Consider the following 57671-nt stretch of genomic DNA (forward strand, 5'->3'; position numbering starts at 1 on the left):
CAACTGGATCGAGAATCAGATCCGGCCGATTGCGCTCGGGCGCAAGAACTGGCTGTTCGCGGGGAGCCTGCGGGCGGGCCAGCGTGCCGCTGCAATCATGAGCCTGATCCAGTCCGCACGGCTCAACGGACACGAGCCCTTTCGCGTACCTGAAGGATGTGCTCGAACGGCTGCCGACGCAGCCCTACAGCAAGATCGGGGAGTTGCTGCCGCATCGCTGGCAGCCGGCCGTCTGCACCTGAGCGAAACGGCAAGACGGGTTCGCCGGGGGCTTACCGAGGTCGCACCGAAGAGGGTTTCGAGGTCCGCGACCGCTATCGGGAAGCCGAACACGTGCCGGCCATCGGGTGTTCGCAGCGCGGCGTCGAGCGCCCAGCCGCACGCATTCAGCGCTACCGCAGTTGCGCGCCCGTTCGCATCCAGGTCGAAGCGCAGGGCGAGGTGACGTCCGGCGAGGGCGCCGGCGCTGAACGGCGGGTGCCAAAAGGCGTAATCGCGCCCGCCGATCACGGTGAGCTCGAATCCATGGCGCGCCAGCGTTGCGGCGGTCATCTTCTGCGGCGCGACCCACTCCCCGTCGGGCAGCCGGATCTCGAACGGGGATGCGACGCGCACGTCGATCCACAGATCGTCGATCGGGTTTTCCGGATCGCCGGCGTATCGCGACGCGTGGATCGCGGAAACGCCGTCCCGCTCGAACACCCGCTGTTCGAAAGTCTGCGGCAGCGCGCAGCCTCCCGTGAGGATCGCGACGGATAGCAGAAACAGCCCGGCGTACCGTTTCATTCGTGCGTCCTCGAACGGGGGCGTGGCGAAGGAACAGAATCGGGTTCTCAGCTTACCTTTTCGTACTCAGGTGCTACACGGCCGAGGTCGGGAGTCGGCTGCGACTGCGGCCGAAAAAGCGCTAAATGCCGCGCCGCGCGCGAGGCAGGCGTCGTTGAAGTCGTAGTGCGGGTTCGAGTCCTGTGGCAGGCTGCCGCCGACCGCGTGAGGATGCCGGTGAACTACAACGAACGCGTCGAGCAGGTGACGCCGCTCGACAAGGGCTTCGTCGTGCGCACCAACCGCGCCGAATACCGCAGCGCCAATGTGCTCCTCGCGCTCGGCCGCGGCGGCACGCCGCGCGAGCTGGGCGTGCCGGGGGAAGATCTGCCCAAGGTCGTGTACCGCCTGACCGATGCCGAGCAGTACCGCGGCCAGGCGGTGCTGGTCGTCGGCGGCGGCGACAGCGCGATCGAAGCGGCCGTGTCGCTCGCCGCCGAGCCCGATACGCGGGTCACGCTGTCTTACCGCGGCGACGCCTTCGGGCGCGTCAAGCCGAAGAACCGCGACCGCCTCGCCGAGGCCGAGCGCGACGGGCGCCTGACCGTGGTGCTGAACTCGACCATCGCGCTCGTCGAGGAGCGTCGGGTCGCTCTCGACCACAAGGGCGAGCGGCTTGCGCTCGACAACGACACGGTCATCGTCTGCGCGGGCGGCATCCTGCCCACCGCGATGCTCAAGGCGATGGGGGTCGAAGTCGAGACCAAGTATGGAAGCGCCTGAACGGCCTTCGGTTGCTTGTCGCCCGCATCGGGAATGCGAGCGGGCGAAGACGCGGGCGATTCAGTCCGCAATCTCCGGTTCGACCAGCCGCGCCAGATGCTCCAGCGACTCCTGCCAGCCGAGGTAGCAGAGCTCGGTCGGAATCGCCTCGGGAATGCCTTCCTGAACGACGGTCAATTCGGCACCGCACACGACTTCCCGTAGATCGACCGTCGTCATCATTTCGCCGGAGAGCTTCGTGTCGTCGAACTTGTCCGTGTAGCGGATGCGCTGGTTCGGCACGAGTTCGAGATAGGTGCCGCCGAAGGAATGGCCGTTTCCGGTGCCGAAATTCCTGAAGGCCATCCTGAAGCTGCCTCCCTCCTTCGCATCGAGCCGCTCGACCTTGCAGGTGAAGCCGTTGGGAGGCAGCCATCGCGCGAGCGCTTCGGCGTCCAGAAAGGCACGGTAGATCTTTTCGGGTTTCGCGCGCAGCACGCGATGCAGGCGGACAGTACCGGTAGGCATGTTCTCTCCTTTCGTCGGGTTGAATCGGGGCTGTTCCCGCCCCTGTTCACACCTTAGGCCGTATTGACGGAAAGCACGGGCGATCGAGGGAATCCGCGCGTGGATCGGACTGAGCGAAGCGATGCCCCGACCGCCACGGCCACCTCTCTGCGCTCGGGCTCACGCCGCGGCGCAGACCGCAGTCCAGAAGTCCTCGCCGGCCTTGCCCAACGGCGCGCGGTCGCGGTGGAGCCGCACTTCCATCGGGATGCACCACTCGCGCGGCCCGGCCTCGACGAGGCGGCCCGCGGCGACGTCTTCCGCGATGAGGCTCTGCGGCAGCCATGCGATGCCGCGCCCGTCGAGCGCCATCGTGCGCAGCACCGACGACAGTTGCGTCGCGAACACGCTTTGCGTTGGCAGTCGTGCCAGCGCCGGGCCGAGCACTTCGTGCAGCAGCCGGTCCATGCCGGCTTCCGGGCTGTAGCTCAGCAGCGTCACCGGCCGTCCCACGGCGTCGGCGACGAGCGAATGACGCGCGTGCCCGCTCGCATCGGGCGCCGACACCGGCACCAGGCGGTCGTCGCCGACCCGCAGCGACGGATAGCCTTGCGCCTGCAGCGCGCCCGGCGCCTGCGGGTGCGCGTGGCTCAGCACGAACTGCACTTCGCCGTGCAGCAGCATCGCCTCGCAGCGCTGCAGCACGTCGGAGACGAGGCGCACCGACCCCATTGCGTGCCGCGATTCGAGCGTCCGCAACCAGCCCGGCAGAAAGGTGAACGACAGCGCATGTGTCGCCGCGAAGCGCAGTGTGGCGGCACTGCTTTCGGCCACCGCGCGCGCTTCCGCCGGCACACGGGCGACGCGCGCGAGCAGATCCTCCGCGGTGCCGCGGAACCATTCGCCCGCCTCGGTGAGCTGCGTCGGCTGGCGCGAGCGGTCGAAGAGCTCGGTGCCGACCCATTCCTCGAGCGCGCGGATGCGCCGGCTGAACGCGGGCTGAGTCATGTGCCGCTCGTCGGCGGCGCGCGAGAAATTGCCGCTCGCGGCGAGCGCGAGGAAGTCGTCGAGCCAGGACAGGTTCATCGGGGTCATCGGGCGATGCCTACAGCGCATGAAAAGCGAAAAAAACGGCATTGGCGCGGGGAAGCGGACGCACGGATGATCCGCGTCGAACCTCTCGCAGCCTCTCAGGAGCCCCCATGAAGATCGTCGAAATCCGCGAAAAGACCGTCCCGATCAGCTCTCCGATCCGCAACGCCTACATCGACTTCAGCAAGATGACACTGAGCCTCGTCGCCGTCATCACCGACGTCATCCGCGACGGCAAGCCGGTCGTCGGCTACGGCTTCAACTCGAACGGCCGCTACGGCCAGGGCACGCTGATGCGCGAGCGCTTCATCCCGCGCGTGCTGGAGGCTAAACCGGAATCGCTGCTCGACGCCAGCGGCCAAAACCTCGATCCGCACAGGATCTGGGCGACGATGTTCACGAACGAGAAGCCCGGCGGCCACGGCGAACGCTCGGTCGCGATCGGCACGATCGACATGGCGGTGTGGGACGCGGTCGCGAAGATCGAAGGCAAGCCGCTGTTCCAGCTCCTCGCGGACCGCTACGGCGACGGCCAGCCCAACCGGAAGATCTTCGTCTATGCCGCGGGCGGCTATTACTACCCGGGTCAGGACCACGAGAAGCTCAAGGACGAGATGCGCAGCTATATCGACCGCGGCTATACGGTCGTGAAGAAGAAGATCGGCGGTGCGTCGCTCGACGAGGACCTGCGGCGCATCGACTCGATCCTCGGCGTGCTGCAGAACGGCCAGAAGCTCGCCGTCGACGCCAACGGCCGCTTCGACCTCGACACCGCGATCCGGTACGCGAAGGCGCTGTCGCAGTACGACCTCTTCTGGTACGAGGAAGCTGGCGACCCGCTCGACTTCGAGCTGCAGGCGACGCTGCGCAACTACTACCGGAACCCGATGGCGACCGGAGAGAACCTGTTTTCGATGCAGGACGCGCGCAACCTGATCCGCCACGGCGGCATGCGCCCGGACCGCGACTGGCTGCAGTTCGACTGCGCGCTGAGCTACGGCCTGGTCGAATACCTGCGCACGCTCGACATGCTGAAGGAGCACGGCTGGTCCGCGAGCCGCTGCATCCCGCACGGCGGCCACCAGATGTCGCTGAACGTCGCCGCCGGCCTCGGCCTCGGCGGCAACGAGAGCTACCCGGATCTCTTCCAGCCTTACGGAGGCTTCCCCGACGGCGTGAAGGTCGACAACGGCTACGTCACGCTGCCCGACCTGCCCGGCATCGGCTTCGAAGGCAAGGCCGATCTGTACCGCGAGATGCAGGCGCTGTCCGCCTGAGCGGGGTGCGACCGGGCCGCCGGCGACCCCACCGCTCTCGCTGGTTGCAGCCGACCGAAGCCGGCCGCGGCTGAACGGGCCGACGGCGGCCCGCGGTCTTCCCGGCGAGACCGGCGCAGCGTTGATCGCATCGAAAAAACAGGGCGGGAGCGCAGATAGAATCGCGGGTTTCTCCCCTCCCCGTCAGGTCCCGTCATGCGGCTCTGGTCGTTGCATCCGAAGTATCTCGACCCGCAAGGTCTGGTCGCGCTGTGGCGGGAAGCGTTGCTCGCCCGCGCGGTGCTGCGCGGCGAGACGAAGGGCTACCGCAATCATCCGCAGCTGGACCGCTTCCGCAGCGACGCGGACCCGGTCTGCGCGATGGACGCGTATCTCGCGTCCGTGCATGCCGAGGCCGTCGTCCGTGGCTACTCGTTCGACCGCAGCAAGATCGGCGCCGTCGAAATGGCCGTGAAACTGCCGGTCACGGACGGGCAGATCGCGTACGAGTGGCGACATCTGCTGCAGAAGCTCGCCCCACGCAATCCGCCGCTCCACGAACGGTGGCGGAATTGCGATGGGCCGGAATGTCATCCGCTGTTCGTCGTCCGTCCGGGGCAGATCGAGCCTTGGGAGCGACCGCTCGACGGCCCGGGGGCACGCCGGGCGAAATGAGGCCGGCCAGCCGATGTGGCGCGTGGCAATGGCGCATCGTCCGCGATGCGCGCGTTGCCGGCGACGATCGCCGGGAGAGCGGGCCGGCAGCGGCCGAATTGAAAACCGGATTCCGCTTGCCCTTCACCCCCCGTCCGCGGCGAGGCGGCGCGAGGTGGCCGGGTCGCGGAATATCAGCGGCGCCGTTCTCCCCGTCGGCGCGTCCCCCTTCGACTCGGCCCGCGCGAGCGCTTCGAGCACGACCGCGTGCGCGGGCGACTTCTCGCACACCGGGTCCGCCGCGGCCGGGTCGCCCGCGAGCAGGTAGGCCTGGCAGCGGCAGCCGCCGAGGTCCTTTTCCTTGTCGGGACAGCTGCGGCACGACTCCTTCATCCAGGCGTCGCCGCGGTAGCGGTTGAAGCCTTCCGATGTGTACCAGATCTCGCGCACGCCCATCTCGCGCACGTTCGGGAACGCGAGCCCGGGGAGCATCTTCGCGGTGTGGCACGGCAGCGCGGTGCCGTCGGGCGTGACCGTCAGGAAGACGTTGCCCCAGCCGTTCATGCATTTCTTCGGCCGCTTCTCGTGGTAGTCGGGCACGACGAAGAAGATGCGGATCTTGTCGCCGTATTTCTCGCGGTACTCGTTCGTCACGCGCTCGGCGCGTTCGAGCTGCGCGCGCATCGGCAGCAGCTGGTCGCGGTTCAGCAGCGCCCACGAGTAGTACTGGCTGTTTGCGAGCTCGAGGTATTCGGCGCCGAGCTCGATCGCCATCTCGATGATGCGATCGACGTAGTCGATGTTCAGCCGGTGGATCACGCAGTTCATCACCATCGGCCAGCCGTTGTCCTTGATCAGCGCGGCGACGCGCTGCTTCAGGTCGAAGGTGCGCGTGTGCGACAGGAAGTCGTTCGACTCGCGCGTCGAGTCCTGGAACGACAGCTGGATGTGGTCGAGATTCGCGGCCTTCAGCGCCGCCGCGCGCTTGGTAGTGAGGCCGACGCCCGAGGTCAGCAGGTTCGTGTAGAAGCCGAGCCGATGCGCTTCGGCGACGAGGACTTCGAGGTCGTCGCGCAGCAGCGGCTCGCCGCCGGAGAAGCCACATTGCACGCTACCGGCTGCGCGCGCTTCGCGCAGCACACGCAACCAGTCGTCGGTCGGGAGCTCCGGTCCGCTCGCCGCGAACTCGACCGGGTTGTAGCAGAACGCGCAGTGCAGCGGGCAGCGGTAGGTGAGTTCGGCCAGCAGCCACAGCGGCGGGCCGGGCGGCGCAGCAGGACTTGGCGCGGTCACGTCGATCCCCCTAGCGTTCGATCCACTGCTGACGGCGCGCGAGTTCGAGGAACTGCGTGACGTCGTCGGCGAGTCCGCTCGCATCGAACGCCTGCTCCAGCTCGGCGACGATCTCGGGCACGCTGCGGCTGCCGTCGCAGCGGCGCAGGATCTCGCCCGCGCTCTGGTTGAGCTTCACCATCCCCTCGGGGTAGAGCAGCACCCACGCCTGCTGCGCGTCTTCCCACTGCAGACGGAAGCGGCGCGACACGCGCGGCGCGGGGTCGGTCGCGAGCGGGGTGCTCATGAGCGCGCTCCTGCCGGCTGCGGCCGCTTCTCGCCGCGGATCTCGATCTCGCACTGGCTCAACATGATCGCGTCGGCAAGCGCCCACAGCACGTCGAGTTTGAACTGCAGGATCTCCAATGCGCGTTCCTGCAATGCGCGGCTGCGGCTGAAGTAGTCGAGCGTGAAGCGCAGCCCGTGCGCGACGTCGCGCCGCGCCTGCGTCAGGCGGTTGCGGAAATACTGCAGGCCGGCCGGATCGACCCACGGATACTGGTCGGGCCAGGTGTCGATGCGTTGCTGGTGGATGTGCGGCGCGAAGAGCTCGGTCAGGCTCGACGCGATCGCTTCCTGCCACGGCCGCTGGCGCGCGAAATTGGCGTAGGCATCGACCGCGAAACGCGCCGCCGGGACCACGAAACGCAGCGACGTGACATCGTCGCGCGTGAGCCCGACCGCCTCGCCGAGCCGGATCCACGCCTCGATGCCGCCCGGATCCTCGATGCCGCCGGCGTCACCCAACCGAGCGTAGCCGTCGTGGTCGAGGATGCGCTGGATCCACTCGCGGCGGATCTCGCGGTCCGGGCAATTCGACATGATCGCCGCGTCCTTCACCGGGATCGCGATCTGGTAGTAGAAGCGGTTCGCGACCCAGCCCTGCAGCTGCGCGCGCGTGAGTTTGCCCTCGGCCATCATCACGTGGAACGGGTGATGGATGTGGTAGCTCGCGCTCTTGCCGCGCAGGCGGACCTCGAATTCCTCGCGGCTCAACGGTGGCGCATCGGCGGTGAAAGCTCGTGCGGCCGCGTCCTCGATTGCGACGTCGAAATCCATCGTGTTCTCTCCTTCCAGCAGCCCGGCCCTGACGGGGCGCGCGCTCAGAACGACAGCTCCATGCCGTCGTGCGCGACCTCGATGCCGTGCGCGGCGAGCTCCGCCCGCTCGCGGCTTTCCTCGTCGAGGATCGGGTTCGTGTTGTTAATGTGGATCAGCACCTTGCGCGTCGTTGCGGGCAGACGGTCGAGCCACTCGATCATCCCGCCCGGCCCCGACTGCGGCAGGTGACCCATCGCGCGCGAGGTCTTCCGGGACGCGCCGAGCCGGATCATCTCGTCGTCGGTCCACAAGGTGCCGTCGACGAGCACGCAGTCGGCCGCCTGCATCGCCGTCCAGACGTGTTCCTCCATCTCGCCGAGCCCCGGCGCGTAAAACACCCGCCGGCCGCTCTTCGCATCGACGAGGGTCATGCCGATGTTGTCGCCGGGACGAGGCTGGTCGCGGTGCGGCGAGTACGGCGGCGCGTTGCTCGTCAGCGGCAGCGGCTCGAACGCGATGCCCGGGGCGCCGTCGATGGCGAATCGTCCGTCGAACGGCACAGCGTGCCAGTCGATGCCGCAGTAATGGCCGAGCACGCCGAAGAGCGGATTGCCTGCCGACAGGTCCTCACGCACCTCGGCGGTGCACCACAGTTGATGCGGCGAGCGATGCTCGCGCAGCATCAGCAGGCCCGTCGTGTGATCGATCTGTGCGTCGATCAGCACGATCGCGCGGATCGCCGTGTCGCGCAGCGCGCGCGCCGGCTGCAACGCGGGAAAGCTGCGGATCTGCTGCAGCACGTCGGGCGACGCGTTGAACAGCACCCAGTTCTCGTCGTCGCCACTCACCGCGATCGACGACTGCGTCCGCGCCTGCGCGCGCACCGTCCCGCGCCGCAGCCCGTCGCAGTTGCGGCAGTTGCAGTTCCACTGCGGGAATCCGCCTCCCGCCGCCGAGCCGAGCACCCTGATCTTCACGTCCGCCTCCTCACGTCGGCACGGACCCGCGACCGCGGACCGTGCCGCGAACGCTCAGCGCGTCGCGATGTACATCGTGATTTCGAAGCCGAAGCGGAAATCGCAGGCCGAAGGGGTTTCCCATTTCATGAGCCGTCTCCTTATGTCGTCTGTGGGGTTTTGCAAGCGGCTTCGGCGCGTTGCCGGGCCGCAACACAGCATGCGCTGCGCGCGCCCCGACGCAGATCGCAAAAGCGGTGAATTTCGCCTCGCGATTTTCATGAGATACGGGCTGGCGTATCTGCGCTCCGGCGCTGACGTCTGCCGGTCCGGCGATTGCGCTAGGATCCGCGCATGCCCGCCATTTCTCAGTCCGCTCGCACGCCGTCGCCGCCCTTTCCGCCGATCGAACCGTGGCGACGCGAGTGGCTGCCTGTCGGCGACGGCCACGCGATCTACTTCGAGCAGTGCGGCGACCCGCATGGCCTGCCGCTGGTCGTGCTGCACGGCGGCCCCGGCAGCGGGTGTTCGCCGCGCATGCGGCAGCTGTTCGACCCTGAGCGCTTTTGCATCGTCTTCTTCGACCAGCGCGGCTGCGGGCGCAGCACGCCGCGCGGGGAACGCGCGCACAACACGACCGCCGATCTCGTCGCCGACATCGAGCGGCTGCGACGCCATCTCGGTGTCGCGCGCTGGCTCGTCACCGGGGGCTCCTGGGGTGCCGCACTCGCGGTCGCGTACGCCGCCGCACATCGCGAAGCCTGCATCGGCGCAGTCCTGCGCGGCGTCTTCCTGACCGGTCCCGCGGACCTCGACTGGTTCTTCGGCGGCGCCGCGGCCCTGTTCCCGCAAGCGTGGCAGGCGTTCGAGCGCTCGATCCCGGGCGATCGCGATCGCGTCCTCGCGGATCGCCTGTTCGACGTCGTGCTCGGAGACGACGACAGGGGCGCGGCCGAAGCGGTGCGCCGCTGGATGCAGTGGGAGGCGACGCTCGACGGCGGCTCCGCGGTCACGTTGCCGCAGTTTCCGGACGCGGACGCGCAGGCGGCGCTACTCGCGAAATACCGGGTGCAGGCGCATTACCTGCGCCGGCAGTGTTTTCTCGGCGAGCCGCGCGTCCTCGAACTCGCCGCGACGCTCGACACTCTGCCGGTGGTCATCCTTCACGGCGCCGACGACCTCGTCTGCCGCGTCGACAATGCCCGGCGCCTGCACCGCGCGGTGCCGCACGCCGGGCTGCAGATCGTCGCGAACGCGGGGCACAGCCCGTTCGCGGCCTCGATGCAGCAGGTGTTCGTCGACGCGCTGGGTGAGCTGGCGTCCGAGCGACGGGGTAACCGGATCTGAACCGGATCGAAAACGGGCCCGAATTTATGCGTGCGAGCCCGATTTCCGTTCAAGCGTCGTCGGCGAAAGCGGCGCGTGACTGCGGGTGCTCAAAATCCGGACATCGAGCCGCGGGTGGCAAACGGGGAGCAGGTCCGGATTCGCTCCGACGTGATGTCGTCGCCGGAGAGAAACCGCTCTGGCCCGATGTCCGCTGATTCCAGCTACGCGGGCTGGTTTTCCATTTCCACGTCCGCGAGGAAATCCTCCGCCCTCAGCTGCCCGGCCTGTTCGAGCCACACCGGGTAGTGCGTGCGGAAATCCGCGGCGATCTGCGACAACGGCACGTCGGGGAAGGGGCCGCGCTGGTGCACATATTCCATGTGCTTGTTCCCGCTGCGGTCAAAGGTGTGATAGATCGAGTCGCTGCGGCCGTCGAATTCCAGCGGCAGCAGGCCGAAGCGCTCGCACAGCGCGAGGTTGAAGGCCGGCGTCGCCTTGTGCCAGACATCGTCGATCAGGATTTCGGTGTACCCATGCCAGCGGTACAGATCAGTTCCGAACGTCTGACGCATGCGCTCGGTGCTGAGGTGGTTGCGCACGTCTGCGTAACCCGGCCGCGCCGGAATTCCCGCTGCGCGGCACACCGCGGCCAGCAAGGTCGCTTTCGGCACGCACCAGCCGGCCCCGGAGGCGATGACGCTGCTCGCCTTCATCCCGGTTTCCGACAAGTCGATGCGATAGGGGTCGTAGCGAAAGCCGTCGCGCACGGCGTAGTACAGCGACACCGCGCGTTCGCGGACGTCGTTGCCGCGGCAGTGCGTTCGCGCGAAGGCAAGGACTTCGGGGTGGTCGCTGTCGATCAGCGCAGTCGGCGACAGGTTCACATCGTTCATCGTTAAGCTCCGTGAGGCCTGGAATCTGGGGGAATATTCGCGAGGCAACATAGCACGGAACATTGCGGCTCACGACGGGCAGCGGTTGGCGAGAAGATGGGCGACAAGCGGCGCTTTGCTGTTTCCGCGGAATCCGCCGAATCGTGAAAAATGGAAACAAACTTCGCTCAGCTCGCGTTTTCCATCGGCTCGGCCCGCCATCCGTCCATTCCATGCTTCGCGACAAAACCCGAACGAGATTGGGCTAAACTCTCGCCCGACCCCGCGTATGCGGACAACTTCATGACTGGAGCTTAGGACCATGTTCGATCAGGAAGACGGCGAACTCAACGTCGTCATCGGTGTTCTCTTCGGAGTCATAGCGCTCGTGATCGCGCTTGTCATCGGAATCGCGACCTGGAAGCTGGGTGCGGCCAATGCGGCGCCGACTGCGGAAACGGTGACCGGTGAATTCGTCGAAGTCGTGGAAATCGGCGAACCTCTGGTGAAGTTCTATTTCGGCGTCGGAGAAACCGCGCTGCCCGCGGACGCGGCCGCCGACGTGGCGATCGTCGTCGCCGAGCTGGAGGCTGCGCCGGAGAAGAAGGCGCTGCTGTCGGGCTTCCACGACGAGACCGGCGGCGCCGCGGTGAACGCCGAAGTGTCGAAGAACCGTGCGCTGTCGGTGCGCGAGGCGCTGCTCGCCGCAGGCGTGCCAGCCGAGCGTGTGCTGCTGCGCCGTCCGGCAGTGACCCTGGGCGGCGGTGATGCCGCCGAGGCGCGTCGCGTGGAGGTGCGCGTGCAGTAAGCGGAACCCGTTCCGCAGCGCACGAATCAGCCGGGGACTCCCCGGCTTTTTTACGTTCCTCGCTTAGGCCGGGCGATGACGCGCCGATCTGCGCAAACGATGTCTTCGCCGGCCCCGCGCGCGTACAGTACGGTGGTTCCTAACCCGTATGCCGCGCTGCCTTCGCATTTCCCGCCATGATCGCCCGCAAATACCTCTATCTCCTCGCGCTCGCGCGTGAACGGCATTTCGGTCAGGCGGCGGCGAGCTGTCACGTGTCACCGTCGACGCTGTCGGCCGCGATTCGCGATCTCGAGGACGAGCTCGGCGTCGCGCTGGTCGTACGCGGGCAGCGCTTCGCGGGGCTGACGGCTGAGGGCGAGTGCGTCGTCGAACATGCGAAGCGCATCGCCGCGGGGGCGGACGATCTGCGGCATGAGCTCGGGATGCTGCGCGACGGGCTGCGCGGGCCGCTGCGAATCGGCGTGATCCCGACCGCGCTGCCGGTCGTCGCGTCGCTGACCGGGGCGTTCGCCGATGCGCATCCGGCGGTCGCGATCGAAGTGGGTTCGGCGAGCACGCAGGCGATCCTCACCGGGCTGCGCGGCTTCGAGCTCGACGCGGGCGTCGTCTATGCGCAGTCGGCCGACGCGGCGGACCTGCAGTACTTTGCGTTGTGGCGCGAGAAGCTCGTGTTCGTGACCGCCGAGTCCGCGCCGGCCCCGGGCGACGAGATCGAATGGACGACGGCCGCGCGCCGGCCGCTGTGCCTGCTGTCGCGCGACATGCAGAACCGCCGGACGATCGATCGCGTGTTCGACAGCCTCGAATGCACGCCGCACGTCAGCCTCGAGACGAACTCGATCCTGAGCCTGCTCGCGCACGTGCGCACCGGGCGTTGGGCGACGATCCTGCCGCGCAGCGTGCTCGGTCTCGTCGGCACGCCGAACGGGCTGCGTGCGTTGCCGCTCGTGAAGCCCTCGGTGGCGTGGGAGACCGGCCTCGTGACCTTGCGCCGCGAGCCCAATTCGCCGCTCGTCGACGCGCTGCTCGACGCGGCTCGCAGCTTGTCAGGCTACGCGTCGGGTACGTAGGCGCCGCGCCCTCGCCGGTGCAGGGGCGAAGCGGCGGCGCAAGGTTCGCCGGGCATCGAAATTCGGCGGACTGGCGCGCGGACGTTCGGAAAAAGCGAACGGACCTTCGGCAGATTCCGCTTTGCGCGTGCCGCCAACCGCACTATCGTTGAGTCCCATCGCCGCGGCGCGTGATCGCGGCCCTCTTTGCGCGGGAATCCTACTATGCGAAGAAATCCCGACCGCGGCCGCGTGCGCCAGCCGCTCCCCGAATCCGCCCATGCGGCGGCCGCCGCGGCGCTTGCGCCGGACTTCGACGCCGGCATCGCGCCGCGCGCCGACCGGCTGATCGAATACCTCCACCGCCTGCAGGACGCGCATGGTGCGCTCTTCGCGGACCACCTCGCCGCGCTCGCCGAAGCGCTGAAGCTCGCGCGCGCCGAAGTGTTCGAGGTCGCGACCTTCTACCACCATTTCGATTTCGTGCCAGCGGGGGGCGAGGCGCCGCCTGCGCTGACGGTGCGCGTCTGCGACTCGCTCGGCTGTGCGATGGCCGGCGGCGCCGAACTGGCAGCGTCGCTCGCCACCCGCCTCGGCGCCGACGTGCGCGTGCAGCGCGTGCCCTGTGTCGGCCGCTGCGACAGCGCGCCGGTCGCGGTCGTCGGGCAGAAGCCGGTGTTGAACGCCGATGCCGACAAGGTCGCCGCAGTCGTCGCGAGTGGCGAGCGTGACGAGCCGCTGCCGGACGCGATCCGCTTCGACGCTTACCGCGCGGCGGGCGGCTACCGGCTGTGGGAAGCCGTGAGGAGCGGCGAGCGCGACCCCGAGTCCATCGTCGCCGCGCTCGACGGCGCCGGCCTGCGCGGCCTCGGCGGCGCGGGCTTTCCGTCGGCGCGCAAGTGGCGCACCGTTGCCGCGCAACCGGCGCCGCGCAACATGGCGGTGAACATCGACGAAGGCGAGCCCGGCACGTTCAAGGACCGCCACTACCTCGCGACCGACCCGCACCGCTTCATCGAAGGCATGCTGATCGCCGCGCGCGTCGTCGGCATCGCCGGCATCTGGATCTACACCCGCGACGAATACCCGGCGCTGCGGCGCCTGCTCGCCGACGAACTCGCCCGCGTGCGCGCCGAGTGGCCGGACCTGCCGCCGATCGAGCTGCGTCGCGGCGCCGGCGCGTACGTCTGCGGCGAGGAGTCGGCGATGATCGAATCGATCGAAGGCAAGCGCGGCATGCCGCGGCTGCGCCCGCCTTACGTCGCCGAAGTCGGCCTCTTCGGGCGGCCGACGCTCGAACACAACCTCGAGACGCTGTGGTGGGTGCGCGACATCGTCGAGCGCGGTGCGGACTGGTTCGCGAATTTCGGGCGCAACGGTCGCAAGGGGCTGCGCAGTTTCTCGGTCAGCGGCCGCGTCGCGAAGCCGGGCGTGGTCGTCACCGACGCCGGCATCACGCTGCGCGAACTGATCGACGAGCACTGCGGCGGCATGCTGCCCGGCCACGAGCTGTACGGCTATTTCCCCGGCGGCGCGTCGGGCGGCATCCTGCCGGCGCGGCTCGCCGACGTGCCGCTCGATTTCGACACCCTCGCTCCGCATGGCTGTTTCATCGGTTCGGCGGCGATCGTCGTGTTCTCGCAGCACGACGAGGCGCGCCTCCTGGCCGAGAACGCGATGGAATTCTTCGCGCACGAATCCTGTGGCCAATGCACGCCGTGTCGCGTCGGCACGGCGAAGGCCGCGGAGCTGATGAAGGCGCCGGAGTGGAATGCCGGACTGCTGACCGAACTCGGGCGGGCGATGATGGACGCGTCGATCTGCGGGCTCGGCCAGGCCGCGCCGAACCCGATGCAATCGGTGCTGCGCTTTTTCGCACACGAAGTCGGTGCGCCGACGACCGAGCCCGCCGCGAAGGAGGAAACCGCATGAACGCCGCCGACCTGATCCGCTTCGAGCTCGACGGCCGTGAGATTCCGGCCGCCCCCGGCGAGTCGATCCTGCAGGCCGCGCAGCGCGCCGGCGTCGACATCCCGCACCTCTGTTATACCGAAGGCATGCGCGCCGACGGCAACTGCCGCGCGTGCGTCGTCGAGATCGACGGCGAGCGCGTGCTCGCGCCGTCGTGCTGTCGCGCGCCGAAACCCGGCATGAAGGTGAAGGCCGCGAGCGAACGCGCGCGCGCGTCGCAGCGCATGGTGCTCGAACTGCTGCGTGCGGACGTCCCGGCGGACGCCGAGAAACCGGACTCCGAGCTCACGCACTGGTGCGACGAACTCGGCGTCGCGGAATCCCGCTTCGCCCCGCGCGCGAACCCCGCGCCCGACCGCAGCCATCCCGGCATCGCGGTGAACCTCGCCGCGTGCATCCAGTGCACGCGCTGCGTGCGCGCCTGCCGCGAGGAGCAGGTCAACGACGTCATCGGCCTCGCCCGCCGCGGCGCCGACACCGCGATCGTCTTCGACTTCGGCGACCCGATGGGCACGTCCACCTGTGTCGGTTGCGGCGAATGCGTGCAGGCTTGCCCGACCGGCGCGCTGCTGCCGGCCGCGCTCGCGGATTTCTACGCGGCTGCTGCCGAGCATTCGCCCAGCGACGCGTCCGTGCCTGCTCAGCCCGAAAGCCCGGCCGGCGGCCTGGCCGAAGCGACGTCCTTCGAGACAGTCGCCGTGAAGCTTGAATTTGATACGGCGACGGGCGCCGGGGCGGTGGCCGGAATCGTGTCTGTAGAAGCGTTCGCGGCCTCGGCGGAAGTCGAAAAAATCGCGGTCGAACCCCGTGCGCAGCTGCGTCCGATCGACTCGCTGTGCCCGTACTGCGGCGTCGGCTGTCAGGTCGCGTACCACGTCGCCGGCGACGGCGCGGACGCGAAGATCATCCACGTCGAAGGCCGCGACGGGCCGGCGAACGCCGGGCGGCTGTGCGTGAAGGGGCGCTACGGCTTCGGCTATCCGCAGCATCGGCACCGCCTGACGAAGCCGCTGATCCGCAAGCCGGGCATTCCGAAAGCGGTCGACCTCGACCCGTCGAACCCGCTCGCGGCGTTCCGCGAGGCGACCTGGGATGAAGCCTTGGATTTCGCCGCGGCCGGCCTCGCACGCGTCAAGGCGCAGCACGGTCCGCACGCGCTCTCGGGCTTCGGCTCGGCGAAAGGCAGCAACGAGGAGGCCTACCTCTTCCAGAAGCTGGTCCGCGCGGGCTTCGGCACGCATAACGTCGACCACTGCACGCGGCTGTGCCACGCGTCTTCGGTCGCGGCGCTGCTCGAAGGCATCGGTTCCGGCGCGGTGTCGAACCCGGTGCGCGACGTCGAAGTCGCGGACGTAATCGTCGTGATCGGCGCGAACCCCGCGGCCAACCACCCGGTCGCCGCGTCGTTCATGAAGAACGCCGCCGAGCGGGGCGCGAAGCTCGTGCTGATGGACCCGCGGGCGACGCCGCTCGCGCGCCATGCGCACCGCTTCCTGCAGTTCCGCCCCGACGCGGACGTCACGCTGCTGCTGTCGCTCGCGTGCGTGATCATCGAGGAAGGCCTGACCGACGACGCGTTCATCGCCGCGCGCACGATCGGCTTCGACGCGTTCCGCGATGCGGCGCTCGCGTTCCCGCCCGAGCGCGTCGAGGCGATCACCGGAATTCCGGCCGAGACCGCGCGCGAAGTCGCACGGCTCTACGCGAAGGGGCCGAACAGCATGATCTTCTGGGGCATGGGCGTGTCGCAGCACGTCCACGGCACCGACAACTCGCGCTGCCTGATCGCACTCGCGCTGATGACCGGCCAGATCGGCCGCCGCGGCACCGGCCTGCATCCGCTGCGCGGCCAGAACAACGTGCAGGGCGCGTCCGACGCGGGGCTGATCCCGATGATGTTCCCGGACTACCAGCACGTCGCCGACCCGGCGGTGCGCGCGAAGTTCGAGGCCTTGTGGGGCACGCCGCTTTCCGACAAGCCCGGTCTCACGGTCGTCGAGATCATGGACGCCGCGCTCGCGGGCGAAATCCGCGGTATGTACATCGAAGGCGAGAACCCGGCGATGTCCGATCCCGATCTCGCGCACGCGCGCGGGGCACTCGGCGGCCTCGAGCACCTCGTCGTGCAGGACCTCTTCCTGACCGAGACCGCGATGCTCGCCGACGTCATCCTGCCGGCCTCGAGCCTGATGGAGAAAACCGGCAGTTTCACGAACACCGACCGTCTCGTGCAGCTCTCGCAGCCGGTGCTGCCGCTGCCGGGCGATGCCCGGCCGGACTGGTGGATCATCCAGCAGGTGGCGCAGCGTCTCGGATTGGAGTGGAATTACGCCGGCCCGCACGAGATCTTCGACGAACTGCGGCGTGCGCTGCCGAGCTACGCCGGCATCACGTGGGCGCAGCTCGAAGCCGAGCGCGCGGTCGTCGCGCCGAAGTTCAGCGAGGACGGGCCGTCGTTTCCGGTGCTGTTCGAGGGCAGCTTTCCGACGCCGGACGGGCGCGCGCGCTTCGTCGCGGTCGCGCCGCTGCCCGCGGCCGAGCTGCCCGACGCCGATTACCCGCTCGTGCTGATCACCGGCCGCGTGCTCGAACACTGGCACACGGGCTCGATGACGCGCCGCGCCGACGTGCTCGACGCGCTCGAACCGCTGCCGTGGTGCTCGGTGCATCCGGACGACCTCGCCGCGCAGGGCCTCGCATCCGGCGCGCGCGTCCGGCTCGAAACCCGCCGCGGCGCGATCACGCTCGAAGCGCGGGCCGACACGGTCGTGCAGCGCGGTTCGGTGTTCATGCCGTTCTGCTACGTCGAAGCGGCCGCGAACCTGCTGACGCAGCCCGCGCTCGACCCGTTCGGCAAGATCCCGGAGTTCAAGTTCTGCGCGGTGCGCCTCGGCGCGGAAAGCGCGGTCGCCGCCTGACTCCAAGCGCTCGCCGGACGAATTCGCAAACCGGCGAGCGGATTCAAGCACTCGCGTCGAGCCCGTCGAAGGGCTCGGGCAGGGATACGACAAGCCTGTCCCGAAGGGCTCGGCCGAGCGGCAGTTGACTGCCGGATCGATCGACGTTCGACCGCGGCTGAGCCGCTGGGCCATGCCGCGGCGTTTCGTGCGATCATGCGCGCTTTCGATCGCAGCCGAAGCAATCCCGTCCCGCAATGACTACCGAAACCCGCCCCGCGGCACAGCCCGAGCAGCCGGCGCCCCTGGCCGCCGAGCAAGATCCGAAAGTCGAACCGAAGGCGCAGCAAGCCGACGCTGCCGCGCCAACCGGCGGCGAGCCGGGCGCGAACGACCAGGCCGCGAAGCCCGCGGCGAAGAAGTCGCAGATCGACGCCCGCGGCCTGCTCGCGAAGCTGCAGGAGATTTCGCCGACTTTCCGCGAAGTCCGACCGCTCGCGCTGCGCATCGACAAGGCGATCGCCGCGCGCTTCCCCGACCTCGACCGCAAGGTGATCCGCAGCGCGATGCGCCAGCACACCGCCTCCACGCGTTACCTGAAGGCGATGGAGAAGGCGACCGAACGCTTCGACCTCGACGGCAAGGTCGACGGTGAGGTCACCGGCGAGCAGCGCGAGCACGCGAAACAGACGCTGAAGGAGCGCTTCGCCGAAGTCGCGAAGCGCAAGAAGGCCGCGCTCGACGCCGAGAAAGCCCAGCGTGCCGCCGAGGACGCCGAGCGCCGCAAGGCCGAGAAGCTGCAGCAGCTGCTCGGGAAGTTCTCGAAGGGCTGAGCGCGGCGCCCGCGGGGTCGGACAGCTTTGCGCTCAGTCCGACCTGCCATGCGGCATCTCTCCGCAGGCCGCGCGAGCCCAGCGAAGGCCGACGCGACGTAATTCGAGGTGAAGACGTCATCGCGGCGAGATCGGCCCGGCCGCGGGTGTCGGGCCCGCGCGCTCAGCGGTCGAGGCCGAGCCGGGTCGCAGCGCGAACCGATGCGACGAGAATCAGCTTCACGCTCGCGCGTGTCGCGCCGACGAAGAGCTTGCGCATCGTCAGCTCGTCGAGCGCTTCGAAATCGATCTCGGTGAAGATCACGCACGGCGCGGCCTGGCCCTTGAAGCGGTACACCGAGTCGATCAGCACGTCGCCCTCCGAGTATTCCGCGTTGCCGAGGAGATCGTAGCGGCCGGTGAAGGCTTTCAGCTGGTGCGCGCCAAGGCGCTCGCAACCCGTGAACAGCGAATGCTCGCGGCCGCGGAACGTCAGCGTCGCGATCATCTCGCGGCGAAAGCCGAGCCCGATCGCGCGGGTGATCGCACGCTTCGTCTGCTCGACGAGCTCGTCGGGGTTGCTCCAGACCAAGGTTTCCACGTCGCCGCCGTGCACCGGGCTGCCGGCTTCGAGCGGTTCGGACAGCGGCAGCAGCCGGTTCAGCGACGCGACGATCTCCGACGGGCTGCGGTAATTTCGCCCGCTCGTCAGGCGGACCCAGCCCGGCAGCGCGACGGGCGCGCGGCCGTAGAGGTTCTGCATCGGGTCTTCGAGCCACCACACGCGCCCGGCCGGGCGCAGCAGCCGCAGCAGCGCGTCGCGCCAGGCCTCGCGGAAATCCTGCCCTTCGTCGATGATCAGTTCGTCGAAGCGCCACTCGTCGCCCGGTTCGAGTTCGCGGAACGCTGCTTCGAGCCGCGCGAACGCGTCGGGCTGCGTGAAATCGGGCCGCCCGCCGTGCGCGCGCACCACCCGGTCGCACAGCTGGTGATAGGTTGCGACTTCGCCACCGGCCGGCGCGAGCAACGCGATGCGGTCGGCGAGCGGGCGGTTGTAGCAGACGTACAGCGGACGGCGCCCGGCGGCGAGCGCGTCGCGGAACACCGCGAGCGCGAGCTGGGTCTTGCCGCAGCCGGCCGTGCCGGTGACGCGCAGGCGGAACGGTTCCATGTCGATGCGCCGCGCCCATTCCGCGAGGCCGCCGGCGAGTCGGGTGTAGAGCGCTTCGGCCTGCCCGACGACGGCGCCGACGTCGGGGACGAGTTCGAAGCGGTCGGCGAGGAAACGGTGGACCGCGTCGAGGACATCCGCGTCCGAGGGCTCACCGCGCAGCAGGCTCCGCACGATCGCCGGCAGATGCTCGCGTTTGGCGGCGTCAACGACCCGCGCCGGATCGATGCCGGCGCTGCCGGGCTGGCGCACTTGGTAGTCGGGGCAGTAGAGCAGCGCGTCGACGTCCGCGTCGTGGCGCTTCAGGAACGCAGCGAGCCGTTCGCGCAACTGCGTGGTGCTGCGCGCGAGCTGCACACCGACGGTCTCCTTCGCGTTCGTCGGCGAGCGGACGAGGCCTTCCGGCGTCTCGTCGAGGAAGCCGGACTTCTGCTCGATCAGCAGCAGCCGGCCGGTCGGCCCGACGACGACGAAATCGATCTCGCCGGACAGCCGGTCCCCGCGGTCGACGCGCGTCCAATGCACGCCGTGGTAGACCGCGTAGTCGTCGGGCAGGCCGGCGGCGAGCGTCGCGAGAGTTTCGAGTTCGCGCGCGAGCGCGCCGCTCGCCGGCACCTGCCGCCAGCCTTCGGGGTGAATACGTGCCATCGCGGGTCGCTCGGGGGAATCGGATCGACGCATGGTAGTGAACCGGTGTGCAAATACAAACCTTTGCGGTGTGCCTGTCTCACGTCCGGTACAACTGTTCGCTCTGAAGTTGTCCGGGTACAAGCATTCGCCGCGAGGCTGAGCAAGATACAACCGTCGCCCTGAGTCTGCCGACGATGCAACCGTTCGCCCCGAGCTTGTCGAAGGGCCGTGGCAGGGTGTCGACAAGCCGGTTCGGAGCGACGTCGAACGCGTGAGCCCGGATGGCATTGCTTGCCGGCCAAATGACCGCTGTGGCGCGACAAACCGGTTGCCGTCATTGCTCGCTGCATGGTTCGTGCGCGCCGCCTTTAAAAGCCGCGCCGCCGGCCCTATCTTGAAAGTGGCATGATTCGCGCATCCCGGCCTCGCGTTCGGGGCGGAACGGGAGATTCGAAGGTATGGAATTCAGGGACTACTACGAGGTGCTCGGCGTCGCGCGCGACGCGTCGGCCGACGACATCAAGCGCGCGTACCGCAAGCTCGCGCGCAAGTATCACCCCGACGTCAACAAGGCGGCGGACGCCGAGCAGCGCATGAAGGAGGTCAACGAGGCCAACGCCGTGCTGTCCGATCCGGAACGGCGTGCCGCGTACGACCAGCTCGGGCGCGGCTTCCACGCGGGCCAGGACTTCCGGCCGCCGCCGGACTGGGACGCGGGCTTCGAGTTCACGCGCGGCGGCGACGCCGGCGACTTCAGCGATTTCTTCTCGACGATGTTCGGGCAGATGGGCCACGGCCGCGGCGGGCATTTCCGCACGCGCGGCGAGGACCACCACGCGAAGGTCGTCATCGACCTCGACGACGCGTTCCACGGCGCGACGCGCGAGATCAAGCTGCGCTCGCCGCAAGTCGACAGCCACGGCCGCGTCGGCACGCAGGAGCGCACGCTGCAGGTGCGCATCCCGAAAGGCGTGCGCAACGGCCAGCAGATCCGGCTCGCGGGGCAGGGGATGCCGGGGGCCGGGGGCGCCCAGGCGGGCGACCTGTATCTCGAAGTGCATTTCCGCCCGCACCCGCGCTACCGCGTCGACGGCCGCGACATCCACGAGACGGTGCCGGTCGCGCCGTGGGAAGCTGCGCTCGGTGCGACGATCGAAGTGCCGACTCCCGCCGGGCCGGTGTCGGTGCGCGTGCCGCCGGGCTCGCAGAACGGACGCAAGCTGCGCCTGAAGGGCCGCGGCATTCCTGCGAGCGATGCGGGCGACCTCTACCTCGTGCTCGAAATCGTGCTGCCTCCGGCGGATTCGGATGCTGCGCGGGAGTTCTACGAACGGATGGCGCGCGAGCTGCCGTTCAATCCGCGCCAGGGGCTTTGACCGGGACGGGGCGGCGCCAATCGCGCGCGAACTGCCCCGCGTGAATCGACTGGAGTGAACCTCCTGGCCGAACCCGCCCGGTGCGAACCGTCCCGCGCGAACGGGTAACATGGCGACCTGTTTCGCGACCCGCCGGCCGGATGCTCTCGCTCGCCTTCTCCAACCGCTACGAAGTCCTGCTCGAAACGCTGCTCGCGCGCCTCGCCGACGAGCAGCCGGGACCGTTCGGCCAGCGCGAGATCGTCGTGCCGAGCGCGGCGCTGCGGCGCAGCGTCGAGCTCGCGGTCGCCGGACGCGAAGGCGTCGCCGCGAACCTGCGCTTCTCGTATCTCGCGCAATGGTTGTGGAGCCAGATCGGCAAGCTCATCGCCGTCGATGAAACGTCGCCGTTCGCACCGACGCAGCTCGCGTGGCGGATCTTCGGGCTGCTCGGCGAACGCGGCGAGCACGATGACGGCGGCTGGACCGCGGGACATCCGCGGCTCGCGCGCTACCTCGCTGGCGCCGACGCGTCGATGCGCTTCGACCTCGCGACCCGAGCCGCGCGCGTCCTCGACCATTACCTGACCTACCGCCCGCGCTGGCTCGCCGAATGGTCGGCCGGGCGGCGCGTTGCGGGCCTCGCGGACGATGTGCGCGCGGACGAAGCCTGGCAGGCCGAGCTGTGGCGCCGGCTTACCGCCGAGCTCGGCGCGCGCAGCGAACACCCCGCGGCGACCTTCTTCCGCGCGATCGAGGACGCCGGCGTCGCGCTGCCCGGCGCGTTGCCGCAACTGCCGGCGAGCGTGCATGTGTTCTGCCTGCCGGCGATGCCGCCGCTGTACCGCGACGTGCTGCGCGCGCTCGCCGCGTGGGTCGAGGTGCGGCTCTACGTGCTGAATCCGTGCCGCGAATACTGGTTCGAGATCGTCGAACCGCGGCGGCTCGCGTGGCTCGTCGGGCGGCAGCAGGACTTGTATTTCGAGACCGGCAACCGTTTGCTCGCCGCGTGGGGCAGGCAGATGCAGTCGCATGTCGACCTGCTGTTCGAAGGCGACGGCGCGGCCGAAGTCGACGACAGCCTGTTCGTGCCCGCGGCCGGCGAAAGCCTGCTCGCGCGGCTGCAGAACGCGGTGCTCGACCTCGTCGATCCCGAGCCTGGCAGCGTCGCGCTCGCCGACGACGATCGCAGCGTCGAAGTGCACGTCTGCCATTCGCCGACGCGCGAGCTCGAAGTCCTGCAGGACCGCCTGCTCGCGCTCTTCGCAGCGCCCGACGCGCCGCGCCCCGACGAGATCCTCGTCGTCATGCCGGACCTCGAAGCCGCCGCACCGCTGATCGAAGCGGTGTTCGGCACCGCGCCGCCGGCCCGCCGCATCCCGTGGACGATCACCGGTCTGGGCCACACGCGCACGAATCCGGTCGCCCGCGTGCTCGACGTCGCGCTCGCGCTCGCCGCCGGGCGCTTTCCGGCGAGCCGCGTGTTCGAGCTGCTGCAGCTCGCACCGGTCGCGCAGCGCTTCGGCCTCGACGACGCCGATCTCGAGCAGGTGCACGAGTGGCTGCGCGAAGCGGGCGTGCGCTGGGGTCTCGACGCGGCGCAGCGCGGCCGACTCGGCCTGCCGGCGCTCGAACGCCACAGCCTCGCCGACGGCCTGCACCGCTTGTTTCTCGCGTACGCGCTCGGCGACGGCGACGACGGTGCCGAGGACGACGATGGCGGCCCGGGCGTCGGCGGCGTGATGTTCGGCGGGCGCATCGGCGCCGGCAACCCGGAAGGCGGCGACGCGCAGGTGCTCGGGCGGCTGGCACGCTATGTCGACCTGCTGCAGTGGCTCGAAGCGGGCGCGTCGCGGATGCACGACGCCGACGGCTGGCGCGCGCTGCTCGTGGAGCTGCTCGACCGCCTGATCCCGCCGACCGCGGAATGGGCGGACGACCTGCGCACGGTGCGGATAGCGGTCAACGAGCTGCATGCGAACATCGCCGCCGGCGGCGTGCATAGTCCGCTGCCGCTCGCGCTCGTGCATCGCGCGCTGACCGGTGTGCTCGACGACCCGGCGCGCGGCGGCGTGCCCGGCGGTGCGGTGACCTTCTCCGCGATGACGACGCTACGCAACTTGCCGTACCGCGTCGTCTGCGCGATCGGCCTCGACGACGGTGCGTTTCCGGGTGTCGAGCGGCCGGTCGAGTTCGACCTGATGGCGATGCATCCCGCACGCGGCGACCGCCAGCGCCGCGACGACGAGCGCAATCTCTTCCTCGACCTGCTGCTCGCCGCGCGCGAGCGCCTGCACTTGTCCTATGCCGGCCGCAGCACGCGCGACAACAGCGAGAAGCCGCCGTCGGTGCTCGTCGACGAGCTGCTCGACTACACCGCGCGTGCGACCGCGACGGATCCGCGCGATCCCGCGTCGCTCGCCGCGGCGCGGCGCCGGCTGACGGTGATCCACCCGCTGCAGGCGTTCTCGCGCCAATATTTCCTTGCCGATCCGGAGCAGGATGCGCGGCTCGCGAGCTTCAATGCGGAATACTGCGAGGCCTTGCGGCAGCGCGCGAACGTCGCGGGCGGCGCGTTACCGCACAGCGCGGACGTTGACGATGCTGCGGCGCGCGGGGCCGACGCGGTCCTCGCGACCGACGAAGCCGACGACTGCGACCAGCCCGACGACGCCGGGCAACTGCCGTTCTTTTCCGCTCCGCTGCCGGCGCCGGGCGCCGAATGGCGCGAGGTCGGACTCGACCAGCTGATCCGCTTCTTCCGCAATCCGAGCCGCTTTCTGCTGCGTGAGCGCCTCGGACTGACGCTGCTCGACGGTGACGAGGAACTCGACGACGACGAACCTTTCCTGCCGGAATGGCGCGGCCGGCAGGCGCTCGCCGACCGGCTGCTGCCGGCGCTGCTCGGCGGCCGTCCCCACGATGACGTGCGCGCGCTTGCGCTCGCTGGCGGCGAATTCCCGGCCGGCGCGCTCGGCGAACGCCTGCTCGAACGCGAGTTCGGCGCAATGGCGCAGTACGCCGCGGGTCTGCGCGCGGCCCTCGAACCGGCACCACTGCCGCCGCTGCAGACGCGCTTCGACTTCGCGCTCGACGGCGAGCGCTGGACGCTCGCGGCCGCGTTCGGTGATCTGCGCCCGGCCGGCCTCGTCCGCCACCGCTACGACGACGTCCGCGCAAACGACTACGTCGCCGGCTGGATCACGCACCTCGCGCTGTGCGTCGCAGCGCCGGCGGGTGTCGAGCCGGCGACCGAGTGGCATTCGCGCGACGGTCGTTACCGGCTGCGTCCGGTCGCGAGTCCCGACGCCGCACGTGCCGCGCTCGCGACGCTGGTCGCGCTGTACCGCGACGGCCTGCGCCGGCCGCTCGCGTTCTTTCCCAAGTCCGCGTGGGCATGGGCGGCGAACGGCGAAAGCTCGTACATGGCCGTCCAGAAATGGACCGGCGGCGGCAAACCGGAATTCGGCGAGCGCAAGGACGCGGCGATCCGGCTCGCGTTTCGCGGCCTGCCCGATCCGCTCGACGACGCGTTCTACTCGAACGCGGCCGCGGTGTTCGGCCCGCTGATCGCGTATATCGACGATCCGAGGCTGTGAGATGAGCGCGCGCGAAATCCCGTATCCCGACCCCGTCGCCGCCGAGCTCGACGTCTTCGCCTGTCCGCTCGATGGCGTGCGCCTGATCGAGGCGTCGGCCGGTACCGGCAAGACGTGGAACATCTGCGGCCTGTACCTGCGCCTCGTCGTCGAGCGCGAGCTGCCGGTCGACGAAATCCTCGTCGTGACTTTCACGCGCGCGGCGACCGCCGAGCTGAAAAGCCGCATCCGCGAGCGCATCGCCGGCACGCTCGCCCACCTCGACGGCGCCGCGGCGGGCGGTGATCCGTTCGTCGTCCAGCTCGTCGATGCGTTCGCGTCGCGCGGCATCACGCCCGGCCTCGTGCGGAGGCGGCTCGACCCGGCGCTGCAGCGCTTCGACGAAGCCGCGATCTTCACGATCCACGGCTACTGCCAGCGCGCGCTCGCCGACGCGCCGTTCGCCGCCGGCCTGCCGTTTGCGCTCGACCTCGTCGAAGACGACCTCGAATTGCGGCTCGAAAGCGCCCGCGACTTCTGGCGCCAGCATATCGCGACCGATCATTGCCCGGCCGAACTCGGCGAACTGCTGATCCGCCGCGGCGACAGCCCAGAGCGTTGGGCCGCGCTGCTCGGCCGCTACCTCGCGCGCCCGCTCGCGGAGAAGCGCTGGCCGGAAAGCGGGGCGGAAAGAGAGGAATACGGGGAGAGCGGGGAAAGCCACCGACAGGCGGCATTGCCCGAGACCGCGGAAATCGCGGGACAGACCACGGAGAGCGGCGGGCAGTCCGGAGCGGCGCGGCCCCTCGCAAACGCCGCACGGGGCGACGCAAGTACCGAGGGCGGTTCGGGCCCGGACGAACGTGAGGACAGGCTCGAGCCCGCCGACGTCACGGATTCCGGCGCGCTCGCGGACGCCTTCGCCGAAGCCGCCGCGCTGTGGCGCGGCGACGGTGCGGACGCACACGCGGCGCTGCTCGCAGGCCTCGGCAATCTCAGCGCGACGACGTACAAGCCGGAGGCCGTCGCGGTCTCGGCCAAGAACTGGACCGCCTGGCTCGCCGGCGGCGACGCGCTTGCGCCGGTCGACGCTAAGGACGCGAAGCTCGCGCTGTTCTCCGCCGCGCGCATCGCCGAATGCACGAAGAAGAAATGCGTCGCGCCGCAACATCCGTTCTTCGATGCCGCCGCGTGCGTGCTCGAACTGCGCGATCAAGTGCTCGACGCGCTCGACGCCGAACGGCTCGCGCTGCTGCGCCGCTTCCTCGAAGACAGCGAGCGGCGGCTGCGCGCGGCGAAGCACGAGCGGCGCCAGATCGCGTTCGACGACATCCTGTTCAACGTCCACGAGGCGCTCGCCGGCGGCGACAACCCGTGGCTCGCCGCGGCGTTGCACCGGCGCTATCCGGTCGCGCTGATCGACGAGTTCCAGGACACCGACCCGCTGCAGTTCGACATCTTCCGCCGCATCTACGCCGACGACGGCCGGCGCGGCACGCTGTTCCTCGTCGGCGATCCGAAGCAGGCGATCTACAGTTTCCGCAACGCGGATCTGCACACCTATCTGCACGCGCGCGGCGAGGCCGACGCGCATTACACGCTGAGCTGCAACCAGCGTTCGAGCGCCGGGCTGATCGCCGCGTGCAACGCGCTCTTCACCGCGAACCCGGCGGGCTTCGTGCTCGACGGCCTCGACTACGAACCGGTGCGCGAGGGCGCGAAGCCGCGCCAGCCCTTGGTCGACGCGAGCGCCGCCGCCGAATCGGCGCCGCTGCACGTGTGGTGGATTCCGCCAGGAGACGACGACATGCTGCCGCTGCGTGCCGAAGTGATGAACCGGGCCGCGAGCGCGACGGCCGCCGAAGCGGCGCGTCTCGTGCGGGAAGGCGCGGCCGGCCGGATCACGATCGGCGGGCGCGGCATCGAGCCGGGCGACATCGCCGTGTTGGTGAAGAGCCACGCGCAGGGCGCGCGGATGCGCGAGGCGCTCGCCGCGGTCGGCGTCGGTAGCGTCGAGCTGTCGCAGCAGAGCGTGTTCCACAGCCTCGACGCCGAGGAGCTCGAACGCGTGCTCGTCGCGGTCGCCGAACCGGCGCGCCAGCCGCTGCTCTTCGCCGCGCTCGCGACCGGGCTGATGGGCTACGACGCGCCGGCGCTCGACGCGCTCGCCGCCGACGAACCCGCCCTGCTGCGCATCGTCGCGCGCCTGGCCGCGCTGCGCGACACGTGGCTCGCGCGCGGCTTCGGCGTGATGCTGCGCCGCTGGATCACGCTGGAGGGCGTCGATGCGCGCCTCCTCGCGCGCGACGACGGCGAGCGGCGGCTGACGAACCTGCTGCACCTGGCCGAATGCCTGCACGAAGCCGCAGCCGACCACGCATCGCCGGACGCGCTGCTGCGCTGGTTCGCGAGCCGCCGGCGCGAAACCGGCTGCACCGAGGCGTCGCAACTGCGGCTCGAATCCGATCGCAACCTCGTGCAGATCGTCACGATCCATCGCTCGAAAGGGCTCGAATACGGCGTCGTGTTCTGCCCCTTCCTGTGGGACGGATACCCGGGGCGCAGCGACGACGGCGATGCGTGCGCGTATCACGACGAGGCGGAGCCGTGCTCGCGGTCCGGCGGCGACGGCCTCCCCAATGGCATGACCCTGCCGCGTCGCGCGCCAGCCCGTCTGGGGAAAATGGGGGACAGGAAAATGGGGGACAGACCACGTTTTCCCGGGGAAAACGTGGTCTGTCCCCCATTTTCCCGGGCCCGTCTCGTCCTCGATTTCCGCCCCGGCGCGAAGGACGACCCGACGGTGAAGGAGCGGATCCGGCGCGAGCGGGACGCGGAGTTCCTGCGCCTCGTGTATGTCGCGATGACGCGGGCGGTGCACCGCTGTTACCTCGTCGCCGGCTGCTATCTGAAGAAGACCGGCAAGTCGGTGTCCGCGAGCGAGAGCACGCGCAGCCTGCTGAACTGGCTCGTCGCCGGCGGCGGCATGGGGCACGCCGACTGGCTGAAGCACAAACTCGCGCCCGAGGACATCGAGGCCGCGTGGGCGCGGCTCCTCGAACGCGCCGAGCCGGATCTTGCGATCGCGAACCTCCCCGGCGGCCGTGGCGAAGCGCTTGCCCGCCGCGAGCCGCCGGCCGACGCGTTGCGCGCACTGCCGCCGCCCGCGGTGATCCCGTCGCCATGGCGCATCGGCAGCTTCAGCGCGCTCAATCACGGCGCCGGCAGCGACGCCGCCGCGCAGGACCACGACGCACGCGTCGCTCCCATTGCTGCCCCTGCGTCGCCGCCCGCATCGCTCGCCGACGACGACATCCTGTTCTTTCCGCGCGGCCCGTCCGCCGGCGACTGCATCCACGCGATGTTCGAGCGCGTCGATTTCCGCGATCCGGCGAGCCGGGCGCCCGCGATCGATGCTGCGCTCGCCGACCATCCGCAGCGGCTCGCCGACTCGCCGGCGAATGGCGGCAAGCTGCCGCGAATGCTCGGACGGCTTGCCGCCGACGTGCTCGCGGCGCCGCTGCCCGACGGCATCGTGCTCGGCGGCATCGCGAGGAACCGCCGGCTCGTCGAGCTCGGCTTCCACCTGCCGGCGCCGGCGCTGACCGCCGACGCGCTGAACGACTGGCTCGCGCGCGCCGGCTACCCGGTGCCGCGGCTCGCGTTCGGCGCGCTCGCGGGCTACCTGAAAGGCTTCATCGATCTGGTGTTCGAGCACGACGGCCGCTTCTACGTCCTCGACTGGAAATCGAACCACCTCGGCTATCGGCCCGAGGATTACGCGCCGGCCCGAGTCGAGGACGCGATGCGCACGCACGGCTACCACCTGCAGCACCTGCTCTATTCGGTCGCGCTGCACCGGCACCTCGGCCGCACGCTGCCGGGCTACGACTTCGCACGCCATTTCGGTGGCGTCCTTTATCTCTTCGTCCGCGGCGTGCGCCCGGACTGGCGGCTCGACGGCGAGCCCGCGGGCGTGTATTTCCACCGCCCCGCCGCCGCGACGATCGCGGAACTCGATGCGCTCGTCGGCGGCGTGGGTCCGCGCAGGAAACGGCGATGAGCATCGCGGACTTGCGGCTCGACGGGCACGCGGCCGGCGAGTCTTTCCGTCGTCATGCTGCCGCGGCGACTGCCGGACCTGGCGTGCTGCCGCGCGATACGGAGCCGGGAAGGAAACGATGATGAGCGTTCCCGACCTCCGCCCCGACGCCTCGCCCGCAGCCGACCTCGCGTCAGCGTTCGCGGCGCACGCGGTGAGCTGGGCGAGTGCGCTCGCCGCCCCGGACGCGAGCCTCGCGCCGCTGCGCGCGGCGGCGTCTCGCGTGAGCCTCGCGGTCGCCGCGGGCCACGTCTGCGTGCCGCTCGCCGAGCTCGTGTCGCCCGGGCAGACCGTCGCGGTGTTGCGCGACTCGCTGCTGTCGACCGGCGTCGTCGGCCGCCACGACGAGCGGGAAGTGCGTCCGCTCGTCGTCGACGGAGCCGACCGGCTCTACCTGCGCCGGCATTTCGACTGGGAGCGCCGCCTTGCCCGCGCGCTTGCGCGTCGTGCCCGCGCGCCGCTCGTTCCGGCGCCGGCCGGCACCCGCGAGCGCCTCGACGAACTCTTCGCCGGCAATGCCGCGCGGCTCGACGGGCGCGCCGACTGGCAGAAGCTCGCCGTCGCGCTTGCGCTCGGGCGGCGGCTCACGATCATCAGCGGCGGGCCCGGCACCGGCAAGACGACGACGGTCGCGGCGCTGCTCGCGTGCCTGCTCGCAGCCGAACCGGACCTGCGCGTCGCGCTCGCGGCGCCGACCGGCAAGGCGGCGGCGCGGATGCTCGACGCGTTGCGCGCGCGCGCGGCGCACCTGCCGGAAGACCTGCGCGCGCGCCTGCCGCAGACCTCGCACACGCTGCACCGCCTGCTCGGCGTGACGCCGCAGCCGGGGCGCTTCCGCCACCACGCCGGCAATCCGCTGCCGCTCGACGTGCTGGTCGTCGACGAGGCATCGATGCTCGACCTCGCGCTCGCGACCCGGCTCGTCGACGCGCTTCCGCCCGACGCGCGGCTGATCCTGCTCGGCGACAAGGAACAGCTCGCCGCGGTCGAGGCGGGTGCGGTGTTCGCCGAACTCTCCGCGGACCCGACGCTGACGCCGGCCTGCATCGACGGCCTCGCCGCCGTCACCGCGACGTCGGCCGCGCGCATCGTGCCGCCGGCCCCGCGCCAGCCGACGGCGCTCGTCGACGCGGTCGTGTGGTTCTCGGAAAGCCACCGCTTTTCGGCCGATTCGGGCATCGGTCGCCTCGCGGCGGGAATCAACGCCGGCGACGGAGAAGCGCTACTCGCGTGGTTGCGCGACGGCGCCGGCGCGTCCGTCGAGTGGATCGACGACCCGGCCGCGGTGCCTGCGGCGGCGGTGCTCGCGCGCATGGACGAGGGGTACGCCCCGTACCTCGCCGCGGTGCACGCCCATGTCGGTGACCCGGCGCCGGTGTTCGCCGCGTTCGACCGCTTCCGCGTGCTGTGCGCGGTGCACGACGGGCCGCGCGGCGTGGCGGCGATCAACGAGCGGCTTTCGCGACATGCACGAGGCACGCTCGCGCATCGGCACGACCCGGGGCCGCCGTCGCCGTGGTATCCCGGCCGCCCGGTGATCGTGCTGAAGAACGACTACGTGATGCGGCTCTACAACGGCGACGTCGGCATCTGCCTGCCCGACGCGGACGGCGAACTGCGCGTCGTGTTTCCCGACCCGGCCGGCGGCTGGCGCGAGATTGCGCCGCTGCGGCTGCCGCGGCACGACACCGCGTTCGCGATGACGGTGCACAAGTCGCAGGGCTCGGAGTTCGCGAAAGTGCTGGTGCTGCTGCCGGCGACGCCGGTGAAGGTGACGACGCGCGAACTGCTGTACACGGCGGTCACGCGCGCTGCGCGCGAGGTCGTGCTGGCGGGCCCCGCCCCCGTGTTCGTCGCCGCCTGCGCGAGCCCGACGGTCCGCGGCAGTGGCCTCATCGATCGCATGACCGAGGCCGCGCGCATCGGTTGAACCGTCGAATACACCGTTCGTCCTGAGCGAACAACCCGTTCGCCCCGAGCCCGTCGAAGGGCGCCGCCACGGCTTCGACCGCCTTAGCCCCAAAGGTATCGGGCTGTCGGATCAGTAACGCGTCAGCTCGGCACGCCCAGGATCACGTGCGACGCCTTGATCACCGCAGTCGCCGCGACACCCGGTTTCAGCCCGAGATCGCCGACTGCCTCCTTGGTGACGATCGCCGCGACTTCGGTCCCGCCGGCGAGCGTCAGCACGACTTCGGCATTGACCGCGCCGGGTTCGACCGACTTCACGGTGCCGGCGAGGCAGTTGCGCGCCGACAGCCGCACGCCGCTCGAGTCGGTCATCAGCATCACCCACGGCGCCTTGACCAGCGCGACGACTTCGCGCCCTTCGGCGACCGCAAGCGCCTTCGCACTCTCCATCGTGATGATCGCGACGAGCCGATCACCGCCGGCGAGCGCGATTTCGACTTCGGCATTGACGCTACCTGCACGGAAGCCGCTGACCTTGCCTGGGAACACGTTGCGGGCACTGACTTTCATCGCTGCGCTCCTTTCCCGTTTGTCGGATTCGCAATGCGCTGTATTATTCTATATATACAAAAACACGGCCGCCCCTTGCGACCGACTTGCACACACTCTAGGCGGTGAATTGCGGGGCCGCAAGCATAGCGACGCATCCAGGGATACGATCAGCGCTGTATAGCAGAGACTACATAACGGCAAACCCATGAACCCTTTCGGCCAGCATCGCTTCCTTGCCCGTCTCGCGATCGAGTCCGACGTCGGCACCGCGCTGTCGGACACGCGCATCCGGCTGCTCGAGGAAATCGAGCGCAAGGGCTCGATCAGCCAGGCCGCGAAAGCGGTGCCGCTGTCGTACAAGGCGGCATGGGACGCGATCGACGCGCTGAACAACCTCGCGCCCGAGCCGCTCGTCGTGCGCGTGACGGGCGGCCGCCAGGGCGGCGGCACGCAGCTCACGGGCTACGGCCGGCGCATCGTCGCGATGTACCGCGCGCTCGAACTCGAGTACCAGGCCGCGCTCGACCGCCTCGCCGAGCGGCTCGACGACGTCGGGCCGGCGAGCATCAAGGAGTTCCAGGCGCTGATGCAGCGGATGTCGATGAAGACCAGCGCGCGCAACCAGTTCTCCGGCCCGATCACCGGGCTGCGCGACGGCGGCGTCGATTACGAAGTGCGGCTGCGGCTCGACCCAGCGACCGAGATCGTCGCGGTGATCACGAAGGCGAGCGCCGAGAACCTCGGACTCGCGATCGGCAAGGAGGTCCATGCGCTCGTGAAGTCCTCGTCGGTGTTGCTGATGACCGATGCCGAGCTGCAGATCACCGCGAGGAATCGCCTGTGGGGCGAAGTCGCTGCGATCCACGCCGGCTCGGTCAACGACGAAGTCACGATCGCGCTGCCGTCCGGGCGGACCGTCACCGCGGTCGTCACGCACGGCAGTTGCGAGGCGCTGGGCCTCGCGATCGGCGTGCCGGCGTGCGCGATCTTCAAGGCGTCGAGCGTGATCCTCGCGAGTTGGGAATGAACTCCGCCGAACCTGCCGTCCGTCCATCCCCGAAGGAGCCCGTGATGAAGCTGTTCCTCCATCGCCTGCTCGCCGCGATCGTCGCCGCCGCGGCGGCGTTCGCGGCTCATGCCGACGAAGTGAAGGTCGCGGTCGCCGCGAACTTCACCGCGCCGATGCAGAAGATCGCCACCGAGTTCGAGCGCGACACCGGCCACAAGGCGCTGCTCGCATTCGGCGCGACCGGCAAGTTCTACGCGCAGATCAGGAACGGCGCGCCGTTCGAGGTCTTCCTCGCGGCCGACGAATCGACGCCGGCGAAGCTCGACGCTGAGGGCGCGACGGTCGCCGGCAGCCGCTTCACTTACGCGATCGGCAAGCTCGTGCTGTGGTCGGCGCAGCCGGGCCTGGTCGACGACAAGGGTGCCGTCCTCGAGCGTGGCGAGTTCCGCCACCTCGCGATCGCGAACCCGAAGACGGCGCCTTACGGCGTGGCCGCGATGGAAGTTATGCGCCGCCTCGGCGTCGCCGACCGCGTCGCCGACAAGCTCGTGACCGGAGAGAACATCGCGCAGACGCACCAGTTCGTCGCCACCGGCAACGCCGAGCTCGGCTTCGTCGCGCTGTCGCAGGTGAGCGGCGGCGCGAACGCGCAGCCTGGCTCGCAGTGGCAGGTGCCCGCCGAACTGCACACGCCGCTGCGCCAGGACGCGGTGATCCTCGCCGCCGGCCGCGACAAGCCCGCCGCGCGCGCGCTCGCCGACTACCTGCGCGGCGCGAAGGCGGCCGCGATCATCAAGTCCTACGGCTACGACCTATGACCGCGAAGCAGGGGCTTCGCGAAGCACCGCTTCGCGCCTGCGCAGCGGGCCGGCGATGCAAAGCCGGCCCTCCAACACAGGGGTTTCGCGGAGCACTGCATCGCGCCCGTGGAACGCGCAAGGTCGGTCCGCGTCGCAGCGATCGGAGTCCTGCGTCATGACCGCCGCCGACTTCGCCGCGATCCGCCTGACGCTCGAGCTCGCCGCGACGACGACCGCGGTCCTGCTCGTGATCGGGACGCCGATCGCATGGTGGCTCGCGAGGACGCGTTCGATGTGGAAGGGCGTCGTCGGCGCGGTCGTGGCGCTGCCGCTCGTGCTGCCGCCGACGGTGCTCGGTTTCTACCTCCTCGTCACGCTTGGTCCGAACGGTCCGGTCGGCGCGCTGACGCAGTCGCTCGGGCTCGGCGTGCTGCCTTTCACGTTCGCCGGCCTCGTCGTCGGCTCGGTGCTGTATTCGATGCCTTTCGTCGTGCAGCCGTTGCAGAACGCGTTCGAGGCGATCGGCGAGCGCCCGCTCGAAGTGGCGGCCACGCTGCGCGCCGGCGTGCTCGACACCTTCGTCAGCGTCGTGCTGCCGCTCGCGCGGCCCGGCTTCGTCACCGCGGCGATCCTCGGCTTCGCGCACACGGTCGGCGAATTCGGTGTCGTGCTGATGATCGGCGGCAACATCCCGGAGAAGACGCGCGTCGTGTCGGTGCAGATCTACGACCACGTCGAGGCGCTCGAATACGCCGACGCGCACTGGCTGTCGGCGGGAATGCTGCTGTTCAGCTTCGTCGTGCTGTACGCGCTCTACAGCCGCAAGGGCAGGACCGCGCTGTGAGCGCGCCGGCGAACCGGACGGGCGGGGCGCCGCGATGAGCGCGGCGACGGTGCGCAGCGCAGCGACGGACGACGGCATCGCCGCGCGCTTCCGGCTCGCATGGCCCGGCTTCGCGCTCGATGTCGATCTCGCGCTGCCCGGACGTGGCGTCAGCGCGCTGTTCGGCCATTCCGGTTCGGGCAAGACGACCGTGCTGCGCTGCCTCGCGGGTCTCGAACGGCCGGCAGACGGTTATCTCGCGGTGCGCGGCGAGACGTGGCAGGACGGCGCGCGGAGAATCTTCGTGCCGACACACCGGCGGCCGATCGGCTACGTGTTCCAGGAAGCAAGCCTGTTCGCGCACCTGTCGGTGCGGCGCAATCTCGAGTTCGGGCTGAAGCGCGTGCCCGCGGCCGAACGGCGCGTCGCGCTCGACCAGGCGATCGCGCTGCTCGGCATCGAGCCGCTGCTCGCGCGGATGCCGCAGCGGCTGTCCGGCGGCGAGCGCCAGCGCGTCGCGATCGCCCGCGCGCTCGCGACCAGCCCGCGCCTTTTGCTGATGGACGAGCCGCTCGCGGCACTCGACGCGAAGCGCAAGCAGGAGATCCTGCCCTACCTCGAACGGCTGCACGACGAATTGGACATCCCGGTCGTCTACGTCAGCCACGCGCCGGAGGAAGTCGCGCGGCTCGCCGACCACGTCGTGCTGCTCGTCGACGGCCGCGCGCTCGCGTCGGGGCCGATCCACGACGTGATGCCGCGCCTCGATCTGCCGTTCGCGCACGACGAGGACGCCTTCGTCGTCATCGACGCGCGCGTCGCCGGGCACGACGACGAATACGCGCTGACCCGCCTCGACGTCGCCGGCCTGCCCTTGTGGATCACCGGCACAGATGCGGCGCCCGGCGCGCACGTCCGCGCCCGCGTGCTTGCGCGCGACGTCAGCCTCGCGCTGTCGGAGCGGCGCGATTCGAGCATCCTCAACGTGCTGCCGGCGCGCGTCGTGTCGCTCGACGAGACCGCCCCCGGACGCAGCCTCGTGCGGCTCGACGTCGCCGGCACGCCGCTGCTCGCGCGCATCACGCGGCGCTCGGCCGCCCAGCTCGGCATCGTGCCGGGGCGCGAGGTCTTCGCTCAGGTCAAGGGCGTCGCGCTGCTGCGTTGAGCCGGGCGCCATGCATACGGAGGCCGGGCGGCGGCGATCGGCTAAACTCCGGCGTCGTCCACTTCAAATTCGGCCACGCCATGATCGACCTGCGCATCGTCCCCGTGACTCCCTTCGAACAGAACTGCAGCATCATCTGGTGCACGCGCACGCACAAGGCCGCGGTCGTCGACCCCGGCGGCAACCTCGAACGCATCCGCGCGAAAGCCGAGGAGCTCGGCGTGACGATCGAGAAGATCCTGATCACGCACGGCCACATCGACCACGCCGGCGCGACCGCGAAGCTCGCCCGCGAGCTCGGCGTGCCGGTCGAGGGACCGCAGGAGGAGGACCGTTTCTGGATCGAGGGGATGCCGCAGCAGAGCAAGATGTTCGGCTTCCCCGACGTCGAGAGCTTCGAGCCGGACCGCTGGCTGCACGACGGCGACACCGTGACGATCGGCGACGAAACCCTGAAAGTGATCCACGTCCCGGGCCACACGCCCGGCCACGTGGCGTTCTTTCACGCCGACGGCCGCGTCGCGATCGTCGGCGACGTGTTGTTCGCCGGTTCGATCGGCCGCACCGATTTCCCGAAAGGCGACCACGCGACGCTGCTCCGCTCGATCCGGCAGAAGCTCTTTCCGCTCGGCGACGACGTCACCTTCGTCCCGGGCCACGGCCCGACCTCGACCTTCGCCGAGGAACGCCGCAGCAATCCGTACGTCGGCGATCACGCCTGACCGTAAGGCCGCGCGGCACCGGGTCCGGTGCCCGCGCCGCGCCGCGCGCCCCCGCCGCGTCAGCCGCGCTTCAGCGAATCCCGAATTTCGCGCAGCAGCTTGACCTCCTCCGGCTCCGGAGCCGGCGCCTCGGGCGGGGGCGGCGTCGTGCGCTTGAGCTTGTTGATCGCCTTCACCGCGATGAAGATCGCAAACGCGATGATGATGAAGTCGATCGTCGTGTTGATGAATTGGCCGTACTTCACCAGCGGTGCACCGGCCTTCTCGGCCGCTTCCATCGTCTCGTAGGTCTGACTGCCGAGATTGACGTACAGGTGGCGAAAATCGACGCCGCCGACCAGCACCCCGACCACCGGCATCACGATGTCCTTGACGAGGGAATCGACGATCTTGCCGAACGCGGCACCGATGATGACGCCGACCGCGAGATCGACGACATTTCCGCGCATCGCGAACTCTTTGAACTCACTCATGAAACTCATAACGGATATCCTCAAGTCGTTGCTATGGTAGCGGAATGCGGACGGGCAACCCCATCGGCATCGGCGATGTTAGTCCCCGAATGCGACAACGCACAACGGGGCGGAGGGGGTCGTTGCAGCAGCAACGCGCGACGTAGGGGGACGAGCCGCGCAGCGGCGTAATCCGCCGTATGGCATTCGGGGATGCGCTTCGCGTTGCGGCCCACGGCGAAGGCGGTGCGCTTCCGCCTGCGCCGAAACGGCCTTCTCCGTCTGCGTTCGCGGCCTTATCCGCCGCAGGGCTAGTAGCCCCGCCTGACGATGACCGGCAGGCGCCAGCCGAAGCGGATCGCGCCGAGGCGCAGCGCGAGTACCATGGAGGCGCCGCCGAGCGACGACAGGCCGGGCGGCGCGCCGAACGCCTCCATCGCGATCAGCAGCAGCGCGCCGATCCACGATGCGGTCGCGTAGAGCTGGCCGCTGAACACGAGCGGAATCTCGTTGCACAACACGTCGCGGACGATGCCGCCGAAGGCGCCGGTGACGACGCCCATCAGGCTCGCAACGAGCCACGGGGCGCCGAGCGCGAGGGCCGCGTGGGTGCCGCTGACGGTGAATAGCGCGAGGCCGATCGCGTCCGGCAGCACGAAGACGCGCTCGGACAGGGGCATGAAGCGCACCAGCGCGAAGGTCGCGAGCGCGGCGGCGAGTGCGGCGATGAGGTAGCTCTGGTCGGCGATCCAGAACACGGTGCGGTCGAGCAGCAGGTCGCGCAGCGATCCGCCGCCGAGCGCCGCGGCGAGCGCGACGACGATGATGCCGAAGAGGTCGAAAGGCTTGCGCCCGGCTTCGAGCACGCCGGCGGCGGCTTGCGCGGCGACGCCGCCCAGACCGATGGAATAGATGAGAAGGTCGATCGGAATCATGGGGCGCGAGAATAACACCGCGCAGACGCCGCAGACTGCGCCGAGCCGTGCCGGATACGGCTCCACATGGCGGACGAATCAGGTGCCGGCGTGGGGCGGGCGCGAAGATTCACGTGGCGTCGTCTTCTATTAACCCGGCAAATTAATACGACCGTTCGCCCTGAGCTTGTCGAAGGGCGTTGGCAGGGCTTCGACAAGCTCAGCCCGAACGGCATTTAGCTGCCGGGTTAATAGGCAAGCACGGCTTCCCACCCCCCGCCTCGTCGGCCGGCGCCCGGCGACCGCGTGATACATTCGCCCGGCGCCGCTTCCGGCGCCTTCCCTTCATCCAGCCCCGATCGAATGTCCGGCCTCGCGCTCGTCCAGGTACTCAGCAGCGGCATCGCGGTGGGCTGCGTCTATGGCGTGGTCGCGCTGTCCTTCGTGCTGATCTACAAGGCGACCGGGACGATCAGCTTCATGCAGGGCGAGCTGTTGATGCTGGGCGCGTTCGCGGTGCTCGCGCTGCATCGCGGCGCCGACTGGCCGCTCGCGGCGGCGGTGCCGGGTGGCGTCGCCGCGATGGTCGGCTTCGGCGCGGCGGTCGAGCGTACCGTGTTGCGCCGCGCGATCGGGCAGCCGCACCTGACCGCCTTGCTGCTGACGTTCGGTCTCGGCCTGATGATCCGCGGCGGCGTCGCCACGGTACCCGCCGCGACGCACTCGTTGTACCGGCTGCCATTCCCGTTCGCCGGGGAAAGCTGGTGCATCGGCGAGGTCGTGGTCGCCGCCGAGCATGTCGTCGTGATCGTTGCGACGGCGGTGCTCGCGCTGCTGCTGACGCTGTTCTTCCGCCGTACGCGGGCCGGTGTCGCGCTGCGCGCGTGCTCCGAGAACGCGCAGGTCGCCGCGCTGATGGGCGTGTCCGTCGCCGGGATGCATACGCTCGCGTGGGCGCTCGGTGCGGGGCTCGCGGCGATCGCCGGGCTGCTGCTCGCGCCGGTCACTTTCATACATCCGAACATGGGCCTCGTCGCGCTTAAGGCGTTTCCGGCGGCGGTGCTCGGCGGTATCACCAGCCTGCCGGGCGCGCTCGCGGGCGGGCTGTTCCTCGGCGTCGCCGAAGCGCTCGCCGGACTGCTGCTGCCCGAAGGCGTGAAGGACGTCGTGCCTTACGTGCTGCTGATGATCGCGCTGCTGTTGTTTCCCGACGGCTTCGCCGCGGGGCTGCGAGCGGCCGGCCGATGACGCGTGTAGCCGCGGGGCCGGCCGCTCCGATGCTGCGCGCGACGCTCGCGTTCGCCGTCGTCGCGAGCGTCGCGACTTGGGCGCTCGGCGTCGAATACGCGCTCGCGCAGGCGGCCTTCGTGTTCACGTACGCGATCGCCGGGCTCGGCGTGGTCTTGGTCGTCGGCCAGTGCGGGCAGGTGTCGCTCGGCCAGGGCGCGTTGCTCGCGCTCGGGGCGTACGCCGAGACGCTGCTCGCGCTGCGCGGCATGCCGGCGCTGCTGTCGATCCCCGCGGCGGTCGCGCTCGGCGCCGCCGGCGGCTGGGTCGCGAGCCTGCCGGCGCGGCGGCTCGGCGGCCTGTATTTCGCGATGAGCACGCTCGCGTTCGCGCTGATCGTCGAGGAAGCGCTGGTGCGCTGGGAGTCGCTGACGCACGGCGCCGCGGGCGTCGCGGTGCCGCCGCTCGCGTTCGGCGCCGTCGCGGCCCACTCGGCGTTCGCGCAGGCGGCGGTCGGCTTCGGCGCGCTCGCGCTCGCCGGCTTCGCGTGCAGGCGCTGGGTCGCATCGCGGCTCGGGCGGGCGTGGCGCGCGGTGCGCGAGGACGAGGTCGCGGCGGCCGCGAGCGGCATCGACATCGCGGCGGCGAAGTGCAGCGCGTTCGTGCTCGGCGGCGCGCTGTCGGGTTTTGCCGGCGCGCTCCATGCGCACTGGATCGGCTACGTCAGCCCGGAGCAGTTCGGCCTGATGCTGTCGTTCGAGCTGCTGATGCTCGCGTTCATCGGCGGCGCGCGGCGGCTGTCCGGCGCGCTGTGGGGCGCGCTCGTCGTCGTCGCGCTGCCGCAGGCGATCGCGGTCGCCCGCGACGCGCTGCCGGGCGACGCCGGGAGCGCGAGCGGCGTCGAGACGCTGCTGTTCGGCGCGGCGATCGTCGCAGTGATCCTGCTGCGGCCTCAGGGGCTTGCGCGCTGAAGCTTCGTGCAATCCGCCTTGCTGCAGGCTGCGTCTTTCATCCGGTTTGTTCCCGGCACCTCGCTGTCTTGCCTACGCGTTATGCGACGGGTTTGCGGCAGCCGGAATGGCAGTCCAAGCCCCTGCCGCCCCTCGTAGCGCAGGGGCAAAGTCGTCGCGGATAGCGGCGGCGGCCGTCGTTCGGAGCCCGTCGCCCTTTCCGGACGTGCGCGCGAATGGCGGATAATGCGGGCCCGTCATGCTTTCCGTCCGCCGATGAAACTGCTCCGTCGCCTTGTCGCCGCGTTCGGCGTCTTCGCCGCCTGGACTGCGTTCGCGCAGACTCCGGGCGTGACGCGCAGCGAAATCGTCGTCGGCAGCATCCAGGACTTGTCCGGGCCGATCGCGCTGCTCGGCGCGCCGGTGCGCGACGGGATGCTGATGCGCTTCGAAGATGCGAACGCTGCCGGCGGTGTGCATGGGCGCAAGCTGCGTCTTGTCGTCGAGGATTCTGGCTACGACCCGAAGAAGGGCGTGCTCGCCGCCCGCAAGCTGATCCAGCGCGACCGCGTGTTCGCGTTCCTCGCGAACCTCGGCACGCCGGTCGTGATGGCGACGATGCCGGCGATCGTCGCCGCCGGCCGCCCGCACCTCTTCCCGTTCTCGCCGCACGAATCGACGTACGCGCCGCGCGATCTGCTGAAGTTCCAGATGTTCGCGCCATACCGCGACTACATGGACGCGGCGACGCGCCACATGGTGCAAAGCGGGGGCTACCGGCGCACCTGCCTGCTGTACCAGGACGACGACTACGGGCTCGAAGTGATGAAAGGCGTCGAGGCGGCGCTCGCGAAGCTCAAGCGCCCCCTCGTCGAGAAGACGAGCTACAAGCGCGGCGCGACCGACCTGTCGAGCCAGATCGCGCGACTGCGCGCGGGCGGCTGCGATTTCGTCGTGCTCGCGACCGTTGTGCGCGAAACCGTCGCGGCGATGAGCGAGGCGCGCCGGACCGGCTGGAACGTCGACATGCTCGTCACCGCGTCCGGCTATTCGGCGCAGACGCACGAACTGGGCGGCCGCGCGGTCGAAGGCCTGTACGGCGTCACGGTGCTGCCGCATCCGTATGCGGACGGCGCGAATCGCCAGCTCGCGGACTGGATCGCGCGCTACACGAGCCGTTTCGGCGCCGCCCCCAACGTCTGGAGCGTGATGGGCTATCAGGTCGCGGACCTCTTCGTGCAGGCGGCCGAGCGGGCGGGCCCCGACCTGACCGTCGAGCGCTTCGTCGCCGCGGTGGAGTCGCTGCACACCGCCCGCGACTTCTTCGGCGGCCCGGAGTACCGTTTCAGCCGCGACGACCACCTCGGCAACCGCCGCGGGCGCATCGCGCAGATCCGCGACGGGCGCTGGGTGATCCTGACCGACTACCTCGAGTGACGCCCGACCAATGAGAACACCACCCCAAACCGTCGCCATCGCGCTGACCGGCGCTTCCGGAATGCCTTACGGGCTGCGGCTCGTCGAGTGCCTGCTCGATGCCGGCTGCACCGTCTGGCTGCTGTACTCGCAGGTCGCGCAGATCGTCGCGCGGCAGGAAATGGGCCTCGATTTGCCGTCGCGACCGGCCGAGGTCGAAACGGCGCTGTCGGCGCGCTTCAACGCCGCGCCCGGCAAGCTGCGCGTGTTCGGGCGCGAGGAATGGTTCGCGCCGCTCGCGTCCGGCTCCAACCCGGCCGACGCGATGGTCGTCTGCCCGTGCACGATGGGGACGCTCGCGGCGATCGCCGCCGGGCTCGGCCAGAACCTGATCGAGCGCGCCGCCGACGTCGCGATCAAGGAAGGCCGCAAGCTCGTGCTCGTGCCGCGCGAGACGCCGTTTTCGGCGATCCATCTCGAGAACATGCTGAAACTCGCGCGCCTCGGCGTCGTGATCCTGCCGCCGAACCCGGGCTTCTATGGCCATCCGCAGACGGTCGACGATCTCGTCGATTTCGTCGTCGCGCGCGTGCTCGACCAGATCGACGTGCCGCACCGGCTGATGCGCAGGTGGGGTGAAGCGGAGGACGCCCAAGGGGCATAGCCGCCGCAGCGCGACGCGGCAACCAGGGACCGTTCGGGCTGAGCCTGTCGAAGCCCTGTGGCGGCTCTCCGACAGGTCTGTCTAAGGGCTCTGCGGCGCCCGGCTGTCTTCGATGCCGGCTTGGTCGCCAGGCCGCACGGCGGCGAAACAGCCGTCGAGGATGCGCCGCACCGGGGTCGGGAGCCCGGCCGAATCGAGGTCCGCGAGCGCGAGCCACCGATGGGTGTCGTCCGCGACCAGCCGCCCTTCGCCGACTTCGAAGCGGATCGGCAGGATTTCGAGGCGGAAGTGCGTGAAGGCGTGGTGCAGCGGCGGGAGCGCGAGGCTCGAGCGCAGGACGACGCCGAATCGCGCTTCCAGCCATCTCGCCGGCTCCGTTTCGGACTCGGGAATTTCGGGCAGCGCGAGCAGGCCGCCCCAGATTCCGGCGGGCGGACGTCGTTCCAGCAGCACCCGTCCGTCCGACTGGATCACCGCGACGCGGACGTGCCGCTGGGGGACGGCTTTGCGCGGACGTGCCGCCGGCAGGGAAGCGACGCGGTCCTCGCGGCGCGCGACGCAGCTTTCGGCGAGCGGGCAGCGGTCGCACGCCGGGCGGCCGCGCGTGCAGACGGTTGCGCCGAGGTCCATCTGCGCCTGGATGTAGGTGCCGACGTCGGCCGCCGGTAGCAACGACTCGGCGAGTTCCCATAACCGCGTTTCGACGGTGCGCTCCCCCGGGAAGCCGTCGACGCCGAACGCGCGGCACAGCACGCGCTTGACGTTGCCGTCGAGGATCGCGGCGCGCTCGCCGAACGAGAACGCCGCGATCGCCGCCGCGGTTGAGCGCCCGATGCCGGGCAGTTCCGCGATCCCGTCAGCGCGCGACGGAAAGCATCCGCCGTGGTCGTCGATGACGGCGCGGGCAGCCTTGTGCAGGTTCCGCGCGCGGGCGTAGTAGCCGAGCCCGCTCCACAGCGCGAGCACGTCGTCGAGCGGTGCCGCGGCGAGCGCCGCAATGTCCGGGAAACGTGCGAGAAAGCGCGCGTAGTACGGAATCACGGTGTCGACCTGCGTCTGTTGCAGCATGATCTCGGATAGCCACACGCGATACGGGTCGTTCGTGCGCTGCCACGGGAGGTCGTGGCGGCCGTGGTCGCGATGCCAGTCGATCAGTCGTTGCGCGAAATCGCTTCGCCCGTTCATTGCGTGTCGTGTTCCCTGTAATGGCCCGCGTTGCCCGATTCCGGGTCGCGCGGCGATAATCGGCGATTCCATAGATTTTCCGGGCATGCCCCCGGCTCTTTCTGCCCATGTCACAGCCGCCCGTCACCCACCAGGAATTCACCCGCGCGTTCCGCGACGCCCTCGGGATGTTCGCGACCGGCATCGCCGTGATCACGACGCGCGCACCGAGCGGCGAGGCGATCGGGCTGACCGTCAACTCGTTCAACTCGGTGTCGCTCGACCCGCCGCTGATCGTCTGGAGCCTCTCGCGGCATCTGCAGAGCCTCGCGGTGTTCGAGGCCTGCGAATACTACGCGGTGAACGTGCTGGCGGAAGACCAGCAGCACCTGTCGCAACTTTTCGCGACCCGCTCCGACGAGAAATTCGCCGGCCTCGAAATTGACGAGGGTCTCTACGGCGTGCCGCTGCTGCGCGGCTGCTGCGCGCGTTTCGAGTGCCGCAACACGGTGCGGCACGCGGGCGGCGACCACCTCGTCTTCATGTCCGAAGTCGTGCGTTTCGACCGCGAGGAGCGCGCGCCGCTGATCTTCCATAGCGGCGCCTATCGGCGTCTCGCCGCCGGCTGATGCGCCGGCCGTCTCCGCCGGGCGGCTGCGGCGGGACGAACTATACTGGTTTCGAGTGCCGGACGAGAGCCGGCACCCGGCCTCGTCCGCCCCGGACGATCGCGTCCCGAACTCCTGGCGTCCGTCACGATGTCTGCCGATCTTGACTGCCTGAGCGACCCCGCGCACGCGGACTTCCTGACGAGCGGCGTTTCGATCAGCGTCGCCTCGTGCGGTGCGGACCATATACCGAACCTGACACGCGGAATCGGTTGCGACGTGTCCCGCGACGGGCCGGACCTGCGCGTCTTCGTCATCGCCGAACAATCGCGCGTGCTCCTCGACGACCTGCGCTCGAACCGCAACGTCGCGGTCGTCTTCAGGCAGCCCGGCTCGCACCGTACCCTGCAATTGAAGGGGCACGACGCGAGCGTCGAGTCCCTCGTCGCCGGCGACGCGCGGATCATCGAGCGCTACCGCGGCGCCTTCACCGCCGCACTGGCCGCGCTCGGTTTCGGCGGCGAATTCGTGCGCGCGCTGCTCGGCAGCGGCACCGGCGAAGTCGTCGCGATTCGATTCACGCCGACGGCCGTTTTCCCGCAGACTCCCGGCTCGGGCGCGCGCAGGGCGCCGGAGGGGCCGCGATGAACGTCCGGCTCGACACGATCCGCGAATGCCTCGAAGGGGCGCTGCCCGGCGTGATGGCGACGTGCTCGGCCGACGGTGCGCCGAACGTCGCGTTCCTGTCGCAGGCCGAATACGTCGATGGCCGGCATCTCGCGCTGTCGTACCAGTTCTTCAATACGACGCGGCGCAACATCCTCGAGAACCCCCATGCGCGGTTGATCGTCACGCATCCGCGCACCGCCGAGCGCTACCGGCTGCTGCTGCGCTACCTGCGCACCGAGACGGGCGGGCCGCTGTTCGAGCGGATGAAGGCGAAGCTCGCCGGCGTCGCGTCGCACTCGGGGATGGGCGATGTCTTCCGGCTGCTCGGTTCGGACGTCTGCCGCGTGCTCGAAATCGAGCGCGTACCCGGCCCGGCGCTCGCGCCGCCGGCGCCGCGTCCGAGCCTGCTCGCAGCGCTGCGCTTGACCTCCGCACGGCTCGCGCTCTGCCGCGAACTCGACACGCTGCTGACCGAAGCGCTCGCGAGCCTCGAATCGCGCTTCGGCTTCCGCCACACCAGCGTGCTGCTGCTCGACGCTGCGGGCACGCGGCTCTACACCGTCGCCAGCCGCGGTTACGAAAGCTCGGGCGTCGGCTCCGAAGTCGCGGTCGGCGACGGCGCGATCGGGGTCGCCGCGCGCGAAGCGACGCCGATCCGCATCGCTTACCTTGCCCCGGCCTATGCGCACGCCGGCGCGAGTCGCAGCTCTGCGCAGCCCGGCAGCGCTGACGCACTCGAAACCCGCATTGCGCTGCCCGCCCTGCCGGAACCGCGCAGCCGCCTCGCGGTGCCGATTCGTGCCTTCACCCGGCTCCTCGGCGTGCTGTATGCGGAGAGCGCGCAAGACCTGCGCTTCGGCTATGACGACGAGGACGCGCTCGTCGCGCTTGCCGGCCAGCTCGGCGCCGCGATGCTCGCGCTGCGGCAGGCGGGCGACCCCGACGAGGGCAGGGCATCGCCCGAGCCGGAACCGCTGCGGCCCGCCGGCCCCCCGGTCGTCGTGCGGCATCACCGCGGCGACGACAGCGTGTTCCTCGACGACGAATATCTGATCAAGGGCGTCGCCGGCGCGATCTTCTGGACGATGATGCGCGATCTTGTCGACGCGGGCCGCAGCACGTTCAATCTTCGCGAGTTGCGGCTCGACCCGAGGATCCCTCACGGCCAGGGCAGCGACGACCTCGACGCGCGCCTGCTGGTGTTGCGCCGCCGCCTCTCCGAGTGTGTCGCCGCCCTGCGGCTAGAGAGCATCGGCAGCGGCAATTTCCTGCTGACGGCGCACCGTCCGCCGACGCTGATCGACCTCGTCGGGTAGCACCCGAATCGAGGCGTTGCAAGGCATTGCGGCGCGAAATTGCCCAGTTTGGGCTGCGCCTAACCCGTGAGCATCGGCAATCCGACCGTAGGAAGGATATTTCCGTTTACAATCGCCCGAATGCATGCGCTAGACCGCGCACACGACAACTCCTATTCGGCGTGACCTCATGGATCCCCGAGAGAAACCGGCGGTACTCGTCGTCAATGACAACGAGGCCAGCCTGAGCGCGGTGAGCGCGCTGCTGGACGGCGCCGCCAAGCGGCAGGCCTTCACGATCATGACCGCGAACTCCGGCGAACAGGCGTTGCGGCGGCTGCTCGTGCGCGACTTCGCGGTGATCCTGCTCGACGTGAACATGCCGGGCCTGGACGGCTTCGAGACCGCGCGGCTGATCCACGGCCGCCCGCGTTCGGCGGCGACGCCGATCATCTTCCTGACCGCGCACCGCTCCGACGAGTTCGACCGCATCAAGGGATACGAGGCGGGCGCCGCGGATTACCTGTTCACGCCGCTCGTTCCGCAGGTGCTGCAGGCGAAGGTCAGTGTCTTCGTCGAACTGTTCCGCAAGCGGCACGAACTGGAGCGCAAGGCCGCGTCGCTCGCGGAACTCAACCGTGAGCTGCAGGTGCAGCGGCTCGAAGACCTGGAGCGCGCCAACGCCGCATTGCAGGCGGAGGTCACGGAGCGCCGCGCCGCGGAACAACGCGCGCACGAACTCGCGATCCGCGACACGCTGACCGGGCTCTTCAACCGCCGCTCGCTCAACGAGCGCCTCGAGCACGCGATTGCGACGGCCGAGCGCCAGAAAGGCCGACTCGCGCTGCTGTTTCTCGATCTCGATCGCTTCAAGTACGTCAACGATTCGCTCGGTCACGACAAGGGCGACGAGCTGTTGAAGCAGGTCGCCGCGCGGCTGCGCGCGGTGGTGCGGGAGTCGGATAGTGTCGCGCGGCTGGGGGGCGACGAGTTCGTCGTGCTGCTCGAGAACCTGCACGACCTCGAGGACGTCGCCGAAGTCGCGACCAAGATCTGCACCGCGCTGGCGAACCCGTTCCAGCTCGCGCGCAGCACGGTCAAGGTCTCGGCGAGCGTCGGCGTCGGCGTCTTCCCGGAGGACGGCGCGAACGCCAGCGTGCTGATGAAGAACGCCGATCTGGCGATGTACGAGGCCAAGCACCAGGGCCGCAACGGCCATCAGTTCTACCGCGAGGAGCTCAACCGCCGCCTGCTCGAACGCATCCGGCACGAGCGGGAGCTGCAGCTCGCGCTCGAGAACGACGAGTTCGAGCTGCACTACCAGCCGAAAGTCGACGTCGCCCGCGGCACGATCGCCGGCGTCGAAGCCTTGCTGCGCTGGCGCCATCCGCAGCTCGGGCTGCTGTCGGCCGACCATTTCATGAGCCTCGCCGAGGAGGCGGGCATGCTCGTCCCGCTGAGCGAATGGGCGCTGCGCGCCGCGTGCCGCCAGGCGCGGGACTGGCGCGACGCGGGATGGCTCGGCGAACCGGTGCGGATCGCGGTGAACGTCGCCGAGCCGCAGGTGTATTCCGCGCTGCCCGACACGCTCGGACGCCTCCTCGACGAGTGCGACCTGTCGCCGGCGCATCTCGAACTCGAGATCACCGAGACCTTGCTGATGCGCGACGTCGACCGCGCGGCCACGGTGCTCGCCGAGATCGGCGAGACCGGCGTGTCGATCGCTGTCGACGATTTCGGCACCGGCTATTCGTCGCTCGCGATGCTCAAGGCGCTGCCGATCCACATTCTGAAGATCGACCAGTCCTTCGTGCGCGACCTGCCGTTCGACCGCGACACGCATGCGATCGTCACCGCGATCGTGCAGATGGCCCACGCGATCGGGCTGAAAGTCATCGCCGAAGGGGTCGAGGGCGAAGCTCAGCTCGAGACGCTGCGCGCGCTCGGATGCGACGAATACCAGGGCTACCTCTTCAGCAAGCCGCTACCCGCGAACGAGCTGGCCGAGAGATTCAGGACGGCCGCCGGCGCGAGCGCCGCGCGGCCGGGCAAGTGGCTCAGGGCATCGGCCCGCCACGAAAAACAGAAGCTGGTCGTCGGGGCGGATCGCCCGGCGCGGAGGACAGTGAAGCAATGCTGAGTAGAACGAGGATTTCCACGCGGCTGGTCGCCGGTTTTTCGCTGATCCTGGTGGCGACGCTCCTGCTCGGATTGATGAGCCTGCGCAGCATCGATCGGCTCGCGGGCGCGAGCCAGGACATGGTCCAGCATCCCTTCACGGTGTCGATCGCGATCCGCGAATCGATGACCGAAGTGCTCGTCGCACAGCAGGTGATGAACACGCTCGTCCACTACACCGGCGCGGAGGACGTCGAGCGCTTCCGGACGAAGCTCGACGCGCAGCGCGAAAGCAACAACGCGAAACTGGCGCTGATCCGGGAGCGCTATGCGGGCAGTCCGGTCGATATCGACCGCATCGAGCAAGCGCTGAGCGACTGGCGGGAAGCGCGCACGACGACCATCGCGCTGCTGAAAAACGGGCGCCGCGCCGAAGCGGTCGCGCTGTACGGCACCGAGGGCGACAAGCTGGTGGAGACCGTGCTGGAGCGGATGGAGGCCGTTTCCAAATTTGCCGGCGAGCGTGTGCGGACGGTCGGAGAGGCGGCCGCGGCGGAAGCGGCTTCGGCGGTCCAGCTCACGGGAGTCGCGTTGCTGCTGATCCTCGTCGGTGGCACCGCGCTGACCTTTTTCGTCACCGACAGCGTGCGGCGCTCGCTGCGTAACGCGGCCGACGAGGTCAAGCGGGTCATCGAAAGCAGCACCGAGAAAGCCCGCGTCGTCGAGGCGATCGGCGGCGGCGATCTGAGCCAGGAAATGGCGGTGTCCGCGCCGCTGAAGGTCGACCTCGAACACCTGCCGGACGACGAGACCGGCGTTCTGCTGCGCGCCGCGGCGCAGCTCAGCGTCGTCCAGTCCGATCTCGACGCCTCCTTCCGCAACATGACCTCGTTCCTGCGTCAGGCACGCCAGGCCTCACGCAACGCCGACTGGGTAAAGAGCGGATTGAACGAGCTGAACTCGCTGATGCGCGGCGAGCAGGCCGCCCCGGAGCTCGGCGACAAGGCGCTCACCTATCTCGTCGAATATCTGTCGGCCGGCGTCGGCGCGCTGTACCTGCTCGACGAGCGGGCCGAGGAACTGCAACTCACCGCGACCTACGCGTTCACGCGGCGCAAGAATCTCGGCGACCGCTTCCGCCTCGGCGAAGGACTGATCGGGCAAGCGGCGCGCGAACGCAAGGCGATCTGCCTCGCGAACGTGCCGCCCGACTACCTGCCGATCGGTTCGGCGCTCGGCGAGTCGGTGCCGAAAGTCGTGCTCGCGCTGCCGCTGCTGCATGGCACGCGCCTCATCGGCGCACTCGAAATCGGCGCGTTCGCGGACTTCACCGACCTCCAGCTCGAGTTTCTCGGGCTTGCGCAGGAAGCGCTCGCGATCGGGCTCAGCGTCACCCAGTCGCGCGAGCGCATGGCCGAGCTGCTCGAAGAAACCCAGCAGCAGGCCGAAGAACTGCGCGTGCAGCAGGAAGAACTCCAGCAGAGCAACGAAGAACTCGAAGAGCGCGCGCAGATGCTGGAACAGCAGCGCGAGAACATCCGCGCGAAAAACCGCGAGATCGAAATCGCCGCGGAAGACCTGCGCCGCAAGGCCGAAGAGCTCGAACGGGTCAGCACCTACAAGTCCGAGTTCCTCGCGAACATGTCCCACGAGCTGCGCACGCCGCTGAACAGCTTGATGATCCTGTCCAGCCTGCTGATGCAGAACAAGGACGAGAACCTGACCGCAAAGCAGATCGAATTCGCGTCGACGATCCACGCTGCCGGCGCGGATCTCCTGAACCTGATCAACGACATCCTCGACCTCGCGAAGATCGAGGCGGGGCGCATCGAATTCGACCACAGCGAGATTCGCGTCGACGCGCTGTTCGATTCGATCCGCACGCTGTTCCAGCCGCAGGCGGACCAGAAGGGGCTCGATTTCACGATCGAAACCGGCCCGGCGGCGCCGCGCGAATTCAATGCGGACTCGCAGCGCGTGCATCAGATCCTGAAGAACCTGATTTCGAACGCACTGAAATTCACCGAGCACGGCGAAGTCCGACTGCGCGTCGGCGCGCCGTCCGCGCGGGAAAACCCGCTCGGCGTGCCGGCGGTCGCGTTCGTCGTCAGCGACACGGGCATCGGGATCTCGCAGGACAAGCAGCAGTCGATCTTCGAAGCGTTCAAGCAGGCCGACGGCTCGATCAGCCGCAAGTACGGCGGCACCGGCCTGGGTCTTTCGATATCGCTCGAACTCGCCCGGAAAATGGGCGGCGACATCCGGATGACGAGCACCCAAGGCCGGGGCAGCGTCTTCACGTTGTATCTGCCGCTGTCGGCCGTCGTTCGTGGCGCGGCCCCCGTGCGGTCCACGTTGCCGGCCCAAGCCGTCGCGACGCCGCCGCCGGCGCCTCCCCGCAGCCCGCTCCCGGTCAGCTCGCCGCTGCTCGAAGAGCTCACCCAGACGAAATCCGCGGATCGCAGCATTCTCGTCATCGAGGACGATCCGGATTTCGCGAAGATCCTGCAGGAGATGATCCGCGAGCGCGACTTCCACGTCCTCGTCGCCGAAAACGGCGAAAAAGGGCTCGAACTGGCCGAGCGCGAACTGCCCAGCGCGATCATCCTCGACGTCATGCTGCCCGGGATCGACGGCTGGAACGTCATGCGCAGCCTCAAGGACAATCCGCGCACGCGGCATATTCCGGTGCATTTCCTGACCTGCCTCGAAGAGCGGCAGAAGGCGATGGAGATGGCGGCGATCGGCTTCGTGACGAAACCCGTCGATACCGGTCAGTTGAACGAGATCTTCGAAGCCATCGAGCGCTCGATCGAGAAATCGGTCAAGAAGCTGCTCGTCGTCGAGGACGACCAGGACGAAGCGTACAGCCTGGTCGCGCTGCTCGACGACAAGGACGTGGAGATCACCGTCGCCGCATCGGGCGGCGAAGCGATCGATCGCCTGTCCGCCGAAACCTTCGACTGCATCGTGCTCGATCTCGGTCTGCCCGGGATGTCGGGCTTCGACCTGCTCGACCACATCCAGTCGGCCGAGCGCCACGCGCGCGTCCCGATCATCATCCATTCCGGCCGTGAGCTCAGCGAGGACGACGAGCGCAGGCTGCGCCGCTACGCGGAGAGCATCGTCATCAAGGGCGCCAAGAGTCCCGAGCGGCTGCTCAACGAGGTCACGCTGTTCCTGCACCAGGTCGAAACCGAGCTGCCGGCGAAGAAGCAGCGCATGATCCGCGCGGCGCTCGACAAGGAGGCGATGCTCGAAGGCCGGAAAGTCCTCCTCGTCGATGACGACATGCGCAATCTCTTCTCGCTGTCGAGCGTGCTGGGCGAGAAGAACATGGTCGTGATCGAAGCGGAAAACGGCCGCAAGGCGCTCGACCGGCTCGAAGAGCACCCCGACGTGTCGATCGTGCTGATGGACATCATGATGCCCGAGACCGACGGCTACACCGCGATGCGCGAGATCCGCAAGAACCCGCGTTTCGCGAATCTCCCGGTGATCGCGATGACCGCGAAGGCGATGAAGGGCGATTACGAAAAATGCATCGACGCGGGCGCGAGCGACTACATCGCGAAACCGATCGACATCGACAAGCTGTTTTCGCTGATCCGGGTCTGGATGTACCAGCGTGCCTGACGAGCGTCGATGAAGCGCGATGTCGAAGAAGTCGAAATGCGGCTGCTGCTCGAAGGGATCGAGCAGGTATACGGCTACGACTTCCGCGATTACGCCGAGGCCTCGATCACGCGGCGACTGACGCACTGGCTCGCCGAGTCGGAGTTCGACACCTTCTCGCTCGCGCAGTCGCGCCTGCTGCGCGACCGAGACGTGTTCGACTCGCTGCTGCGCGGCATCACGATCAACGTCACCGAAATGTTCCGCGACCCCGCCTTCTTCCGGATGATCCGGAAGCAGGTCGTCCCCTTCCTGAAGACCTACCCGTTCGTGAAGATCTGGCACGCCGGCTGCGCGACCGGGGAGGAAGCCTATTCGATGGCGATCCTCCTCAACGAGGAGGGCATGGCGGGGCGCTACCGGATCTACGCGACCGACATCAACGAGACGATCCTCGAGCGGGCCCGCGAAGGCATCCTGCCCGTCGCCGAGATGCAGCAGTTCACGCGCAACTATCAGCTGAGCGGCGGCGCCGCGTCCTTCGCCGACTACTACACCGCGCGCTACGAATACGCGATCCTCGACCCGGCGCTGCGCAAGGACATCATCTTCGCCCCGCACAACCTCGCGACGGACGGCGTTTTCGGCGAAATGCACCTGATCCTGTGCCGGAACGTGATGATCTATTTCAAGCCGGCGCTCAAGGAGCGCTGCCTGCAGTTGTTCGACAGCAGCCTGCCCGCCGGCGGCTTCCTCTGCCTCGGACTCAAGGAAGCCCTCGACCGGCGCAGCATCGAACCGCGGTACGAAGAACTCGGCGGACAGATGCGGATTTACCGGAAGCGGTACGGCTGACACGGGGAATCGCCGTCGCGGCTGATGCCCCGAAAAAGACGTCGTCGCTGAACACCGATGGCTCGGACGGACATTTTCCGGGCTGCCGCGCAGAATTCCGCCCTGTCGCCCGCCCTGGCCATGCGCGGCCAAAGATGCGCAGGGCAAAGATGGCGGGAGAGGGATGCGCGGGACAAGAAGAAGCCCGGGACTTGCGTACCCGGGCTTAAATCCACACCAAAGGAGGAGGGTGGAGGAGACGGTTCAAAGAATACTGGAAGCAGTTGTGCGGCGCAACATAAATAATTTTATTGGGCCATCTGACAACCCTATTCGTCCCGCTACAGCTTCCTCGCTACCACCGGGTCCGACGCGAAGATCGTGTGAGCGACATAAGCACACTGCTTCTGCTGCGATGCGGAAACGGAGCTTGAACTCGGGGACGGTGCTGTTCGATCGGCCTCGCCTGCCGCTCGCCGCACTGTTCGATCGCCAGCGGCTTCGCCTGCAGCTCACGCGGGGTGCGCCGAAGCCGACTGCGTCGTCGCGGTTACGGCAGTTCCGAGTGCGGCGATGCGGACCTTCGTGCGCCAATCTTCGCCCGACCTCGGCCTACAATTCATTCCCTTGCTCGTATCCATAGGGAGACCTTGTCGATGACCTTTCGCACCACGCGGCACCCGGCGAAGCGCTTGCGCTCGGTCGGCGCTGGCGCCGCCGAGGGCACGTTGGGCAGGAGGCGGAACTCGCGTGTGGGCTAAGCTGATCCGCCACCAGGACCCGGGCGAGCTGCGTCGCGGATTCGAATGGCTTTACGGGTTCGTGCGGCCGCATTGGGGATCGGTCGCGCGCTTGCTGCTGCTGTCGCTCGCCGCGACGCTGCTGGTGCTGTTGCAGCCGTGGTTGACGAAGATGCTGATCGACGACGGTCTGCTCGCGCGCGACTACCCGTTTCTCGTGTCGATCGCCGTGGCGATGATTTTCGTCGGCATCGTCGGCACCGTCCTCGCGGGCGTCAATCGACTCCTGCACACGCGCCTGTCCGGCACCATTCTTTTCGCGCTGCGCAGCGATCTCTATCGCCATCTGCAGACCCTGTCGCCGGCGTTCTACGGGCGCCAGCGCATGGGCGACCTGATGTCGCGGATCGACGGCGACGTCGCCGAGATTCAGCGTTTCGCGGTCGACAGCCTGTTCTCCGCGTTCAGCAGCGTGATCGGGCTCGTCGGCGCGGTCGTGCTGATGGTGAGTCTGTCGTGGCAGCTTTCGCTGCTGGTGCTGGTGCTCGTGCCGCTCGAATTCCTGTGGCTGCGCTGGATGCGCCGCAAGGTGGAAGCGCGTACGCGCACGGTCCGCGAGCGCGCGGCGGACGTCTCGAGCTTCCTCGTCGAGACGCTGCCGGCGATGAAGTTCATTCAGGCCTCGCGCCGCGAGCGGGACGAACGCGAGCGGCTAGATCGGCTCGGCGCGACTTACCTCGAAGACCTGTTGCACCTGCAGCGCACGGAATTCTTCACGCAGGCGGTGCCGTCGACGCTGACGTCGATCACGCGCGCGGCGGCCTTCATGATCGGGGGCTGGTGGATCGTCGAGGGCAGTTGGCAGCTCGGCGGACTGATCGCATTCTCCACCTACCTCGGCATGGCGACCGGACCGGTGAACAGCCTTCTGGGCCTCTATGTCGCCGTGCAGCGGATGAGCGTGAGCCTGATGCGCGTCAGCGAGTTGCGCGGGGCGCGGGTCGACGTCGCGGAGACGTCCGCGGCCGCGTCCCGCGGCGCGCCATGGGCGGGGCGGATCGAGTTCGACGGCGTCGTCTTCCGTCACGACGACCGCGAGGCACCGGTGCTCGATCGCGCGATGCTCGCGATCCCGGCTGGCGCCAAGGTCGCGCTGACCGGCGCTTCGGGGGTCGGCAAATCGACGCTCGTCGACTTGCTGCATCGCCATTACGACCCTGCGGAGGGCGCCGTCCGGCTCGATGGCATCGACTTGCGCGAGCTCGCGTTCGCCGATCTGCGGCGTGCGGTCGCGGTCGTCAGCCAGGACATCGTGCTGTTCCGCGGAACCGTCGCGGACAACATCCGCTACGCCGCACCCGCGGCCGACGACGCGGCGGTGCGCGAGGCGGCGAGCCGGGCGGGGCTCGATGGCCTGGTCGCGCGCCTGCCGCGCGGGCTCGACACCTCGCTCGGCGAGCGCGGACAGCAGCTGTCCGGCGGTGAACGGCAGCGCATCGCGGTCGCGCGGGCGTTGCTGCAGGACCCTTGCGTGCTGGTGCTCGACGAGGCGACGTCGGCGGTCGACGAGGCCACCGAAGCGCAAGTGATCGCGGCGGTCGATACGTTGTTCGCCGGCCGCACCCGCATCCTCATCAGCCACCGCGCGGCGACGCTCGTCGGCTGCGATCTGCGCGTGCGGCTCGAAGGCGCGCGGCTCGAAATCGAGCCGGCGAGCGCGGAGTCGATCTAGTGGCGGCGAAAATCAGGGTCGGCATCGTCGATAGCGGAAGCGCGGCAGCCCAGGCGCAGGTCGCGGCCGCGACGGCTTTCGTGCGCGGCGACGGCGATGGGGAGGTACGTCGGGTCGCGGCCTGCGACGACCTCCTCGGTCACGGCAGTCTCGTCGGCGACATCGTGCTGCATTGCGCGCCGCAAGCCGAGTTGCTCGTCGCGCAGGTGTTCCGCGAGCGGCTCGCGACGACCGCGACGCAGGTTGCCGCCGCGATCGACTGGCTCGTCGGCCACGGCGCGGCGGTCATCAATCTCAGCCTCGGCCTGCGCGAGCCGCGGCCGGTGCTCGACGCGGCCTGCCGCGCGGCGCTCGGCGCCGGTGTCGTGCTCTGCGCGGCGTCGCCGGCGCACGGGGCCCCGGTGTATCCGGCCGCTTTCGCGGGGGTGCTGCGGGCGACCGGCGATGCGCGCTGCGATCGGTTCGAGATCTCGGCGCTCGCCGCGCCGCACGCCGATTTCGGCGCGCACGTGCGCCCGATGCATGGCACGCTCGCCGGCGCGGGCGCGAGCATGGCGTGCGCGCACCTGTCCGGCCACGTCGCGCGCCATCTGGCCGAGGGCGGCCGCTCGGACCCCGATGCGTTGCGCGCATGGCTGACCGCGCAGGCGCGTTATCACGGACAGGAACGGCGACGGAGGTGAAGTAGGTGGCAGCGCGGATCGTGGTGCTCGGAGGCGGGCCGGCGGGCGCGGCGGCGGCAGTCGGACTGGCGCGGCTCGGCGAGAGCGTCGTGCTCGTCGGCGAGCCGCGGCGCTTCGCGGCGGTCGAAGGCGGTTCGGCGCGCGTCGTCGACGCCTTGCGCCGTCTCGGCTTCAGCGGCGCGCTCTCCGCGTTCGCGCCGCCATCGCCGCGCCGTGCGATGTGGAGCGGGGTGCGCGCGGAGGTGAACAGCGAGAGCCTCGTCGACCGCGAACGCTTCGACCGCGCGCTGCTCGACGACGTCGAGCGTCTTGGCGTGACCGTGGTGCGTGCGCGCATCGCCGAAGTCGCGTCGGCGCCCGGCGGTCATGTCGTGCGCTTCGAGGAAGGCGGCGCGCAGCGCGTGCTGGACGCGGATTTCATCGTCGAGGCGCGCGGCCGTGCCGCGCCGGCTGCGGGGCTGCCGCGGGTGCGCGGCGTCGAGACGGTGTCGCTGCTGCAGTACTGGCGCGGCCCGGCGCGCGGGGCGGGTTCGGCGGTGCAAAGCTGCGAGGACGGCTGGGCGTGGATGGCGGCGCTCGCCGATGGGCGACGCTACCTGCAGCTCACCGTCGATGTCGACAGCGCGGCGTTGCCGCCGAAGAAGGAACTCGCTGCGTTCTGCGCCGCGCGTTTCCTCGATCTCGACGCGGCCGTGCCGTTCGTGCGGGACGCGGAGCCGGTCGGCGAACCGCACGCGCGGGCGAGCACGCCGGTGCTGAGCGAGGTCGTCGCCGGTCCGAACTGGATCCGCGTCGGCGACGCGGCAATGGCGGTCGACCCGCTGTCGGGCAATGGAATCTTCCAGGCGCTGTCGTCGGCATTGCAGGCGCCGGCGGTCGTCGCGACCTTGCTGCACGAGCCGGCCCGGGCCGAGTTGGCGGTGCGCTTTCACCAGCAGCGCATCGAGCACCTCTTCTACCGTTTCGCACGCATCGGCCGCGATTTCTACGAGCAGGAGACGCGCTGGGCGTCACATCCGTTCTGGCGTGCGCGCCGCGGCTGGCCCGATGCCGAGGCGCTGCACGCGACGGTCTCCCCGGAATCGCTGCGCGTCGTGCGCGGGCCGGTCGTGCGCGACGGGCGCATCGTCGAGGCAGACCTCGTCGTGACGCCCGACCAGCCGCTCGGCGTCTGGCACCTCGACGGCATCGCGCTCGCGCCGCTCGTACGCGCGCTGCAGCGGACGCCGGAGCGCGCCGTGGAGGACGTGATGCGGGAGCAGGGCGGGCTCGACGGCCCGCGCGCGGCGAAGATCGCGGCGTGGATGCGCGATCAGGGGTGGGTGCGCTGACACGCGTCGTTGCCGATTTGCGCTAATTGGCCGGCAATCCCTCGCAGCGGTTCGCGCCGAGCCTGTCGCCGGCGTTCTTCGACGATTCGCGTCATCGCCCGTAGAACCCGACGGCAAGGTTACGTCGAGCCGCTCGCGAGCAAAGGCGAAGGGCTCGGCCGAGCGCGATCAGGTTGCCGCCTTGCCGATCCGTGTCAGTGGTGCCCGCCGGTCGAGGGCACCTGCGTCGCGTCGTCGCGCGCCTTGCCGCGCAGCGTCTCCGACGGCAGCTCGCCGAACATCGCCTTGTATTCCGACGAGAAGTACGACTGATGCCAGAAACCCCAGCGCGCGGCGATGTCGGCGACGCTTGCATTGCCGTCGCTGCCCGCCCGCCTGAGGTCGCGGCGGACCGCGTTCAGGCGCAGCGCGCGCAGGAATTTCACCGGGTTCAGGTTCAGCACGTCGTGGAAGCTGTACTGCAGCGTCCGCCGCGACACGCCGAGTTCGATGCAAAGATCGGCGACCGTGATCGGCTCGTCGATGTGCGCCTGCATGTATTCCCTCGCACGCGCGACGACGAACTGCCGCGTGCGCAGCGATGGGGGCGATTCCGTCGCGGGCGCCCGCATCGCCGACGCGGCATCGAGCAGCGTTTCGAACAAGCCCTGTTCGATCGCCTTGCGCATCGCGGCGTGCTGCAACAGCTCCGGCGCCGCCTGCAGATTGGACATCATCGCTGACAGCAGCGCGCCGAGCGCGGTGATCTGCTGCGGGCTCGTCGGCACGACGCTGCGCCCCTTCAGTTCGGCCTCGACGTCACGCTGCACGTGCTGGGCGAAGGCGCGCAGCGCGTCGGAGTCGACGGTGCACGCGAGCATCTTCAGGCGGGGTGGGGTGCGAAAGTCGAGCTCGGTTTCGCCGGACAGCGTCAGCATCGAGTGCGCGCCATAGACCTCGCCGCCGAAACAGCCGGTGCCCTCGATCGCCACCGGGACCGCGAACGTGCGTGAGTGCGGCCAGGGCTTGCCCGTCTGGTGAACCGTCTGGTTCAGCTCCTCGCAGAAGATCTGCACATCGCCGAACCAGAACTCCTCGAACAGGCCGTCGAAGCGCCCGGCGCTGAGCTGGTCGTAACGCTGTTGCCAGCTCGTCAGGCAGGCCGCGTGCTCGTCGGCGTCGAGCGTGTGCCGGCGGACGTGGGAGAACGCCGCGGCGGCCGCGGGAGCGTCGTCTCCACCTGCCATTCCCGTCCGCTGCGCGCCCCTCGTCGCGTTGGCAAACATGTCCCCTCCTCGCACGACCACGGTGCAGCCGGGCTTTGTCGTTATAAGTCGCGGCATGACGGCGGTTAAA

46 protein-coding genes and 1 pseudogene are annotated in these 57671 nt (G+C 69.4%); 33 read left to right on the forward strand and 14 right to left on the reverse strand.

The genetic code is table 11. The annotated features are described in order from the left end of the window. The 3 genes and pseudogenes from ROZ37_RS18675 to ROZ37_RS18685 all read left to right on the forward strand — a co-directional run. Positions 1-242, forward strand: a pseudogene (locus ROZ37_RS18675) (transposase domain-containing protein); the annotation flags it as partial. A gap of 199 nt (positions 243-441) precedes the next feature. Continuing rightward, complete coding sequence (locus tag ROZ37_RS18680; RefSeq protein ID WP_312661620.1) at positions 442-759, forward strand: hypothetical protein; 318 nt, start codon at positions 442-444, stop codon at positions 757-759. 192 nt (positions 760-951) lie between these two features. Continuing rightward, on the forward strand, positions 952-1548 hold the full coding sequence (locus ROZ37_RS18685; RefSeq protein WP_312661621.1) for an NAD(P)-binding domain-containing protein: 597 nt from the start codon (positions 952-954) through the stop codon (positions 1546-1548). Positions 1549-1608: 60 nt separating this feature from the next. Here the strand turns inward: ROZ37_RS18685 and ROZ37_RS18690 are convergent, their stop codons facing one another. Further along, positions 1609-2055 (reverse strand): SRPBCC family protein, encoded by a 447-nt coding sequence (locus ROZ37_RS18690; RefSeq protein ID WP_312661623.1) that lies wholly within the window; start codon positions 2053-2055, stop codon positions 1609-1611. Between the two features lie 159 nt (positions 2056-2214). Further along, complete coding sequence (locus tag ROZ37_RS18695) at positions 2215-3129, reverse strand: LysR substrate-binding domain-containing protein (protein ID WP_312661625.1); 915 nt, start codon at positions 3127-3129, stop codon at positions 2215-2217. A gap of 107 nt (positions 3130-3236) precedes the next feature. Here ROZ37_RS18695 and ROZ37_RS18700 point away from each other — a divergent pair, with 107 nt between their 5' ends. Next, positions 3237-4403 (forward strand): mandelate racemase/muconate lactonizing enzyme family protein, encoded by a 1167-nt coding sequence (locus ROZ37_RS18700; RefSeq protein ID WP_312661627.1) that lies wholly within the window; start codon positions 3237-3239, stop codon positions 4401-4403. Between the two features lie 195 nt (positions 4404-4598). Beyond that, the gene (locus tag ROZ37_RS18705) at positions 4599-5057 is read left to right on the forward strand and encodes a pyrimidine dimer DNA glycosylase/endonuclease V (RefSeq protein WP_312661633.1); all 459 of its coding nucleotides are present in this window, start codon (positions 4599-4601) and stop codon (positions 5055-5057) included. A 123-nt stretch (positions 5058-5180) separates the two neighbouring features. Here the strand turns inward: ROZ37_RS18705 and pqqE are convergent, their stop codons facing one another. The 5 genes from pqqE to pqqA are packed head-to-tail and all read right to left on the reverse strand — an operon-like array spanning position 5181 to position 8515. Further along, entirely contained in the window at positions 5181-6329 is a 1149-nt protein-coding gene (gene pqqE / locus ROZ37_RS18710) for a pyrroloquinoline quinone biosynthesis protein PqqE (protein ID WP_312661635.1), read from the reverse strand. Positions 6330-6339: 10 nt separating this feature from the next. After that, complete coding sequence (pqqD, locus tag ROZ37_RS18715; RefSeq protein WP_312661638.1) at positions 6340-6615, reverse strand: pyrroloquinoline quinone biosynthesis peptide chaperone PqqD; 276 nt, start codon at positions 6613-6615, stop codon at positions 6340-6342. Then, positions 6612-7427 (reverse strand): pyrroloquinoline-quinone synthase PqqC, encoded by an 816-nt coding sequence (pqqC, locus tag ROZ37_RS18720; protein WP_312661642.1) that lies wholly within the window; start codon positions 7425-7427, stop codon positions 6612-6614. The genes pqqD and pqqC overlap by 4 nt, the downstream gene beginning before the upstream one ends. 44 nt (positions 7428-7471) lie before the next feature. Then, entirely contained in the window at positions 7472-8386 is a 915-nt protein-coding gene (gene pqqB, locus ROZ37_RS18725) for a pyrroloquinoline quinone biosynthesis protein PqqB (protein ID WP_312661645.1), read from the reverse strand. 54 nt (positions 8387-8440) lie between these two features. Beyond that, positions 8441-8515, reverse strand: coding sequence for a pyrroloquinoline quinone precursor peptide PqqA (pqqA, locus tag ROZ37_RS22135; protein ID WP_076601006.1), 75 nt, complete (start codon positions 8513-8515; stop codon positions 8441-8443). A gap of 204 nt (positions 8516-8719) precedes the next feature. Here pqqA and pip point away from each other — a divergent pair, with 204 nt between their 5' ends. Then, entirely contained in the window at positions 8720-9712 is a 993-nt protein-coding gene (gene pip / locus ROZ37_RS18735; RefSeq protein WP_312661651.1) for a prolyl aminopeptidase, read from the forward strand. 203 nt (positions 9713-9915) lie between these two features. On the opposite strand, the gene ROZ37_RS18740 is transcribed toward pip, so the two are convergent. Beyond that, positions 9916-10587 (reverse strand): transglutaminase family protein, encoded by a 672-nt coding sequence (locus ROZ37_RS18740; RefSeq protein WP_312661653.1) that lies wholly within the window; start codon positions 10585-10587, stop codon positions 9916-9918. Positions 10588-10888: 301 nt separating this feature from the next. On the opposite strand from ROZ37_RS18740, the gene ROZ37_RS18745 reads away from it, so the two are divergent. From ROZ37_RS18745 to ROZ37_RS18765, 5 genes are all read left to right on the forward strand, one after another. Beyond that, positions 10889-11374, forward strand: coding sequence for an OmpA family protein (locus tag ROZ37_RS18745; RefSeq protein ID WP_312661655.1), 486 nt, complete (start codon positions 10889-10891; stop codon positions 11372-11374). Between the two features lie 176 nt (positions 11375-11550). Next, positions 11551-12447, forward strand: coding sequence for a LysR substrate-binding domain-containing protein (locus tag ROZ37_RS18750; protein ID WP_312661656.1), 897 nt, complete (start codon positions 11551-11553; stop codon positions 12445-12447). Positions 12448-12651: 204 nt separating this feature from the next. Further along, a complete protein-coding gene (locus tag ROZ37_RS18755; protein WP_312661661.1) occupies positions 12652-14358 on the forward strand; it encodes an NAD(P)H-dependent oxidoreductase subunit E in 1707 nt (568 codons plus the stop codon). Continuing rightward, the gene (gene fdhF, locus ROZ37_RS18760; protein WP_312661662.1) at positions 14355-17315 is read left to right on the forward strand and encodes a formate dehydrogenase subunit alpha; all 2961 of its coding nucleotides are present in this window, start codon (positions 14355-14357) and stop codon (positions 17313-17315) included. Before ROZ37_RS18755 ends, fdhF begins: the two co-directional genes overlap by 4 nt. A 236-nt stretch (positions 17316-17551) precedes the next feature. Then, positions 17552-18127: a ProQ/FINO family protein gene (locus tag ROZ37_RS18765; RefSeq protein WP_312661665.1), complete on the forward strand. Its 576-nt coding sequence runs from the start codon at positions 17552-17554 to the stop codon at positions 18125-18127. A 163-nt stretch (positions 18128-18290) separates the two neighbouring features. On the opposite strand, the gene ROZ37_RS18770 is transcribed toward ROZ37_RS18765, so the two are convergent. Continuing rightward, the gene (locus ROZ37_RS18770) at positions 18291-19925 is read right to left on the reverse strand and encodes an ATP-binding domain-containing protein (protein WP_312661666.1); all 1635 of its coding nucleotides are present in this window, start codon (positions 19923-19925) and stop codon (positions 18291-18293) included. A 440-nt stretch (positions 19926-20365) separates the two neighbouring features. Between ROZ37_RS18770 and ROZ37_RS18775 the strand changes: the two genes are divergently transcribed. From ROZ37_RS18775 to recD, 4 genes are all read left to right on the forward strand, one after another. Next, positions 20366-21283: a DnaJ C-terminal domain-containing protein gene (locus ROZ37_RS18775; RefSeq protein WP_312661670.1), complete on the forward strand. Its 918-nt coding sequence runs from the start codon at positions 20366-20368 to the stop codon at positions 21281-21283. 140 nt (positions 21284-21423) lie between these two features. Further along, entirely contained in the window at positions 21424-24861 is a 3438-nt protein-coding gene (gene recC / locus ROZ37_RS18780) for an exodeoxyribonuclease V subunit gamma (RefSeq protein WP_312661673.1), read from the forward strand. A 1-nt stretch (position 24862) separates the two neighbouring features. Beyond that, a complete protein-coding gene (locus tag ROZ37_RS18785; RefSeq protein ID WP_312661677.1) occupies positions 24863-28903 on the forward strand; it encodes a UvrD-helicase domain-containing protein in 4041 nt (1346 codons plus the stop codon). A 118-nt stretch (positions 28904-29021) separates the two neighbouring features. Next, entirely contained in the window at positions 29022-30872 is a 1851-nt protein-coding gene (recD, locus tag ROZ37_RS18790) for an exodeoxyribonuclease V subunit alpha (protein WP_312661678.1), read from the forward strand. A 122-nt stretch (positions 30873-30994) separates the two neighbouring features. Here recD and ROZ37_RS18795 read toward each other — a convergent pair whose 3' ends face one another. Beyond that, positions 30995-31423 (reverse strand): TOBE domain-containing protein, encoded by a 429-nt coding sequence (locus ROZ37_RS18795; RefSeq protein WP_312661679.1) that lies wholly within the window; start codon positions 31421-31423, stop codon positions 30995-30997. A 187-nt stretch (positions 31424-31610) separates the two neighbouring features. On the opposite strand from ROZ37_RS18795, the gene ROZ37_RS18800 reads away from it, so the two are divergent. The 5 genes from ROZ37_RS18800 to ROZ37_RS18820 all read left to right on the forward strand — a co-directional run bounded on the left by ROZ37_RS18800 (position 31611) and on the right by ROZ37_RS18820 (position 35924). After that, the gene (locus ROZ37_RS18800) at positions 31611-32432 is read left to right on the forward strand and encodes a TOBE domain-containing protein (protein WP_312661681.1); all 822 of its coding nucleotides are present in this window, start codon (positions 31611-31613) and stop codon (positions 32430-32432) included. A gap of 44 nt (positions 32433-32476) precedes the next feature. Continuing rightward, on the forward strand, positions 32477-33232 hold the full coding sequence (modA, locus tag ROZ37_RS18805; protein WP_312661684.1) for a molybdate ABC transporter substrate-binding protein: 756 nt from the start codon (positions 32477-32479) through the stop codon (positions 33230-33232). Between the two features lie 157 nt (positions 33233-33389). After that, positions 33390-34058 (forward strand): molybdate ABC transporter permease subunit, encoded by a 669-nt coding sequence (gene modB, locus ROZ37_RS18810; RefSeq protein ID WP_312661693.1) that lies wholly within the window; start codon positions 33390-33392, stop codon positions 34056-34058. A 34-nt stretch (positions 34059-34092) separates the two neighbouring features. After that, positions 34093-35202 carry a molybdenum ABC transporter ATP-binding protein gene (gene modC / locus ROZ37_RS18815; RefSeq protein ID WP_312661695.1) on the forward strand — a complete coding sequence of 370 codons (1110 nt, stop codon included), beginning with the start codon at positions 34093-34095 and terminating at the stop codon, positions 35200-35202. An 80-nt stretch (positions 35203-35282) separates the two neighbouring features. Continuing rightward, positions 35283-35924, forward strand: coding sequence for an MBL fold metallo-hydrolase (locus ROZ37_RS18820; protein ID WP_312661699.1), 642 nt, complete (start codon positions 35283-35285; stop codon positions 35922-35924). A 59-nt stretch (positions 35925-35983) separates the two neighbouring features. Here ROZ37_RS18820 and mscL read toward each other — a convergent pair whose 3' ends face one another. Together mscL and ROZ37_RS18830 are read right to left on the reverse strand one after the other, a co-directional pair. Beyond that, on the reverse strand, positions 35984-36406 hold the full coding sequence (mscL, locus tag ROZ37_RS18825; protein WP_312661702.1) for a large conductance mechanosensitive channel protein MscL: 423 nt from the start codon (positions 36404-36406) through the stop codon (positions 35984-35986). A gap of 281 nt (positions 36407-36687) precedes the next feature. Further along, entirely contained in the window at positions 36688-37311 is a 624-nt protein-coding gene (locus ROZ37_RS18830) for a trimeric intracellular cation channel family protein (RefSeq protein ID WP_312661716.1), read from the reverse strand. 342 nt (positions 37312-37653) lie between these two features. Here ROZ37_RS18830 and ROZ37_RS18835 point away from each other — a divergent pair, with 342 nt between their 5' ends. The 4 genes from ROZ37_RS18835 to ROZ37_RS18850 all read left to right on the forward strand — a co-directional run bounded on the left by ROZ37_RS18835 (position 37654) and on the right by ROZ37_RS18850 (position 41547). After that, entirely contained in the window at positions 37654-38538 is an 885-nt protein-coding gene (locus ROZ37_RS18835) for a branched-chain amino acid ABC transporter permease (protein ID WP_312661725.1), read from the forward strand. Next, positions 38535-39488, forward strand: a complete 954-nt coding sequence (locus ROZ37_RS18840; protein ID WP_312661729.1) for a branched-chain amino acid ABC transporter permease — start codon at positions 38535-38537, stop codon at positions 39486-39488. Before ROZ37_RS18835 ends, ROZ37_RS18840 begins: the two co-directional genes overlap by 4 nt. A gap of 255 nt (positions 39489-39743) precedes the next feature. Beyond that, positions 39744-40904, forward strand: a complete 1161-nt coding sequence (locus ROZ37_RS18845) for an ABC transporter substrate-binding protein (protein ID WP_312661735.1) — start codon at positions 39744-39746, stop codon at positions 40902-40904. Between the two features lie 10 nt (positions 40905-40914). Next, positions 40915-41547, forward strand: a complete 633-nt coding sequence (locus tag ROZ37_RS18850; RefSeq protein WP_312661745.1) for a flavin prenyltransferase UbiX — start codon at positions 40915-40917, stop codon at positions 41545-41547. A gap of 81 nt (positions 41548-41628) precedes the next feature. Here ROZ37_RS18850 and mutY read toward each other — a convergent pair whose 3' ends face one another. Further along, on the reverse strand, positions 41629-42732 hold the full coding sequence (mutY, locus tag ROZ37_RS18855) for an A/G-specific adenine glycosylase (protein ID WP_312661749.1): 1104 nt from the start codon (positions 42730-42732) through the stop codon (positions 41629-41631). Positions 42733-42839: 107 nt separating this feature from the next. Between mutY and ROZ37_RS18860 the strand changes: the two genes are divergently transcribed. The 9 genes from ROZ37_RS18860 (at position 42840) to ROZ37_RS18900 (ending at position 56336) form a co-directional block, all read left to right on the forward strand. Then, positions 42840-43340, forward strand: a complete 501-nt coding sequence (locus ROZ37_RS18860; RefSeq protein WP_312661753.1) for a flavin reductase family protein — start codon at positions 42840-42842, stop codon at positions 43338-43340. Between the two features lie 129 nt (positions 43341-43469). Continuing rightward, complete coding sequence (locus ROZ37_RS18865; protein ID WP_312661758.1) at positions 43470-43967, forward strand: hypothetical protein; 498 nt, start codon at positions 43470-43472, stop codon at positions 43965-43967. After that, positions 43964-45304: a GAF domain-containing protein gene (locus ROZ37_RS18870; RefSeq protein ID WP_312661767.1), complete on the forward strand. Its 1341-nt coding sequence runs from the start codon at positions 43964-43966 to the stop codon at positions 45302-45304. The genes ROZ37_RS18865 and ROZ37_RS18870 overlap by 4 nt, the downstream gene beginning before the upstream one ends. A 169-nt stretch (positions 45305-45473) precedes the next feature. After that, a complete protein-coding gene (locus tag ROZ37_RS18875; protein ID WP_312661772.1) occupies positions 45474-47423 on the forward strand; it encodes an EAL domain-containing protein in 1950 nt (649 codons plus the stop codon). Continuing rightward, entirely contained in the window at positions 47417-51037 is a 3621-nt protein-coding gene (locus ROZ37_RS18880; protein ID WP_312661781.1) for a response regulator, read from the forward strand. The genes ROZ37_RS18875 and ROZ37_RS18880 overlap by 7 nt, the downstream gene beginning before the upstream one ends. A gap of 9 nt (positions 51038-51046) precedes the next feature. Then, positions 51047-51871, forward strand: a complete 825-nt coding sequence (locus tag ROZ37_RS18885) for a protein-glutamate O-methyltransferase CheR (protein ID WP_312661784.1) — start codon at positions 51047-51049, stop codon at positions 51869-51871. A gap of 729 nt (positions 51872-52600) precedes the next feature. Beyond that, positions 52601-54322 (forward strand): ABC transporter ATP-binding protein, encoded by a 1722-nt coding sequence (locus ROZ37_RS18890; RefSeq protein ID WP_312661787.1) that lies wholly within the window; start codon positions 52601-52603, stop codon positions 54320-54322. Beyond that, a complete protein-coding gene (locus ROZ37_RS18895; protein ID WP_312661792.1) occupies positions 54322-55005 on the forward strand; it encodes a S8 family serine peptidase in 684 nt (227 codons plus the stop codon). The genes ROZ37_RS18890 and ROZ37_RS18895 overlap by 1 nt, the downstream gene beginning before the upstream one ends. Before the next feature lie 5 nt (positions 55006-55010). Continuing rightward, entirely contained in the window at positions 55011-56336 is a 1326-nt protein-coding gene (locus ROZ37_RS18900) for a tryptophan 7-halogenase (RefSeq protein WP_312661795.1), read from the forward strand. Positions 56337-56530: 194 nt separating this feature from the next. Here the strand turns inward: ROZ37_RS18900 and ROZ37_RS18905 are convergent, their stop codons facing one another. Next, positions 56531-57562 carry a helix-turn-helix domain-containing protein gene (locus ROZ37_RS18905; RefSeq protein WP_312661992.1) on the reverse strand — a complete coding sequence of 344 codons (1032 nt, stop codon included), beginning with the start codon at positions 57560-57562 and terminating at the stop codon, positions 56531-56533. Positions 57563-57671 lie beyond the last annotated feature (109 nt).

The organism is Aromatoleum sp. (assembly GCF_032027225.1).
In the GTDB taxonomy this organism is placed as follows: Bacteria; Pseudomonadota; Gammaproteobacteria; order Burkholderiales; family Rhodocyclaceae; genus Aromatoleum.

Bases quoted from the DNA above. Each gene is read 5' to 3' on its own strand.
- ROZ37_RS18795 (WP_312661679.1), bottom strand. From the start codon at position 31,423: ATGAAAGTCAGTGCCCGCAACGTGTTCCCAGGCAAGGTCAGCGGCTTC.
- ROZ37_RS18775 (WP_312661670.1), top strand. From the start codon at position 20,366: ATGGAATTCAGGGACTACTACGAGGTGCTCGGCGTCGCGCGCGACGCG.
- ROZ37_RS18835 (WP_312661725.1), top strand. From the start codon at position 37,654: ATGTCCGGCCTCGCGCTCGTCCAGGTACTCAGCAGCGGCATCGCGGTG.
- ROZ37_RS18875 (WP_312661772.1), top strand. From the start codon at position 45,474: ATGGATCCCCGAGAGAAACCGGCGGTACTCGTCGTCAATGACAACGAG.
- ROZ37_RS18700 (WP_312661627.1), top strand. From the start codon at position 3,237: ATGAAGATCGTCGAAATCCGCGAAAAGACCGTCCCGATCAGCTCTCCG.
- recD (WP_312661678.1), top strand. From the start codon at position 29,022: ATGATGAGCGTTCCCGACCTCCGCCCCGACGCCTCGCCCGCAGCCGAC.
- pip (WP_312661651.1), top strand. From the start codon at position 8,720: ATGCCCGCCATTTCTCAGTCCGCTCGCACGCCGTCGCCGCCCTTTCCG.
- ROZ37_RS18695 (WP_312661625.1), bottom strand. From the start codon at position 3,129: ATGACCCCGATGAACCTGTCCTGGCTCGACGACTTCCTCGCGCTCGCC.
- pqqC (WP_312661642.1), bottom strand. From the start codon at position 7,427: ATGGATTTCGACGTCGCAATCGAGGACGCGGCCGCACGAGCTTTCACC.
- ROZ37_RS18840 (WP_312661729.1), top strand. From the start codon at position 38,535: ATGACGCGTGTAGCCGCGGGGCCGGCCGCTCCGATGCTGCGCGCGACG.
- modB (WP_312661693.1), top strand. From the start codon at position 33,390: ATGACCGCCGCCGACTTCGCCGCGATCCGCCTGACGCTCGAGCTCGCC.
- mutY (WP_312661749.1), bottom strand. From the start codon at position 42,732: ATGAACGGGCGAAGCGATTTCGCGCAACGACTGATCGACTGGCATCGC.
- pqqD (WP_312661638.1), bottom strand. From the start codon at position 6,615: ATGAGCACCCCGCTCGCGACCGACCCCGCGCCGCGCGTGTCGCGCCGC.
- recC (WP_312661673.1), top strand. From the start codon at position 21,424: ATGCTCTCGCTCGCCTTCTCCAACCGCTACGAAGTCCTGCTCGAAACG.
- ROZ37_RS18845 (WP_312661735.1), top strand. From the start codon at position 39,744: ATGAAACTGCTCCGTCGCCTTGTCGCCGCGTTCGGCGTCTTCGCCGCC.
- ROZ37_RS18885 (WP_312661784.1), top strand. From the start codon at position 51,047: ATGAAGCGCGATGTCGAAGAAGTCGAAATGCGGCTGCTGCTCGAAGGG.
- ROZ37_RS18750 (WP_312661656.1), top strand. From the start codon at position 11,551: ATGATCGCCCGCAAATACCTCTATCTCCTCGCGCTCGCGCGTGAACGG.
- modA (WP_312661684.1), top strand. From the start codon at position 32,477: ATGAAGCTGTTCCTCCATCGCCTGCTCGCCGCGATCGTCGCCGCCGCG.
- ROZ37_RS18800 (WP_312661681.1), top strand. From the start codon at position 31,611: ATGAACCCTTTCGGCCAGCATCGCTTCCTTGCCCGTCTCGCGATCGAG.
- ROZ37_RS18830 (WP_312661716.1), bottom strand. From the start codon at position 37,311: ATGATTCCGATCGACCTTCTCATCTATTCCATCGGTCTGGGCGGCGTC.
- ROZ37_RS18690 (WP_312661623.1), bottom strand. From the start codon at position 2,055: ATGCCTACCGGTACTGTCCGCCTGCATCGCGTGCTGCGCGCGAAACCC.
- ROZ37_RS18745 (WP_312661655.1), top strand. From the start codon at position 10,889: ATGTTCGATCAGGAAGACGGCGAACTCAACGTCGTCATCGGTGTTCTC.
- ROZ37_RS18905 (WP_312661992.1), bottom strand. From the start codon at position 57,562: ATGGCAGGTGGAGACGACGCTCCCGCGGCCGCCGCGGCGTTCTCCCAC.
- ROZ37_RS18755 (WP_312661661.1), top strand. From the start codon at position 12,652: ATGCGAAGAAATCCCGACCGCGGCCGCGTGCGCCAGCCGCTCCCCGAA.
- ROZ37_RS18850 (WP_312661745.1), top strand. From the start codon at position 40,915: ATGAGAACACCACCCCAAACCGTCGCCATCGCGCTGACCGGCGCTTCC.
- ROZ37_RS18770 (WP_312661666.1), bottom strand. From the start codon at position 19,925: ATGGCACGTATTCACCCCGAAGGCTGGCGGCAGGTGCCGGCGAGCGGC.
- ROZ37_RS18765 (WP_312661665.1), top strand. From the start codon at position 17,552: ATGACTACCGAAACCCGCCCCGCGGCACAGCCCGAGCAGCCGGCGCCC.
- ROZ37_RS18785 (WP_312661677.1), top strand. From the start codon at position 24,863: ATGAGCGCGCGCGAAATCCCGTATCCCGACCCCGTCGCCGCCGAGCTC.
- ROZ37_RS18860 (WP_312661753.1), top strand. From the start codon at position 42,840: ATGTCACAGCCGCCCGTCACCCACCAGGAATTCACCCGCGCGTTCCGC.
- ROZ37_RS18870 (WP_312661767.1), top strand. From the start codon at position 43,964: ATGAACGTCCGGCTCGACACGATCCGCGAATGCCTCGAAGGGGCGCTG.
- ROZ37_RS18740 (WP_312661653.1), bottom strand. From the start codon at position 10,587: ATGAACGATGTGAACCTGTCGCCGACTGCGCTGATCGACAGCGACCAC.
- ROZ37_RS18820 (WP_312661699.1), top strand. From the start codon at position 35,283: ATGATCGACCTGCGCATCGTCCCCGTGACTCCCTTCGAACAGAACTGC.
- fdhF (WP_312661662.1), top strand. From the start codon at position 14,355: ATGAACGCCGCCGACCTGATCCGCTTCGAGCTCGACGGCCGTGAGATT.
- mscL (WP_312661702.1), bottom strand. From the start codon at position 36,406: ATGAGTTTCATGAGTGAGTTCAAAGAGTTCGCGATGCGCGGAAATGTC.
- ROZ37_RS18705 (WP_312661633.1), top strand. From the start codon at position 4,599: ATGCGGCTCTGGTCGTTGCATCCGAAGTATCTCGACCCGCAAGGTCTG.
- modC (WP_312661695.1), top strand. From the start codon at position 34,093: ATGAGCGCGGCGACGGTGCGCAGCGCAGCGACGGACGACGGCATCGCC.
- ROZ37_RS18865 (WP_312661758.1), top strand. From the start codon at position 43,470: ATGTCTGCCGATCTTGACTGCCTGAGCGACCCCGCGCACGCGGACTTC.
- ROZ37_RS18880 (WP_312661781.1), top strand. From the start codon at position 47,417: ATGCTGAGTAGAACGAGGATTTCCACGCGGCTGGTCGCCGGTTTTTCG.